The sequence below is a fragment of the Pandoraea bronchicola genome, assembly GCF_902459805.1.
GTDB classification, from domain to species: Bacteria; Pseudomonadota; Gammaproteobacteria; order Burkholderiales; family Burkholderiaceae; genus Pandoraea; species Pandoraea bronchicola.
The window spans coordinates 1-43521 of sequence record NZ_CABPST010000020.1; the positions used below are offsets into that span (position 1 = coordinate 1).

The window sequence follows — 43521 nt, forward strand, 5'->3', positions numbered from 1 at the left end:
TCACCTCTTCACCTCTTCACCTCTTCACCTCTTCACCTCTTCACCTCTTCACCTCTTCACCTCTTCACCTCTTCACCTCTTCACCGCTTCAACGCCTAGACGCCTGGACGCCTCAACGCATCAGGTTCTTCCGCTCCGTGGGCGTGAGCGCCTGCAACTGCGCCTCACTCAGGTTCATCTGCCCAAGTACCTGCACGGGCGACGCCGGATCGTAGCGGAACATCTGCCCGCCGTCCGCACGCGGCTTTCCAGTCGCGTCGCCCGACGTTCCCGCATCGAGCATGCGCACCGAGAAGATCGACGGCTGGTTCTGCCGCGAAGACGCCCGATCACGAGCCACCGCATCTTGTGCTGCCGCCGCCGCCTGCGCTGCCGTGGCACTGGCATTCGTCAGCGCACCCACATTCACGGCCGCGATGGTCGGAATGCCGACGGACTTGCCCTGCACCTGAATGTTCTCGGCGTTCATCACCCTCAGTGCCGCAATGTTCACGTTGCCGGACACGCGAATCCCAGCCTCGCCTGCGTCGATTGTGCCGAGCGGCGCAATCAGATCAATGTCGCCCGGCGGAATCTCCGGAATCGGATTCAACGTGGCCAGGCCGGCACCGGTGTTCGGCGTTGTCGGCGAGAGCGCGACCAGCCCGAGGTCGTTATAGACGCGACGCTGCGGCGTGTAGACCACCGTCGACTTCGACCCGCGACCCGCGTTGATATCGCCTTGCGCCGACCACGCGAGAATATTGCCGCCGAACGTTGTGAACACACGGCTCTGACCGAGCAGGATGCTGTCACGCGAATACATATCGATGTTGCCTTGTCCCTGCGTGAGCACACCGGAGCCTTCGCCCGGCACAAAACCACCGTCCACGCCGACGAGCGTGCGTCCGCCTGGCGTCATGATGCTCACCCCGCCACCGAAGTCGGTGTGGATGCCGGCATCCTGCACTTCATAGTGAGGAACAAAGTACTGAGGGCTGCCCCGCGCGATCCACTGCGCTTGCGTCAGATACTGCACGCCGGGCACCGGACGCGTGGTCCACTGGCGGTTAAGGTTTTCCAGGTAGTAGAGCGCGCTGCTGTACATCGTGAGACTGCCGTCGTATTGGCGCGACGCACCACGCTCATCCTGCAACGGGAAGAGCGTAGCGATGGCCTCTCGCCCCCGCAGATAGCTACCCGCGCGCGGACCGCCAGCATCGTTGTACTCGCGCCCCGATGCGCGCAGCTCCGCGAAGTACACATCGCGCAGATACGCGCGCTGCTGCTCCGGCGGCAAGGCGTCGAAGAACTGACGCGCATCCATTGACGTCGCGTCGAAATGCAGCCCCAGTCCGTTGCGGCCACCGAAGCGTGTCGCGAGCCAATTCACCAGATAAAGTTGGCTCTGCTGCGCGAATTCATTGCGCAGATCCCGTTTGGCGACGCCGCCTGCGCTGCCGGTAGCCTTACTCGCCGCGTCGAGCTCCGCCTGCTTGGTGACGAGGAACGCATCGGCGCCTGCCGCATTACCGCTATAACCGAACTCCCGACTCAACCATCCGGAAAGCGTGAGTTCTCCGCCGTACACAACGACCGCCTTGCCCGGCTGATCGGCGAACGGCCGTCCACCGTCAGCCAGATTCGCTGCATCGAGATACCGGGCGGCGAATGCCTTGAAGTCAATGCCGTCAAGCCCTCTCGGCCCGACGCCCGCCGCCACCGCAATCCCGGCACCATTGCTGCGGTCGCCCGGCTTGACGTTGGCAAGCGCGCCAAGACTGCGCAACTCGGCCTTGTCGCCCATGAAGACATTGCGCCCCGCCGTGACTTCCAGCAAGCCCGGACCTGCCACGTAGAACGTGCTGTACAGAATGTCCCGCCCGGCAGACACCACGGAGACATCGTCCGCCGAGTTCTGCACGATCAGGTTGCCGCGCATCGTCGTCGACGCAACCGCCATCGGGCGTCCCGGATTGTTGACCGGATCGTTGAAGTCAGGCGTGGTGGTCCAACCGGCGAAGTTAGCTTTGGTGCTCAGATATGTGCCAAGCGGGGTTCCCGAGTTAACAATGTCTCGCCCGGCCCGAATCGCTACGGCGCCGTTGCCCTCGTACCAGGTCGGCTGCGTGCCGGCGGCGGGCAGTATGCTGCCGCGATAGTCAATGCCGCCCGTTTGCAGACCGACGATATCTCCCGTGAGCGCATAGAAACGCGCCGGAGCGATACCGGTGAAGTCGTAGCCGGACACGGTCGCCGGGGTCAGACTGAACATCGGGAACCGTGTCGCGGAATCCACGCTGTAATAGAACAGGAGCGACGGTGCGATGGCGTCTTGCCGCACGTTCGTGAGATAAGCGCGACCGAACCATGCGTTGCGCGTGCCCCCCATGAAGGCGGGGTTTTGCGGCGTGGGTAGCGCCGTGGGATCGGCAGCGGAACGGCTGATCGGGAATCCGGATCCGAACAGGGATTGGCCGGCAATCATCTCGAGCGCGCCACCGTCGGGAGCCGCCTTGAACAACGAACTGACGGGCTCCGGTGCCAGCAACGCCGGCGTGTCGCCGATCGTCTGCTTCGACTCCGCGTCGAGCAGTCGTGTTGCGGAAAAGCCGTTGTAAATGTTGCCGCTCGCAGCGACCGCGCGCAGTGTGGCCGGCAGTACGAAACGGCCATCGGTCGACGCGTAGTTCGCGCCGTCTCGCGGGTCGGCCATCGCGCTCAGCGGTGCGAGATTTCCGCCGGCACTGAACAGATCGATGGCGGTCGAGGGCGTCCACAGTGTGAACCAACTAAATCCTTCGCCGCTATAGTTGACGCCCGCCACCGTGAACGGCGTGCCGTTGGTCCGTTGTTGGGCGCGCGTTGCATCGCCATAACCGCCAATCACCAGATCGCCACGGGTGTCGATGCGGACCGTCGAGTCGCCAAGCACCAGCGTGGGCCCCCCGGTCGCCATGCCGACCTGGGGCGTGAAGACATCGCGTGCCCGGGTCTCGCGCAAGTCCGGCGTGCCGAACAGCTCGTCGACGCCGCCCAGCGCTCCCGCTTCGATACGTGTAGCACCGCGCAGGTTCGTGAACGTGCCGTTCAGCCCAAGATTGCCGTTGCGCCATTCCGCCGAGTCTTTGATCGCGCCACCGGGCTGCGTGATCGCCCGAACTTCTCGCACCGGATTCAGACCACCGCCGATTCGCACGTCGAGATCGCCACCGCCCGTCAATTGAATCTGCGAGCCGTCGGCCGACACCCGGCCGGTGCTACCCACCGTAACATTCAGGCCCTCGCTGCGAGCAAGCGCGCTCGGGCCGAAGGTATTGCCCGCCCCCATGCGAGACTCCAGCATGCCCGCGTTCGCGCCGGCTTCGAGTACCACATTGCCGCCGCCAAGCGTGCCCAGTCCGGTAAAGCCCACCAGGAACGGCGTCATCTCGTATGCTGCGTAACCGCTTTCCTTTCCGGTCACATACGTCCCGAAGTTGACCCACCAGGCGCTCGGCACACCACCCTGCGCAATCGCGGAGCCCGATCCCTGCCGCCACAGCCAATTGCCCACATTGCCGGCATCCGGAACGGCTCGCGGCACACCGAAGCTTGTCGGACGTTGATACCCGTCGCGCGTACCGACGGTGTCGCCACGAATATCACCCTGAGCGCGCACGAACAGATTGCCGCCATGCTCCGGATACCACGCGCTGTAAAGGCTCTGCGTACCGCTGACGTATTGCTCGAAAGCCGCCCCTTGCGTCCCCAGCACGGAGGTGTTCTTGAGCGTGGCCCGTGCGAGGTTATAGGCGCTCGTCACGTCACGCGCCTGCGTCCCCGCCGTGTAGACGCCAAACGGCGAACTCATCGTGAAGTTGCCCGCCGCGAGCATGTCGAGATCGCCCGTGCCGGTGCGCACCACGCTGAAGACCGGTTCGCGAGCGGCCTGCGTCTTCATGTCGTACTCGGCGGGGATGCCGGGCGTCACGAGTCGGAACGCATCGTAGTACCCGTTCCACATATCGATGTCCGCGGTCGTAGAGATGCCCCAGCTAATCAGCTCCTCCGGGGTCACGATCTCCCCCTCGACGGCGCCCAGCTCAGCCGCATCCGGGCCCCAGCGATACACGCCGAGCGTGCCGGTCCCCGGCTTGAGCACACTGCTTATGCCCATGCCGTAATGGGTGTCGGCGAGCACCAGATGACCATCGGCCCCCAACGGCTGGAGCGCACGCGGATCGGCGGCCGACGTGTCGGCGCCGGCGACAAGCCGCAGCGACCACGATGCCGAGCCCGCCTGAAGCATCGGTGCAATCGCATGAAGCTGCCCCTGATTGCCGTCGGCATCGGCCGGGCGCACGTTGACTGACAGAACGCCTCCGGGCAGCTTGACGTCGGTCTCGGCCGGAATGATCGCGCCCTTGCGCAACAACACATCGACGGCGAGCTTGAGGTTCCCCGGCATCACGGCGCCGGCGGGCCACCGCATGGCGGCCACAGACGTGTCCGTAGGCAACAACATGCCCGCATCGATCTGCATGCCGGAGCCCAAGGTCAGCGCCGAGGTCAGCGCCGTACCCGCCGGGTACACCACGTTGCCTGCCGCATCGCGCACGGCAGCCCCGAGAACCGTGCCGGCAGGCAGCGTCAGATCGGCACTAAGCGTGGCGCGCGCGGGCAGACGCGTGCCGGCAGGCAACTTCGTCGCTGCCACCTGAACGTCGTAGTTGAGCTTGCGACCGGCCGGGAACTCCGTGCCAGCCGCGAGCGTCACCAACCCGCCCACCGGCACCACGGCATCGCCGCCCCACCCTGCGGTTCCGCTAGTGAGCACCCATCCCTTATTGTCTGCGCCGGGCGTGAGCTTGCTGGTATCGAACCCGTCGGTCAGACTGCCGAAGACGTTCAGATTGCCCCCGGCGCGAATCGTCAGCGCCCCCGCTTCGCCGCTGCCCCAAACACCGGTCTTCTGCGTGTTCGGATTCAGGCTGGCGTAGCGATAGCGCGACATGTCGATGTCGCCGTCCAGGTGAATATCGCCGTTGGGCGTCGCGCTGACGATCTCGACGCCGGGGCGCAAGTGGAAGGCATCGGTGTAGCGGCGAAGTCCGGCCAGGCGCGCCAGCAGCGCGCTGTTGGCCAGCGCGTTCGTCATGAACGTCTCGTTCTGCCCGTGGAGCGTATCGAGGTACCCCTCATTGATGATCTGATACGGACGGCCGTCGACGCTCGCGTCCGTGCCCGCCGGTGCCTGCGTGTCGCGGTACATCCCGTTGACGGTGATCGAGCGCGCACCGTCGATCACCACATTGCCGCCCGCGTCGATGGCGATGTCGTTGCCCACCGCTTCGTTCGCACCGCCCAGACGTTTGGCACTGATCTCGACCGTGCCCACCGAGAGCGGCGCGCCCTTCGTGTCATTCGTCCCGGCGCGCACATCGAGCCGAGCACCGTCGGCCAGCACCACTCGCCCCTGATTGCCGTTAATCTCGATGACCGCACGGTTGGAAGCTTCGATGGGCTGTCCGTAACTGTCCAGACGCAGCGTCGTGCTGTGCGCGTCGAGCACCGCGTTGCCGCCGACCATCACCCCATCGCGTGCCGACAGACGAATCGTGCCGGCTTGTGCGCCGCTCGCGTCGACACGACCGAGCACATCGAGACGCCCGCCGTCGATCGACAGCGTGATCTCGCGCGCCTTGAGTTCGTCGCCAACGACGAGATTGCCCTGCTTGATCTGAAAGCTGCGGCTGCCGAACACGCCGCCCTCGGTCAGACGCGCATTGAGCGCGCCGAAATCCTCGATGCGCTGGGCTCGGATATCGACGCCTCCCGCCGCGAACGGCACAAACGTGCCGCCCGCATCGTAGCGGCCGCTGGCACTGCCAAGCACCTTGCCCACCAGCGACACGACGCCACTCGTCGGTGACAGCGCCGCAATCGTGAGCTTGCCGGCCCGGTTTTCCAGCGCCGACAGATCGACGCGCGACCCGGCGGTCTGGCGCACATTGCCGTTGGCGCTGGACACGACCACATCGCCGCCCCAGCTGTATTTGCTGGCATCGAAGAAATCGAGCTTGCGTCCGGCCAGATCGAGTTGCGCACCGTCACCCAGCGTCACATCTCCCTGAGCGGCAACGGTCAAACGGCCACTCGGCAGCACGACATTCGTGTCGATGCTGGCCGCCCCGCCCGCGCTGAGCGCGACCTCGGCACCCAACGCGGCCACGAGCTTGCCGTTGTCGATCAAGGGCTTCGCGCGAGCACTCGCGTTCGTCACCGACACATTGCCGCCCGCGACGAAACGGTTCACCGACCCCGCGGCACCGGTAAGCAGTGGCGTATCGATAACGATGTCACCGCCGCTGTAATCGAAATCCTGCTTCTGATCGTTCCACCCGTTCTGTGAACGATAAACGGACAGACCGCCCTTCTGGTTGGCGGTGACGCGTTCGCCGGCATTGAGTTCCACCGTCGAAAAGCCGACGGTCACGCGGTTCATATCGTGATTCACGTCGCGCTGCGTGGCCGGGCCGAAGCCGAATTCGATCTCCCGCGCGTCGATGGACAAGCGTCCGCTGCCAGTGCCCGCCCCGCCCGCGACGATAGCGCCCGCAGGCGACTTCGAGCCGGTCCACACGAGCCGGTCGGTGCGAATACGCGCGAGCGCATCGCTCGCGCCGTATCCGAAGATTGCCGGCGTGCCCAGCACGAGTACGTCGATGGTCGATTTACCAGTCGCCGCGTCGATGGTGGAAAGCTCGACGGAATCATAGAAGTTGATCGAGTCGCGTGCGATGAGCGACAGGCTTTCCAGCGCAGGCGTGCCATAGACCTTGTCGCCACGCATCAGTCGCGACAGCACCGTTTGATTGAGCGTGAGCCCTTCTGCCAGACGTCCGGATGCGGCGAGCGTATCGAGCGACGCCTGCTCGCCGACATTGACCCGGCCGACAGAGAGCGATAGCTGGCGCGTGCCGTAGCGCACCGCATCGGTAATCGTGAACCGCTTGTCGGTCGCCACCGCAATCGAGCCTTCGGAAAGCAACAGCGTTTCTCCTGCGCATGTCACGCCCGCCGCGCAAACGCCCAGGTCGATGTAGCCAGCGCCGAACGAATCCTGTGCGCCGGTCGGCGTCGGCGACAGCATCGAGAGCCGGCCATTCGACACCGCCAGCACCCCCGCCCCCCCAGGCGCGTAGGTGTAACCCAGCGTGGAATCCCACATCGGCATGCCATAGCCGAGTGTATTGATGCCACTGCCCTGCTCGATGGTGATGCCCCGGGTTGTCGAGGTCGTCACGATGAACACTTCGCTCGCGCGCAGCGTCGCGCCACCGCGCAGCACAACGTTGTACGCGTTGCCTATGAACCCGGCCGTCGTCGCGCTGAGAATCGACCCGGTGAAATCCGCAGAGACCACGGGCAGCCCGCCAATCCCGATGCGCGCGGCGCCGATCGCGTTCAGATCGTCCGCCCTGAGCGAAACAAGCGACCGGTCGCCTTGCCGGGGCGCCGCGCCCGCACCGAGAATCTCAAAGTTGCCGCTGAACGGCGACGTTACCAGCAGGCTTGCGCCATAGCCCCCCTTGGCCGGCGCAACGTTCGCCGTGCCCTGAAAGCGCAACGCTGGCGCATCGCCGACTTTGCCCCGGTAGGTATCCGGCAGGAAATAGAGATCGAGACGCTTGGCGTCCGCCTCGATCAGCGCACGCGGTGTGCCGACGCGCTCACTCGTGGCGCGAGCGAAATCCGCGTAGCTCATCTCGTTGTACTGCGAGTAGGTGCGCAGCACATCTGCTGACGTAAGAACGGCCTGCGTTGGCGTGGCATTGCGAATGCCGGTGTTGCTCACGCTCAATTGTGCCGGGAGCGTGAGCGACCCATTGCGCATCGCGACCGGTGCGAGGCCTGCCTGGGCGACGGACTGCGTCTGCAACTCCACGCGATACGCGCCGGGCAGCAATGCGAACGTCGACGGCAGCAGCGTGTAAGTGCCTGCCGGCAATCCCGGCACCCCGGCGCCGATGGTGATCTGCTGCCCAATGAGGGGCGCGCCCGCGCCGTTCTCGGTCACCACCGGGGCGTAGGCCGGCTGCGCACCCGGCACGATGGCGTACACCGGATTGGATGAGAGAGACGGCAGACGGAAACTTCCCTTTGTGCCGGTCTGCACCACCTGCATGAGCGGCGCAAGACGCGCATCGGTGGACCCCCCACGCCCGGTGAGGAACGCCGCACCGCGAATATCGCCACCGCCCGACAGGTCGATGACGGCGCCTGGGTCCACGCCCAGCGCATGGCTGTATACGACGACCGACGGTCCACCGCCGGCAAGCGAGTATGGCGCGTCGGCGGCGGCATTGAGATAACTCAGTCCGTCGAGCGACCCGCCATAAGGCATCACGAGTCCGTTCGCACTCACCGATGTCACGCTACCCGGCAACAAGTGAAGCACTCCGTTGGCTTCCGTATCCATCACGGACCCGAACGTGATGCTCCCCATCGGGGCGCGCAACACGCCACCCTGACGGATCTGGCCGGCATTGAGCGTGAGACTGCCGAACAGTGAGTATGGCTGCATCGCCAAGGTGTCGCCGACACGCTCGATGGTCAGTACGCGCTCGGGATCGATCATGGTCTGGCGCACACAGCAGTCACTCGGATAGCTGCGCTGCCCCACGATAATCTTCGCGATCGCGTTCTGTGCGGGATAGATCTGCACCGCGGCCAACGTCATGTCGCCAGGCGAATAGACCTCGGTCTTGTCGAGCAAACGAAGGTCGCCGGTACTGCGCAACGCGACGTTGCCGAAAGCATTACGCAAGACGCTGACCGGAGTTCCTGCGTTGGTTTCGATAGTCCCCGCCGTGCCGAACTGCATCCGGCCCGACACGTCAATGAGCGCGCCGTCGATCTCGAACTTCGCCTGGTCGGCAAGCAGCGGCACCCCGAGCATCCCTGCGCCCTGTCCGCCGTTCTTCGAACCACTCACCGCGTTGGGCATCAGGAAGTTATCGGTTTGCTGGCGCGTCGGGCCGGCAAGCCGCACGTAGGGCGCCGCAAGCCTGACCTGTGCGCCCGGTGCCGCGTTCGCCGCCAAGCCAAATGAACTCGCGGCGAGGCGCAGGCTCTGGCCGAGCGACAGATTGACGTTTCCGTCGAAATCCATCATCCCGTTAGCGAGTAGCGAGAGATTATCGAAACCGCCGGCCGTCACGCGATCCACACCGACGCGTGCGCTGCCCAGCGTCAGTCCGCCACCGAGCGAACCGGGACGCAGCGTATCCGCGAGGGTGCTACCGCCCTGCGTCTGCGCGACGACCATCTCGTGCGCGACACGCACTGAGTCATCCACACTATTGCCGCGCAGCGTAGTGCGATCGACCAGACCGTACGCGAGCGTCTCCAGGACCACGTTCAGCGTGCCGCCTGCGGCGCCTGCGCCACCGGACGCCGCCTTCATGTCGCCGTCGAGATAGAGGCCGCGTGCCGACGCCAGCGAGATGACCCCGCCGGCGCTGGCCACGTGCGTGCGTCCCTGCCCCGGCACATCGATGTCAGCAGCCGTGCCCGACGCATCGAGCCGTGCGCCGGGGCGCACGATCACGAACGCGTCGGCCGCTTCGACTTGCGTCGCCCCGGCCACATACTTCGCGCCGATCTGGATAGTGCCGCCAGCGGCGACCTTGCCGGAAATGGCGCCCGAGGCGTCCGTTGCCACGACCGGGCGCGCCGCAACGTCGATCACCGAGTTTCCGCCCAACCAAATGGATGTCGGCGTGAAGGTGCCCTCGGGTCTGCCCAGCGCATCGCCTACGCCAAACGCGCCGGGCAACAGACTCACGGTACCGGATGGCGCGCGTAACGTGCCGAGCAAGGTCAATTGCTCATTGCCCGTGAGCGTGATGCTGCGTCCGGGGTCGACTTCAATCTGTGCCGCCTCGCCCACAAGCAATTGCGCGCGCTTTACCGGCGAACCAGCGGACAGCGCAAGATCGGCCCCGCCGCGCTGCGTGATCGTGCCCTTGGCCGCGTCGCTTTGCCAGACCGGCGGCAGAAGCTTGGACAGTACGCGGGACGGGTCGCCGCCGCTCGCGGTGTCGAGCGCGGCTTGCCTGTCGACGTTCAGCACCGGCATGGTGACGCCGAGGCGGGCGTTATCCGCTACCGCCACGCCAAGCTGGCCCGTCACATCGTAGCGAGCGAAGCCGGTCGAGAAAAGCGACGTGCCGAGCGATGTCGGCGACGCAATTCGCACCGGCTCGGCGACCACCGTGCCGGCCGGAAGGATCGAGCCTTTCGTCAACGTCACATCTGACGCTTGCGGCGTATTCGCCTTGATGGTGTAGTCCTGCATCAGCATCACGCCGAACGGCATCGACTCGCCAGCGCGGAGCCAGCCTTCCCTGGCGAGGGCCGGTGCGCCAATCACGACACCGTTGCCGGTGTCGAGCTTCAGCGTCCCGCCACCGCTCACACCGTAACCGCGAAGTTCACCGTCGATATGCAGTTCGCCCGCGCGTTTGCCGTTCGTATCGTATTGGCTGGCCAGCAAGGAGACATTACCGCCCTTACCGCCGCGCACCGTCCCGCCCGAGAGCAGCACAGCGCCGGACGAGACGTCGATGGCGCTCCCCGGCTGCAACCGCACGTCCCCGGTCGTCGACAGCACCACGTTACCGCCGTTGAGGTAGGGCATGCCGTGGATCCCGGCTTCACCGTCGTCTGCCCGGCTCCATACGCCGCGCGCGTCGAGCGTCACACCGTTCGCCACCGAGACATGCTGGCCGCCCGCCACGAGCGCCGGGTCGATCAAAGGCACGTCGAGCCATGTGCCGCTGGTCGTCGCGTCGAGCACACGCTGCAAGACGTTACCTGCCGTAATCGAACCGCCGCGAGCCGTGACGTTCGCGTCGATGTTCACTCGCGTCGCATGCAGCCCGACGTCGCCACCGTCCGCCACACGAATGTCGCGCGAGACCGTTACCTCGTCGGTCGCCAGCAGCTTCACGCCGCCGAACTGCTGACGGTTGAGCCAGTCAGCGTCGAGCGAGATCTTCCCGGCCCGCTGCGGGTCGAGGGGCGTTCCCTGCGCAATGGCCGCTGCCAGTGCCTGAACGTCACCGACATCGATGGTACGTGCGATGGCCGAAGGGCTGTCGCGCAGCGAGAGCGTGGTGTCGTCGTAGTACGGGGTGAGCCTGCCGACGATCAACTGGCCGGCGCGAGGGGCAGCGAGCTGCGATTGCAGATATCCGTCGTAAAGCGTGCGATCAGCGGCCTGCGTCTGGCGCGGGCCCTGATAGACGGACGTATCGACGTCGCCTTCGAGCACCGCCGACAGACTCGATACGACCAGACGCCCGGCATCGCGCCCGACCGTGTAACCGTTCTCCAGCCGCTGGCCCGGTGCGATGAACGGCGTGGCATATGTCTCGGTGGTGGTCTTCCCCCAGCGGGCGTGTTCGGCTTCGAACCCGCGATACACGCCAAGGTACCGCACGTCGCCCGGCGCGTTGTCGACCCGGTACAACTGACCGTCCGCACCCCGCAGCCAGCTCTGCCGGATCATGCCGGTCTGCACATCGAGCGTGCCGCCTGCCAGATTGATAAGCGAGCCAGGGCGCGTGACCACTTCCGCACCGCCCAGTTGCACCGTCCCGCCTTGCGCCGCCCATTCGCCAATACCGTGCGACGCCGTATTCAGATACCCGCTCACTTCCAGCAGACCGCCTTGCGTGTACCAGCGATCGGTGGTGTAACCCTGCGTGCCCGCCGGTACGCGCACCAAATAACGCCGGTCGATGTAGACGGTCAGATTATTGAGCAAGTGCGTGTCGCGATTGCCCGGGGCGTCGCGCTGCTCATTACCCTGCACGCTGACTTCGAGATTGTTTGCCGACATCGCCACCTGCACGCCCACTGCGCCGGAGACGTCGAGCTTCGCGCGCTCCATCGCCATCGCGCGACGCGTGGCCAGCACATTGATCTGCCCGCCCGTGGCAAGCGTGAGGGAGTCGCTGTCGAACAGCACGTCGCCAGAAGACGCGATCTGGACGAGCGACTGATCCCGCCGGTTGTACAACCCGGATTCCGCCGCTTTGGCCGCATCGGCCAACAGCGTCGTGCGTTGCGCATCGAGCGCGGTATCACCCGATGTATCGAGCACGATGGCATTGAGCGCGCCGGGGGCAATGCGTACCAGGGCGTTCGTATCGCCGCTGGCGGTCACGTGGATCGTGCCGCGCGTGTTGACCGACGTGCTGGAGACAAGCACGCCGCTTTGCTCGATCTGACGTGCGGCGAGCGTGATGTCACCAAGCTCCGCCTGAATCAGACCGCTGTTACTCACACGCCCCGCGCTCGACCCGGGCAGCAGCTTAGGTTCGACTTCGTTGCCACGCGTACTCGAATTCAGATTGCCGTCGGTACCGACACCGCGTCGAATCACGAACGCATCGCCCCCCGCGATGACGGTCTGCCCCGAAGGCGTGACGATAGTGCCGCGATTGTGCGCTTCGCGCCCGAGCAGCAACACGTAGCCACCGCCCTCGGTCACCGACTGCGGACGTCGCGTGTTGATGCGTGCGCCCGCATCCACGCTCACATCGGCCGTCGCCCCGGTGTGTGAGATGCTCGATCCGTTGACCTGAAGATCGTTGGCGAACGTTGGCACGGTAGCGCCGGAAACGGCGGCGCCGTAGATGCCGCGATTGAACTGATCGTTCGTCATGCCAACGGCTGCCGCCACGAGGTTACGCGTGTCGACCTGCGCTGTCCCCGAGAACTGGATGCCGTTGCGGTTGACGATCATCACCGTGCCGTCGGCCTTGATCTGCCCCTGAATCTGACTCGGGCGCGCCTGCGGGTCGTTCACACGGTTGAGCACGGCCCAGCCCGGCTGCTGCACGAACTCGACTGTCGTGCGGCGGCCGACGTTGAACGTCTCCCAGTTCAGAATCGCCTTCTCGCCCGTTTGCTCGATGGACACCTTGGTGTTGCCCGCAGCGTCGCGATCCTGAGCGATCTTCTTGTTCGCATTGATCCAGCCGGCAGTGAGGCTATGGGTATCGACCTTCAGCCCCCCTTCTGCCAGACCATCCGGAATCGTCTCGGGTGCCGCCGCTGCCATCTGACGTGCGGCATTCTGCGCAGCCTGCATCGCCGCGATGCCCTGCGCAGCGGTGGCCAGATTGGCGATCGAATTCTGTACCGCCTGCGCGGCGCGCTGCTGCTGTTCGCCCGGATTCTGCAACGACGACACCGGCATGCCGTTCGGCAGGCGGCCCGTCTGCGTGGCGGTGGATTGCGCCGCACCGCGTGCAGCAAACCACGCGTTGCTGAAGGCCTGCTGCGCATGCGCTGCGCCGATCATGGCGCTGCTGGCAGCGAATACGGCCACGGCCTGCGCTAGCGGCCGGATGCGCGGCAGGCGCGCGCTGGCACGCGTGTGAGTGGTTACGGAAGCTACGCGCTTGTGCATGGTCATCTCAATCCCGTCTGGCGTCTCGTGCGGCCGTGGGACGTTGTCTCGCGACAACGCCAGCGACGGCCATGGCAGGTTTTCGTTCAAGCGATGCGAACGCTTGACGCTCTCGGGACTAAGACCGTTCGGCGCGGGCCAATCGGCAAGGATTTATTTGAATCTTTCGTGACACGGTCCAGCCGTCACGAAGTACAACGCACGCGCTCATCCGAGCAAGACGATGCCGCCCGGCAATGTGTGTGCGGAAAGTTGCAGTGAGTGCTCGATCTGGCCGAGCGCCACGTCGAGCGAGCGAATCGCGAAGCGTCCCGTGACCGGACGCGCCGCAAGCCCGTCGTTCATCAACACCACTTTGCCGGGGCGATAGCGGTTGATTTCGTCGATCACATCGCCGAGCGGGACTTCGGCAAAACGCAGATAGCCGTCGCGCCATGCCGGCATCTCGCCGTCGCCAACGTTCACGAGCGATTGCAAGGCGCGCTCGTCGTAGACCAGTTGCTGACGCGCGTGCAATTGCACGCGCCCTGCCGTATGTACGACGTCGGCGACCCCATCGATACAGGTCACGCATACTTTCTGCGCGACGTTGCGCACTTCCACACGAGCGCGGTGCGCAATCGTGCGGCCCGCCCCGGCGACGATTTCGAAGGGTGTCGCCGCTCGCGTCGTGTCGACTGCCGCTTCGCCGTCAAGCAAATCGATGCCCGGTGCGCGGCCCGTTTGCAACGACAGACTCGTGCGCGTATTCATTTCGACGGACACGTTGCCGGCCATGGCCACCGTGCGCTGCTCCCCGGTGCCGGTGCGGTAATCCGCGCGCAACGCGGCGGCGCCCGGAAGCAGACCAAGCGGCGCACCGATCACCGCGACGCCTGCTGCCGTTGCGAATGCCCCGGCGGTGCCCGCCAGCCACCAGCGACGACGCGGATCGAAACCGCGTTCGGCCCTTCGCTCAGGTGCAGGCCGCCTTGCCGGGGCCGGGCATGCCGCGCTCGCGGCTGCGCTCTGATGGGCGGCTTGCGTCAATTGCTGCCACTGACGTCGCGCGTTCGCCAATGCCTGCGCATGGCTCGGGTCGCGCCGCGCCCACTCGCGCAGCGCGTCGCCATCGGCATGTGTCATCTCGCCGGACGCCATGCGCCGCACCCATGTCATGGCCTGACGCTCAAGGGCGTCGAGACGCCGCTTCGGCGGCAACGTGGCATCGGGTCGCGAACTCATGGCGTCACCTCTCGCATGAGACGGAAGGTCTCACTCCATGAGACGGTTTTCCCGCACGCCATCGGCAATCCTTCACTCATTCGGACCTCGGCATATGCGCCGCGCAATACTCGTGAGCGCGCTTGAGTTCGAGGCCGACCAGACGGGGCGACACGCCGAAGCGGCGCGCCACGTCCTCATTGGACATCTCATGCACCCGCACGGCGATGAAAATCGCGCGGCGACGCGGCGGCATCGTGGCGAGCAGGCGCTCGAGCAGCGCAATCTCATCGCGCGCTTCAACCGTCTGCGCGGGGCCGGGCGCCGGGTCCACGAATTCCGTCATGAGCGCATCGATCTCGTCGTCGCTCATGTACCGGCGTTCGCGCTGCACGCGATCGAACGCCATATTCATGGCGATGCGCATCAGATACGCCCCCGGACTCTTCACGTCGCTCTGGCGATCGGCCCGGTCATCGAGATGCACCCATGTGTCGTGTAACGCATCGCTTGCGAGCTCGGCCGACCCAAGACGCCAGGTCAGCTTGCGTTTGAGATCCTCATAGCGCTGCGTCAACAAGTCTCGCAGGAAGGCGCGGGGCGTATCGACCATCTATCGCTCCCTTGCCGCCTGACACGGCGAGCGTTCGCACTCGGGCTGAATCGCGCGGCACTCGGCGGGCACCAGTAACAGCACGAACGGACGCGACACGTCGATGGGCGCGCTGCCAACGTCGAGCCCCTGCAATCGACGCGCGATGGCCGCGTCGCGGCGGCTGTCTCCCGTCGAATCGAGCAGCCGGACCTGCGCCACCCGTGCGTTCGCCCCCACTTGCACCGTCATCGCCAATCGATACTCCCCCGGCGAGAGCGACGGCGCCGCGCACAGCGCCTGTAACACCTTGCCCTGCAGACGCGCGTGGTAATCGCTGGCTGCCCGCGCCATGCTGCGCGCCGCGTCACTTTGTGTCTGAGCAACGCCCAACGGCGCGAGAACGAACGCGTTCTGCGCTGTGGCCTCAGCCATCACGCCCGTACCTTCGAGAAGTTCGTCAAGGGCTTCGCGCGGCGAGTACATTCCGCTGACGGCACGCGAGCGACGCCCCTCTACCAGCGACGAGGGGTAGAAAACGGACATATGCGTGAGCGCATCGAAGCGGGCGAGCGCGTCCTTCAAAGGCATCTCCGGGAGATCAAACGTCAGCGCCCGTGGCGCAGCCGCGAATGCGCTTTCGACCGTCACGCTCGGCATGCAGCACAGCAACCAGCCCGCCAGAACGCTCGCAGCCGCGAAGCGCAAACGTGGAGAGCAGGCAATAGCGATCATGTCGGGCAGTTGGCCTTTGCATGGCAGACGGTCGGAGATGTCGGAAGTGCCGGGACCTCTGCGGCAGGCAAAGCCCACGGCAACACGTCATGACGTGAGCCGTTTCCCCGCGTATCGACAAATAATTTGTAAGAATTCCTGAGAATTCTGGTGATCGATTGTGACGATACTTTGACAGTGCCGCTTATCGTCTCACGATGTGGTTCGGACGCCTGCGTACTTGCACTGAGTGGACAGATGACGAAAAACGCCCGTAACACGCCCACGGGGTGCAGGCGGGTTACGGGCCAACCAGTCGTCTACCTGGACGTGCTACAGCCGCGCGCGGGAGGTTCCCGAGGCTCAGGCGAGAAATGCGCAAAGATGCGCCGCGCGGCGACGCTTTAGTTAAGCGTCATCGGTGCCTGCTCATCGCTGCTCGCGAGCGTGTCGCCCGGTGCGGCAGCGATGTCTTCGCTCGACGCCTCGGCGCCGGCGGCCTGACCGGTCGCCTGCTGCGTGAAGTTGCGAAGATGCAGGAAGAACTGTCCCATCATCTCGACCCAGAGACGCATCGAGAAATTCAGGAATTCCGGGGAGACGCCACCCGCCACGATGACGTCCATCTCCAACACGAGGAACTCGCCGTGCGCCGCCACGCGGGCGAAGCGACGCGAACGGTGCCACTCGTTGATGAGACCTTCGGGCAGATCGCCGCCCTGCACGCGAAGCGGGCAGCTCAGCGTGAAATCGAGATACTGGTCGGCACCGGCCTGATTTCCCCAGTGCACCTGATAACCGATGCCATGACTCGCGCTGTGCAGACGTGTGACCAGATCGTCCTGCTGCACCGACACCGCGCAACCAGCGGCACGAATGGCGTCGGCCACCTGCGCGGCCGAGACAAACGTGATGATGTTTGCGGGCGACGAGGCGCTCGGAGACGTCGGCGCACCGGCTCGCTCGGCGTCGTGATTGTCGTGTTGCATCGTGTGCTTTTCGTTCATGCCAGTGATCCTCGAACTATCGTTGTGCGAATTCAGGACGAGGTGCGCCATCGAAGCACCTCGTCACGTGCGGTGTTACTGCGACGCTGCCGGTGCCGCTGCCGGTGCCGACGCCGCTGCTGCTGCCGTTTCGGCAGGCTTTGCGGCGATGGCGGCGGCGGCCTGCTGCTCATCGAACTTGCCCTCGTAGAGCTTGTCGCCGTACTGCTGCGCGATTTGTTCGTACTTCACGCGAGCCTGAGTGGCGAACGGCTGACGCGCCGCGACTACGGTCGCCACATCCATCGTCTCGTAGGCCGTGAGAATCTCCTGTCCGACGGCGTACAGACGGTCGTTCTTCTCCTTGCACATCGTGAGCGCGACACGCTGTGCAGCCGTCTCGTCGGCCAGATGCTTGCGCTGCGCATCGGCCTGACGGGCGAGCTTGAGCAACTCGTCATAGGCATTTCGGTACTGCGCAATCTGTGCGTTGGCCTTGTCGGCCACCGACTTCACTTCCGATTGCGAGGCCCGTGCATCCTGCGAGAGACGCTCGCGCGCCTGACGCTCCGCGGCCAGTTGCTGCTGCGCTTCGTCGAGCGCCTTCTTCAGCGCTTCGGGCGAATCCTTGCCGGGTGCGCCGGCCGTCGCGCCACCGGCCTTGAGCGCGGCGAGTTCGTTCTTCGCCTGCTGGAGCTGCTCCGTCGTGCTGCGCAGTTGCGTGCGCAGACGCTCTTCCATGCTCGGCGCGCCCTGCGGCGCCTGTGCCCAGACGGCCGGGCCCACGGCAAGCAGCACCGCAGCGGCCACACCCGAGGCCAGACGCGACATCGCGCGCGGGGGCTGTTGACTCATGACCACCTCCTTAGAATCGCGCGTTGACTTCGATTTGCAGCGTGTCGATCGACAACGGCGCGCCATAGACTTCCTTCGTCGACAGCCAGCGGCCCGAGAGCCACGCATTCTTGTCGAAGGCATACGAAGCGCCGATGTAGTAGCCCTTCGCGTTCGTGCCGCCGCCGTGGAACGTCGAGTCGTTGTAGGCATCGGGCACGGCATCCGGCTCGATACGCTTGTAACCGAACAGCACGTTCCAGTCGCCACGCGAGGCCATGACCGGCTTGCCGAAGGTGGCCTGGAACATGTATGCGTTCGGGCCGCTCTTGAAGTTGGCACGCGTCGCATCGCCCGCGCCGAAGTTGCTCACGATGCCGCCGTTCGCGCGCGCCCACATTTCGCTTTCGTTGTAGGCAAGGTTGCGGATGTAGTTCACATCGAAGCGCAGCGGGTAACGGCCGGCCAGCATGGTGTCCCAACGCGCCGACAGGTCGAGCAACTGGAACTTGGAGGCATAGCCGACATACTGCGGCTGTGCCGTGTTGGCCGGATCGAGCGGGTTGAGGGCGATGTTACGCAGCAGCATGAGCGTATTGCCCTTCTGCATAAAGGCCGGACGCGACCAGTCCGAATCGCAGCTCGTCTGGCCCGCGTAAAGCGCGCAAGGCGACGACAGTTGACCCGTGATGTTGCGGAAATCGAAATAGCCGACCGTACCGCGGAAGCTGTTCTTCGAGTCGAGCTTCCAGTTCGCGCCGAACTGCGTGCCGAGCATCCACTTGGTCTGGCTCGACATCTTGCTCTGGCTGTTCGACGGCGAGTTGTCGCCCGAGTACTCGAGCGGGATGAAACCGAGCGAGCCGAACAGTTCGACGTTCGGGTTCTGCGGCAGCACCTTGTTGAACTGAGCGGCAATGCCGTCGATGTTCAGGTCGCTCGAGAACAGCATGTCGCTGGTGACATATGGCGGCGCAAAGCGGCCGCCGGTGACCTTCATCCAGGTGAACGGTTGGTACGACATCCACATCTGGTCGAGCCACACGCTCTTCTTGTTCAAGCCGCCACCGAGCGTGGAATTGGTCGAGACCGGGCTGTCGTCGTTGCTGCTGGCCAGGCGCACCCCCGCTTTCACCTGCTCCGATACGTCGGCGAAGATGCCGAAGCGGGCACGAGCGCGGAACTGATTGGTGCGGTTCTGCGTGGTGTTGAGCAGCGGCGGGAGCGTCAGGTTGGTATTCGAGTTGACATCGAAACCATTGCCCTTGTTGATCTGCGCCCAATCGATCTGCGTGTTCGTGTTGCTGCTCGAGTAGAAGCGTGACTCGTTGCGCAGGCGGAAGTCGCCTTCGACATGAATACGCTTGGTCCACTCCGGTGTTTCGTTCGGCGCGGCCCAGCCTTCCGTCTTGGCCTGCGCCATCACTTCGTTCTTCACCTCGTCGCGAATCTGATCGCGCGTGGTCTGCGAGATGTACGGAATGCGCACGTCGCCCGGCTCGGCACCGGGCACGGCGGCGGCGGCCACCGCAGGTGCAGCCGCCGCCTTTTGCGCCGCTGCCGACGCCGCGTAAGCTTCCGTCTCTGCCTGGGCAAGCAAGGCTTCGCCGGTGGTCTTGTCGATCGCGCCGCTCTTGATGAGGCCGCGGATCAGCTTGACCATGGCGGTCTCTTTCGGGGCAGGCTGCGCCTGCGCGTGAGCCAGACCCGTGGTCCCCATCAGCGCTAGCGCCAGCGCCACGGCGCCTGCGGTACCCGCTGCGCGTGGCGCGCGTCGGTGTGCGAGCGCGCCGGTCATACGTTCCAGTGCTTTCATTTTGTGTGTGACTTTTGCGTAAAAAGGAAGTCCTGCTTCAGCCGCTTGCGGCGTGACGAGCGTCGAGTTGCGCTTCATGGCCGGCGCCCCCGGATGCTCATCGACAGCGGATAGCGCAACGACGCCGGCGGCTTCTCTTCTGCACGGAAGTCGCGCAGCATGGCGAGCACCGCGTCGTCGATGGCCGCGTTACCCGTGCCCCGTACCATCTGGGCGCGCGTGGCGCGTCCGTCGGCGTCGAGCCAGAGATCGATGCGCACGTCGTCGAATGCCAGCGTGCGAGTCCGCTGATCGCGCCCGAACGCCTGTTGCAGCGAACTAGCCAGCCATGCGCTGTAGGAACGGCTGCCCAGCCCGCCGCCACCGCCAGTCATGCCGCCGCCGCGGCCTGCGCCGATGCCGAACGCATCGGTACCTGCCTGGGCGTCGCCATTGATCGTCACGGCGTCGCCGAGATCCTTGGTCGGGCTTGGCGGCGTGTCGTCCTTCGGCGGCTCCACGGGGTCGGCCGGCTTCGGCTCGACGACTTCGGGCTTGATCTTCTCCGGCTGCGGCTCAGGCGGCTTCTCCTGTGGCGGCGGCGGAGGCGGCGGTGGCGGCAGCATGAGCATCGGCGGGGTGTTGACCTCGCGGCGCATGCTGGCCTTGTCCGTTAGCAAGTGCCAGAAAAGGGCGATCAGACCGAGCACGACAAGGCCGCCGACGATCAGTCCGCCACGCCGGCGCAGCAGCGCGAGCGCCGGACTGGGCGGCTTGGCGGCGGGCCGCACGGGGCGAGACGCGAAATCGCGAGGTTTCACGCTGCGCTCCTTACTGCGGCTTGCCGGTCACGAGGCCGACCTGATTGAGATCGATCCGGCGCAGCAGGTCGAGCACTTCGACGACCTTCGCGTACTGCACCTGCGCGTCGCCGCGCACGATCACCGGGAAGTCGGGCGTGACCGCCTTTTCCGTGCGCAAGCGATCCTCAAGCTCGGTGAGCGTCACCGGATAGGCATCGAGAAACACCTGACCGGCGTTGTCGACCGTGATCGCCTTGGTCTTCGGTTTCTCGAGCGCCACCGATGAGCTAGCCTTCGGAAGATCGACCTTGATGCCGGGAATGCTGGCGTTACTCGTGAGAATGAAGATCACCAGCACCACCAGCAACACGTCGACGAACGGCGTGATGTTGATGCCACCCGCGCGCTTCTTCGCAGCGAATCGCGTTGCGTTTGCCATGATTCGTCCTCGTCAGGCGCGTTGCAGCACGGGCTGACGGCGGCCTTCACCCTGCTCTTCGGCGAGGCGGGTCGTGAACTCGTCGACGAACACGGCCATGTCGGCGGAGAGCGCATCCGAGCGCGACACCAGCCAGTTGTAACCGAACAGTGCGGGAATCGCCACGCCGAGACCGGCGGCCGTACACAGCAGCGCAGCGGCCATGCCCGGCGCCACCGAGTTGATGTCCACCGCGCCCGCCATGGCGGCCACGACGAACACCAGCATGATCCCGATCACCGTGCCGAACAGACCGACATACGGCGCCCCTTCGATGGACGTCGAGAGCCAGTTCATGCGTTTGCTCATGTCTTCGACTTCGCGCACCATCGCACCGTCCATCGACGCGCGAATGGCGCTGATGGTCGCGTCGGAGACGGCGTTCGTGTCGTAGCCGAGTTCGTGACGGCGATGCAGTTCGCCAAGCGCGACCTCATACAGACGCCACAGCGGCGATTGGTCGCGCACGTCGTCCGGCACGCGATTCGTACGCGCGATCTGGTCGAGCGGTGCGCCCGAGGCTTCACGAAATTGCGTCATGAAAGCGCTGTTGGCACGGGCCTTTGCGGCGTAGCTACGGCCCTTCGTGACCATGATGATCCACGACACCAGCGCCATCAGACCGAGTACACAGACCACGACCCAGGCGTCGACCGGCATGGCCGCGAGGATGAAGGCGAAGTGGCTCTTGCCGGCTTGTTGCTCATCCGGACCAAAGGCAATCAGCCGCGACTCGGCGCCCTGCGAGACGGCATCCGTCTGGAGCAGTGCAGCGCTGCGGGCGACCTTCGACAAACGCACTTCGTCCACCGCCCCCGAGAAGCGAGCGAGGCCGCCGGTGGCGCCCTCGACATCACCGCCGATGACCGTCGGCGAATTCAGTGCAGGCAGTGCGACTGCGAGCGTGGTGGCCGCGTGACCGCCCACGTAGAGCGTGACCGACTTACCGTCGGCCGTGACCGCCAGATGCGACCATTGGCCCGCCTGAATCGGTTGCCCCGGCTGGCTGCGCTGGGCGCCCACTTGCACGAACGGCACACCTTGATCGACACCGATCACGAGATCGCTGCCACCATCGCGGCGCACATAGATCGCCTCGTTCGCGCCCAGCTTCTCCGGACGCACCCATGCCGAGAACGTGAACGGGCTGCCGGCAGCCAGCGCGAGCGACGGCGAGGCGGGCAGCACGACGGGCGAAGCGCCAGCCTGAATGCCCTTGCCGATGATCGCGCCGTCGAGCGTGACGACCGGATTCTGGCTGTTGTTGCCGTAGGCGGTCGTGTCACGCGCGGGCACGTTCGATTCGCCGAAGTGGTACACGGCCGTGTAGTCCGGATCGAACACTCGCTGACCGTTGCCGGCTGCGGGCGCCTTGCGATTGCCGTAGTACATCCAGACCTGTTGCTTGGTGCCTGCGCTGACAGCGGGCACGTCGACCCACACGAGCGCAATGCCCAGCACCGGATCGAACTGTTCAATCTGGTGATTGAGGACGGTCTTGTCGTCGGCGGCCACGAAGCGCAGGTCGGCCCCCGTCTCATTCACGCCTTCGAAACTGAAGTTGCCCGTATGCAGGCGCAGCAGCATCGGCACCCGGCCGGCGTCGCCCGTGATGTTGCCGCCTTGCGGGCCGGCATCGATGGTAATCGGCTTGCGGTACGCCCAATCCGGTTGCCACCAGGCGTGCGCGAGCACCGGCATCAGCGTGCCGATCAGCGCAAGCAGGAATGGAAGAATGCGTCGCATGGCTGTATTTCTCCGTTTATGCCGCCCGGCGCGTGGAATGGGCGCATCGGGCATCAGGTCGTGAATGTTGTGTCGTGAAATTCGGATGTGTCGTTTCCGGGCCGTCGGCAGGTCGCCTTATTCGCTCAATAGGTCGCCGTGACGCTGAAGTTCAGTCGCGGCTTGTAGCGCTCCGTGCGCGGTCCGTTGGTCAGCGGATAAGCGGCATCGACGCGCCCCGTCACGTGTGACGTCAGACGCAGCGACGTGCCCAGGCCGACCGACGCCAGCGAGTAACGCGACGTCTGTTCGGGCAAGGCGTCGCGCAATCCCAGACGCGCCCCGTCGAAGAACGCGTAAGCGCGCCAGTTCGAGACGACCGGGCCGAGCAGCGGAATCGGCGGCGTGCGCCATTCGACGGAGCCGACCACGCCGTAGTCGCCGGTCGCTTCGGCCGAGAGATAGCCGCGCACCGAGTTCATGCCGCCGCCGGCGAGTTGTTCATTCGAGATGAGCGGCGAATCGGTCATCTGCGTGGCAACGCGCGCCGCGAGCTGCCAGCCGCCGCCAAACGTGTAAGTCCCGTTGGCATCGGCACGCAGCACCATGAAGCTCGGCGACGCCTTGTAGCGTTTCGCATCGAACTGGGCAGGACTGCTGCCGTAGCCGAGGAAACTCGACATCCCCGAGACGATCGACGTGTTCAGACCGGCGCTCAGGTCTTCGTCCTGATAGAAACCGCTGTAGCCCAGCGTGATCGGCGCGTACTTGAGCGGCACCACATCGCCGGAAGTGCCGAAGCGCGTGGTTTCCGTGTTGTCCTTGAAGTCCACGCCCAGACTGAAGGCGTGATACCACGCGCCGGTGTCCGGCACGGTGTAAGTGGTCTTGACGCCGATCGCGTGCCCCTTGCCGAGCACCGTGGTGCCGCCTGTGGTGGCGACATTGCTGTCCGACTGATAGCCGTTGAGTTCGAGCGTCCACGGCGAGGCGCCCAGCGGCGCCACGTACGACCCCGACCAGACCTTGCTCTGGCTGAAGTCCTGCGGCGCGCCGAAGAAGCTCATCGACACGCGATGGCCGAGTTGCCACAAGTTGTCGTAGCCCACCGAAGCGAGCATGCGCAGCGGCTTCGTGTCGGCGCTGCGGTCGTTGTTCAGGCTGAGGCTCGCGCGCCACGGGTTGGTGTCCTCGACCTTGAGGTCGACGTCCATCGTGCCCGGCACGGCCCCCTGCTTGACGAGCGGCACCACCTGTTGCTCGCCGGTGCGGTTCAAGGCCGTAAGCTCCGCCTGTGCGGCATTGAAGTCCGGCACCTTGCCCTCGGCCAACGACGGGACGCGATCACGCACCTCGCGCGGCGAGTGATATTCCGAACCGACCACCCGCAGACGTCCCAGTTTGGTCTCGCTCACCTTCAGATACACGACACCGCCGGAGACCTGCTGCTCAGGCAAATCGACGTACACCGACTGATAGCCCTTGGCCTGATAGGCGGCAAGCAAGGCGTCGCGTGCGGCTTCGATATCGGCAAGCGTGCGGTTCGGCCCGAGAAAGGGCGTCACCGCCTTTTCGATCGTGCGGACATCGAGCACGGTATTTCCGCGCACGACGTATTCATTGATATTGACTGGCTTCTGTGCTTCGGCAGACCGTTCCTTCTCCTGCACCGATCCTGTCGCGCCTGCCTGAGGATTTACCGCAGGCGGATTGCCGGGCTGATCTGCTTTGGTTTCCTGAGCAATCGCAACGCCATGAACGGTTCCTCCGAACGTGACAGCCCACACCGCCGCCAAGCGCAACCACGGCCGGTTCGTTTTCATCAAACGCATATAGAAGACTCTGCTTTGTTAGGTCGACGCGGCTCTGCCCGATGCAGTGCCCCCGGTGGCCTGGCGCTTTCCAGCGATTTCCCGCGCTGACTTCTGCATCGCTGGTTTCGCCCGGCCGCACCCAATCCGTGTCGACATTCCTCACGAATACGGATACCTAGACGTTCGGGAGCGCAGCCGGCTAACGTTTGTCACGAGAAATTCATCTTTCTCGAAAAGCGCGTGGACTGACGTATGCTTGTTTTGGTCGGAGTCCTGATGGACCACCTAACACTTTTCACAGGGGACATGCCATGAAGGCGGACAGCACTCGGGGGCGTTACGGGCACTTACTGGTGTGGGGAGCGACCGGCGCAAGCATCGTCGTGTTGGCGCTCGGCATGGCCGGACACGCGAGCGCCGCCGGCGATGCGCCGCGCCCGGGCGGCACCCCGGCGGCGCAGCCACGCGCCGGTTGTGTCGACGTGGAGGTGAACGGACAGCGCTCGCCGTCCTATGACTGTCTGACCAACCAGTTGCAACCGGCCTCGAGTCCGCTCGCCGGCGGCCGCGCGCCCGGACTCGAGTCGGAGGACATCGCCAACAAGCCGGGCAATCAGATCGGCGGCCAGTTCAACTGGAGCGCGACGTCTCAGCGCATGGGAAATACATTCGGAAATTCAGCGACGCCGCAGCGGCCGGATGCGCCGCCACCGGCCGCGCCCGCCGTTCGTCCTGGTCGCTAAATACGACACGGCGCACCGGGGCAAGTCCGATGGCGAAGGCCGGCACTATGTGAAGGTGCAGTGGATTAAGCGGTCTCGCGCCGATGCCGGCCAATGCCGCCGTGATAGAGCGCGGGAGACGTCATGCCGAGTTTGTGAGCCATGATGACCAGATCCGCGAAGGAGCGTGCCTCCATCTTTCGCATGGCGTTGCCGCGATGGATTTTGACGGTGACTTCACTAATGCCCAGTTCGTCTGCGATGTGTTTGTTCATGCGCCCCGCCGCCACGAGCGCCATGACCTCTCGTTCGCGCTGGGAGAGCCGCTGCGCACGTTCGGCAACGTCGGTGCTGGCCCTCTCCCGCGCCAGACGCTGACGATCTTTCGCGAGCGCGACGCCTATGGCCTCGAGCAGGACGGCGTCGGGAAATGGCCGGGTCAGGAAATCGACCGCCCCCGCCTTCATGCCGCGCACGCTCGTCGCTACGTCGGCATGATCGGCGATGAAGACCACGGGGATCGGGTCCCGCCTCGCAATCAGCGCTTCCTGCAACGCCAGACCGCCGCCTGCCATGCCAAAATTCGCCGCCAGTACCAGACAAGCCGGCCCGGCGGCACGCTCGCACGCAACGAAGGACGCCGCACATGCAAATCCGCGTGCACACAGACCACCGGCCGAGAGCAGCGTGCAAAGCGCGTCGTTGTCGGCCACGTCGTCAACGGCGACATAAACACGCGCGGTACCGCAGTCCGAAAGCCCTTTCATACCGTTAGGCCGAGTCATGATTTGATGCCGCCGAGTATATGCCAGTCGCGAGTCGCAAGGCATGTCAAAAAAGCACGAACGTGCGCGCTATTTCCAATGGCAATCAGCGAAGCGCCCGCGCCAGCCATGGCCTAGCGGATACTAATACGAAGAGACGATAGTGGGTATCGTTAGGAAGGCATAGTCTATTGCGGGGTCGCCTGCGGTGCCTTCGCGATCCCACCTCATTCCCTCCGGAGCCTTCCATGTCGAACCCCAAGCTCGAAGTCCTTACGCCGCAGAACTGCCAGCTTATTTTCATCGACCATCAGCCGCAGATGGCTTTCGGCGTTCAGTCGATGGATCGTCAGGCACTCAAGAACAACACCGTGGGCCTGGCCAAGGCCGCGCGTATTTTCAACATTCCGACGACGATCACGACGGTGGAGTCCGAATCGTTCTCGGGCTTCACTTATCCGGAACTGCTCGACGTCTTCCCGAACCAGAAGCTGCTCGAGCGCACCTCGATGAATTCGTGGGACGACCAGAAGGTGCGCGACGCACTCGCGGCCAACGGCCGCAAGAAGGTCATCGTCGCCGGTCTGTGGACGGAAGTCTGTAACACCACCTTCGCCCTGTGCGCGATGCTCGAAGGCGGCTATGAGATTTACATGGTCGGCGACGCCTCGGGCGGCACGTCGAAGGAAGCTCACGACTATGCCATGCAGCGCATGGTGCAGGCCGGGGTCGTGCCCGTGACGTGGCAACAGGTGTTGCTCGAGTGGCAGCGCGACTGGGCGCACCGCGACACGTACGACGCGGTGATGAAACTCGTCAAGGAGCATTCGGGCGCGTATGGCATGGGCGTCGACTACGCCTACACGATGGTCCACAAGGCGGCGCAACGCACCGCAACACCGCACGAAGCCATTCCGGCCGTTCCGGCGAATCGTTGATCGGAGACTCGCCATGACCGCCCCCACGCCCGATCTCATTCTGGTCAACGGCAAGTTCACCACGCTCGACCGCGCCAATCCGCAGGCGGATGCCGTCGCGCTCACCGGCGGGACGTTCACCGCCGTGGGCACGCGCGACGACGTGATGCGTCTGGCCGGCAACGGTACCCAGGTCATCGACCTGCAGGGCCGCCGTGTCATCCCGGGACTGATCGACAGTCACATGCACATCATCCGGGGTGGCCTGAACTACAACATGGAGCTGCGCTGGGACGGCGTTCGTTCGCTGGCCGACGCCATGCGCATGTTGAAGGATCAGGTCGACCGAACGCCTGCGCCGCAGTGGGTTCGCGTGGTGGGCGGCTTCACCGAACATCAGTTCGCCGAGAAGCGTCTGCCGAGCATCGACGAACTGAACGCTGTCGCTCCCGACACGCCGGTGTTCATCCTGCACCTGTATGACCGCGCGATACTCAACGGCGCGGCCTTGCGCACCGTCGGCTACACCAAAGACACGCCCAACCCGCCCGGTGGCGAGATCGTGCGCGACGCATCGGGCAATCCGACCGGACTGCTGCTCGCCAAGCCGAACGCGACCATTCTCTACGCTACGCTCGCCAAAGGCCCGAAGCTGCCGCCGGAGTATCAGAAAAACTCGACGCGCCACTTCATGCGCGAGGTAAACCGTCTCGGCGTGACCGGTGTGATCGACGCGGGCGGCGGCTTCCAGAATTACCCCGAGGACTACAGCATCATCGAGGAACTGCACCGAGAAGGGCAGCTTACGGTGCGCCTCGCCTACAACCTGTTCACGCAAAAGCCCAAGGCCGAACTTGCGGATTTCAGCCAGTGGGTCAAGCAAGTGAGCCCCGGCCAGGGCGACGACGTCTATCGTCACAACGGTGCGGGCGAAATGCTCGTGTACACGGCCGCCGACTTCGAGGACTTCCGCGTCGAGCGCCCCGAGATGCCGCCGTCCATGGAAACCGATCTCGAGCCGGTCGTGCGGCTGCTGGCGGAGAACCGCTGGCCGTGGCGTCTGCATGCCACCTACGACGAGACCATCTCCCGTGCACTCGATGTCTATGAAAAGGTCGCCAAGGACGTGCCGTTCGACGGCCTGCACTGGTTCTTCGATCATGCCGAGACGATCAGCGATCGCAACATCGACCGTATCGCCGCACTCGGGGGCGGGATCGCCGTGCAGCATCGGATGGCATATCAGGGCGAGTACTTCGTGGAGCGCTACGGGGCGCGCGCTGCGGAAGCCACGCCACCCATCCGCCGCATGCTGGAACGCGGGGTAAAGGTCGGTGCAGGCACAGACGCGACGCGCGTCGCATCCTACAATCCGTGGGTCTCGCTTTACTGGCTCGTGACGGGCAAGACCGTGGGCGGGCTGCGCATGTCCGCACCGGGCAATCTGCTCGATCGCAACGACGCCCTGCGTCTGTGGACGGAGGCCAATACGTGGTTCTCGTCGGAAGTCGGCAAGAAGGGCCAGATCAAAGTCGGGCAACTGGCCGATCTTGCGGTGCTCTCTGCGGACTATTTCGGCGTGCCGGAAGACGAGATTCAGGACATCACGTCGGTGCTCACGCTGCTGGGAGGCAAGGTCGTCTATGGCGACGGCGACTTCGGCCGCTATGCGCCCGATATCCCCCCCGCCATGCCCGACTGGTCGCCCGCCCGTCATGGCGTGGGCTACAAATCGCGTCAGCCGCAAGTCCTGAACGTGAGTGCGAGTTGCGCGTGTGCCACGTCGTGCGGCGTGCACGGCCATGTGCACACGAAGGCGTGGATGTCCGGCGCTCCGGCGTCTGACGAAAGCGGATTCTGGGGTGCGCTCGGCTGTTCGTGCTGGGCGTTCTGATTACGGTCGCACCAGTCGAGGTGTGTCATGGCCACTGTCTTGCCGTCCTCCGATCCCTCGCCGCCCATCGGGCGTGAGGGAATTTCACTGCCGGGCTGGGCCTATTGGCTCGCTCTGCTGCTGTTGTGTAGTGCCTACTTGCAGGGCGGCATCGACAAGGCGCTGGATTTTCCCGCCGCGATCGCCGAGATGAATCACTTCGGACTGGCCCCTGCCGGACCCTTTGCGGCAGCGGTCATCGCGCTTGAGATCGGCGCGTCCATGCTCATCCTCACCGGACGGTGGCGATGGCTCGGTGCATTGGCGCTGGCGGCCTTCACCCTGGCGGCGTCGTTCATGGCCAACCGCTTCTGGGCCGCGCCGCCGGGCGAGCGCGTCATGCTGGCCAACGCCTTTTTCGAGCATCTCGGGCTGGTGGGCGGCTTTATCGCGGTGGCTTGGTACGACCTGAGATCGCGCGCTTCGCGGAGAACGTCATGAAGCTATATCTTGTCTCGCTTGGTGTCGGCGTGCTCGTCGGCATCCTCTATGGCGGTCTCGGTGTGCGCTCACCCGCGCCGCCTGCGGTCGCGCTCCTCGGGCTGCTCGGCATGCTGATCGGCGAGCAGGTCGTACCCCCGGTCAAGCGTCTGTTGGCAGGCGAGCCGGTCAATCTCGTCTGGTTCCATCGAGAGTGCGTGCCGAAGATCACCGGTCTTCCCGGGCCGGTGGCACAAACGACCAAGGAGGAAGGCGAGGCGGAGTCGCCCAAAGTCTGAGCGTCCGGCCAGGGGTGTCCCTCCGATCAGGCGACGGGACACGCCCAGCCGGGCGCAGCAAACCGCTTCGAATCGTTACGCGCCGATGCCATATTGGCGGATCAGACCCCGCACCCGATCCTTGTCCGCCTCGGGAATCCGGTCCAGTCCGATGTATTCCCAGAACTCCTCGGCGGCCGCCATTCCCTCTTCACCATCGGCGAGCAAGCATGCCAGCGCGTCCGCCCGGTAGCTCGCGGGTAGCACATCGATAGACAGGATCAACGCGTCCATCACACGCTGCCGCCGGCTGCCTTTGAAGAAGTGTTCCGTGATGTCGCTGACAAACCGGGACCATGCTTCGGATTGACTGCCGGCCCTGGCGGCAGCGGCCCATCTGCCGAGCAGGGCCATGTTCTGCTTCAATGGCTCACGGAAAAACGCAAAGTCTGCCGCCGGCCCGGGCTCAGAGCAAGCGTCCAGGTTCTTAACAGACACCAACGGAAGATGACCTGGCACGCCGCCATGTCGAATTCTCACCGCGTCGGCCGCAAATGGCGAGCGGAGCATGCCCGCCGCCCTGAGTTCGACCGTCTGAATGTCGGCGTTGAAACATGCATGCGGATCGCGTGCATGCTGATGCGCGACAGCATTGACCATCGGTGAAGTGTGAATCGTTGCGATGCCTGCGGGATTCATCGTCGACCTCCTTTGGTAGGGGAGATGGCATCCTGCCAGCGTGTTGACGCAGCGTTTTGCGATACCGGCAGCGGGCTTGCACTTTCGACGAATCCCCGGCTCGCGCCCGGTGTCATTTGGATGTTGCGAATCAAATGAAGGCCGAGTTACCTCCCGCCAGTAGTCCTCACATGGCACCGGCTCGATCGAGTCGGTCGAAATGCGGATGTCCGTGTGTGCCGGAGTGACGCCCTCTTCTTTCGCCCCCGAAATCACTTGGCAGTTCAACGCGAACCCGATCTCACTTGCGCTGATTCAGACACCGCTTTTTTGTCGTTCAGTTGCCTGAAAATAGGCGGCGCTGTTGACCGGGCCGGACTCGCCGAACATTCGACGCCTTTATGAAGGGAAGTCTTTCTCACTCACAAACAAAAGCACCAAATTACCGAATTCTTTGCTACGCTTTCGGCACTCGTGGCGGGATCGGCCATCGGCGCTGATTGGGTAAATGGGTCAACCCCAATAGCAACAACACAGCCCATACTGCGGAGCAACCGCAGATGTATAACAATAAGGAGAAAAAAAATGAGTCCAAAAAACAAAAAACTCATTCTCCTAGTGGCAAGAATCGCATTAAGAGTGTTCATCGCGCTCTTAATTTGTGCTCTTCTTACTAGTGATACCCCACTAGTCTAATTGGCCACTTAAAAAGCCACCCTTCACCGGGTGGCTTTTTTTACCCCCCCTTACCCCCCAAGGGGTTGTTACCGCACCAGGAACCCTGCGCCCACCGGATCCTTGCGATCGATGATCCAGCGTGCGGTGCCCAGAACGCTGGCCGTGCCCTTGACCGTCGGTCGCACCGCCCGCGTGCCGTTCAGATCCACTTCGCCAAGCAGACACCCTTCGAACGTTCCGCTGCCGAGCAAGCCTTCCGTCAGGATCGGCTGGTTCATCTTCAGTTGGCCGCGCGCTTCGAACATCGCCATCATCGCGCTGGTGCCCGTGCCGCCCGGCGAACGATCGAGCTGCCCGGCGCTGAACACGTGAACGTTCTTGTAGAACGCGCCTTCAATCGTCGGCGAATGCCAGAACGTCACGTAGTTCAGGTTGTTCACATGGGCTTGCGTCGGATGCTGGATGCGCATCTTCGCGTTGATCTGATCGCGCACCAGCAAGCCCAGACGCGACAGTTCGCTGCCATTCTCCGGCGAGATGCGCAGGTTGCAACTGCTGAGGTCGACGATACCGAAGTAGTTGCCGCCCCAGACGATATCCGCCTTGAGATCGCCATAGCCCGGCAGATGCACCGGAACGTCCTGCGCGGCGACGTAGGCGGGCACGTTCTCGAAGCGCGTCCATAGCACCTCGTCGCCTTCGGCGGCCACTTCCGCGACCACCAGACCTGCCGTCGTTTCGAAGCGAATGCGCGTGATGCCGTTCGGGCCGCGCGGTACGAAGCCGTGCGCAACCATCGCCATGGCCACTGCGATCGTACCGTGACCGCACATATGCGAGTACTCGGTACCGTCGATGTAGATCAGCCCCGCATCGAACTCCTTGCTCGACGGCGGCGTGAGGAACACGCCGAACATGTCGCGGTGGCCGCGCGGCTCACGCATGAGGGCCATGCGCAACCAGTCGTAGTTGGCTTCGAGGAAGGCACGCTTTTCCAGAATGGTGGACCCTGCCGGATACGGAATGCCGCTATGGATGATGCAAAGCGGCTCACCTTCGGTGTGGGTGTAGATAACGTCGAATGCGTCTTGCTTGCGCATAACAATGGCTCCAGGAGAGTCAGGTGAGGATTAGCTGCGGTCGGACAACATGTCGAGACCGATGGTGAGATCCAGGATCACGATCGCCACGACGGCTACCAGAATCGTCGCGCCGGACACCGCGGCGATTGTCGGGTCGATCGTGTACTGCACGTAGTTGAACAACTTGACCGGAATGGTGTTGAGATCAGCCGTCGTATTGAAGATCGAAAGCTCGACGTTGATCCATGACGAGATGAACGCGAAGATCGATCCGGTCACAATGCCCGGCCGAATACGCGGCAGGATGACGAGAAAGAACGTCGTCCAGGGGTTCGCGCCCAGATCGCTCGAGGCCTCCTCCAGCGCACGCTGCTCCGGGGTCATCATCGAGAGCACCGAGCGCAGCACGAACGGCGCGACGATGATGGTGTGACCGATCAGCAGCGACAGGAAGCTGCGCGTCAGACCGAAATACCCGCCAAACTGCAGCAGCGCGGCGCCGAGCACAATGTGCGGCAGTGTCAGCGGCGCCATCAAAATCGCCGTCAGCGTGCCCTTTCCGCGGAACTCGTATCGCGCCAGCACCAGCGATGCGGGCACCGTCAGCAAGAGCGACAACACCGTGGCGGTGAACGCCAGTGTCGTGCTCGTCGTAAAGGCGGACAGATAGCTCTGGTCGTGCAGCATCTGCCGGTACCAGCGCAACGTGATGCCCTGCGGCGGAAACGCCAGGAATTCAGTGCGGGTCAGCGAACTGCCGAGAATCACCACGAGCGGCAACATCAGGTAAGCGAGGACAGCCCATGCCACGAGGCGAACGGAAAAACGCGCAATCATCGGACACCTCCACGCACCACGCCGATGCGCCCGGCCAACGCGACCATCGCCAGCGTGAACACCAGCAACACGATGCTGAGCGCCCCCCCGTAATGGATGTCGAACGTCGAGCTGTATTGCTGGAAGATCAGCATCGACAGCACCGTCACACGTCCTCCCGAGAGCAGCGCCGGCGTGACGTAAGCGGAGACCGCCAGCGTGAAGACCATGATCGCGCCCGCGACGATGCCCGGCATCGTCAATGGCAACGTCACGTGAAAGAACGTCTCGTACGGTTTTGCGCCAAGATCGGCAGATGCCTGTTCGAGCGAGGTGTCCACGCGTGCCAGCGAATTGCCTGCCGCCAGCACGACAAACGGCAGCAGTACGTACACCATGCCGATAAGAATGCCGGTCTCCGTGCCGAGGAAGCGGATCGGGCGCTCGATCTGCCCGCTCGCCAACAGCGCCTCATTGATCAACCCGTTGCGCCCCAGCAGCACCATCCAGCCGAACGAGCGCACGATATTGCTCGTGAGCATGGGCACCACGAGCAGGATCACGCATGCCCGGCGCCACGCCTGCCAGCGCACGATGCGCACGAGATACCACGCGAGCGGATATCCGAGCAGCACGCAGAACACCGTGGTGAGGCACGCGATGCGAAAGGTGACGAGCGTGACGTCCCAGTGATAGTGATCGGCGAGCACTCGCGCGTAGTTGGCGAACGTCAGCGCCGACAACCCGATACCGTTTGCGGAGGTAAGGCTCGCCACCAGCACAACGGCCAGCGGCGCAAGGAAGAACGCGGCGAAGAACAGCAAAGGCACGCCTATCATCCAGACCGGCGCCAGTCGCAGCCGGTGCGTCCCCTCACCGTGTGCGGGAAGCGACAAGGTCGGGTTCATGCCGCGTCCCCGATCAGATGCACGTTCGCCGGATCGAAGCCCAGATGCACATCGGCACCGGTGCGCAGCGTCGCCGCAATACCACTCGTCGTGCGCGCAACGATACGGTGCGCGCCCACGTCGGCGTAGAGAAGGGCATGACTCCCGATGTCGACGATATCGGCGAGCACGCCTCGCATGCGGCATGCCAACGCCTCGGACGAGGTGTTGGCGGCATCTGCGACCACATGCAACTGTTCCGGACGTAGCACGGCAACACCGCGCGCCGGGGTATTCGACCGCACCTGCCATTGTGCTGGCGTTGCCATGTCGAGATGCAGCACCCCCTCGCGCACGTCGAACGCGATCATGTTGGCGTCGCCGATGAACTCGGTGACGAAGCGCGTTGCCGGACGGCGATAGATGTCGATACCCGTGCCCACTTGTTCGATACGGCCAGCATTCATGACGACAATGCGGTCCGCCATCGTCATCGCCTCCTCTTGGTCGTGAGTCACGAATACGAAGGCGATGCCGAGCCGCTCCTGCAAGTGCTTGAGTTCGAGTTGCATGCGCTTGCGCAACTTCATGTCGAGCGCAGAGAGCGGCTCGTCGAGCAGCAACAGCTTGGGACGATTGACAATGGCGCGCGCCAGTGCAACACGTTGCTGCTGTCCGCCCGAAAGTTCACGCGGATAACGCTCGCCGAAGCTCTCGAGCCCGACCATCGCCAGCGCTTCTCGCGAGCGCTTGAGCGCTTCGTCACGCGCTACGCCCTGACGGCGAGGTCCGTAGGCGACGTTCTCGAGCACACGCATGTGAGGGAACAACGCGTACTGCTGGAAGACAGTGTTGAGCGGACGGCGATACGGCGGCAGTTGTGTGACGTCGTCACCTTCGATCGCGATGCGGCCACTGTCGGGCACCTGGAAACCGGCGATGGCGCGCAGCAGGGTTGTCTTGCCGCAACCGCTCGGGCCGAGCAGGGCGATGAACTCGCCCTGCCGCACGTCGAGACTGATACGGTCGAGCGCCTGATAACTGCCAAAGCGCTTGGATACCGCGTCGAGAGATAGCAATGCTGTCATGGCACGACCTTCCTTACTTCTTCGCGGACACCTGACGGTTCCAGGCCGACGTGATCTCCGCGCGACGCGCGTTGATCATGCTCCAGTCGAACAGCTTCAGACTGTCTACCGATCCATTGACGCCCCAGGGCAACTTGCGAGCGACGTCGGGCGGCACCTTCACGCCGGCAACGGCCGGGCCGAGATACAGCTTCGATGCCAGGCATGACGCCGCCTCGGGGGTGAGCGCCGTGTTGATGAACTTCTCTGCCGCTGCCTTGTTGCGTGAGCCCTTGACCAGATGCAGGCGCGCATCTGTGGCCCACACACCCTCCTTCGGCACCACGAATCCGATCGGCACGCCCTTGTCGATCAGGTCCCATGCGCCGACATTGAAGTGCGCACCGATGATCGCTTCGCCGCTCTGGAAGGCGTTTGTCGCGGCACCCGAGCTGTCGTAGAAGAGAGACGCGTCGAGCGAGGCCAGCTTGCTGTACACCGGGCCGAGGTTGGACGGGTCGATACCCCACACATGGGCGAGAAACACCACGAACGGAACGCCTGCGGAGTTCGACGGCGACGGCACTGTCACGGCGCCCGCGTACTCGGGATTCCAGAGGTCTTTCCAGCTTGTGGGCGGCGTCTTGACCGACTTCGTGTTGTAGGTCAGACCCAGCGAGTAGTAGCCGGAACTCACCGCATAGGTGGTGTTGCCATTGCGATAGACGCCCTTCGCATTGACATTCTTCAGATTCGGAATGCCCGCGGCATCGAGGTTGTCGAGCACGCCAGCATCAAACGCCATTTCGCTGATACCGCCGTCGAGCCAGGCAACGTCGATCGTCGGCGAATTTTTTTGCTGTTGCAGCTTCGCGAGCGTTGTGGTCGAAGTGCCGATTTCGGGCGTGACGGCGATGCCGGTCGCCTTCGTGAAAGGCTCGGCGACGCACGCCTTGAAGGCGTCGCCCCAGTTACCGCCATACATGGCGACTGTAATGCGCGAAGACTGCGCAGCCGCCTGAAAAGCAGACATTGACGCGGTTGTCGCAATCGCCATGGCGATTACCGACTTCCGTAAGGTGTTGCGGCTGCAGAAGTTCATGTCATCCCCCGAAGGAAGGTGTGGCCAGTCATTCCGAGTCTTGCACGCATTACGAGCATCTTGTGCGGTCCGTGCGAATGCCATGCTCACGTAGATGTAGCGCGCCACACATCGGATACCGCTGAGTTGCATCGTAGCGAGCAAGGGTTGTCGCCAGCTTGCAAGCATCGGTCAAAAACTTGTATAACCGCGACATGCAAAGCCGTCATATCTACGGCAAGACGACTGAACAGGAAACGTCGAAAAAAATGAAGCGAGCGTCGGCAGCACCCAACTTGCTGGCGCCGGATGTCTCGCCGATCAGCGACGATGCCGGCGACGCGGCACATGAGAGCGCCGGACCTCTCGCAAAGGCCAAGCTCTCGATCGGTCTCGTCTTGCTTCATCAGTTCACACTGGCCGCGTTCGCGGGCCTGGTCGATGTTCTGCGTCTGGCCGCCGATCACGGGGGACGCAGCCGCCAGATCGACGTTCACTGGCGCGTGATGAGCATGGACGGGCTGCCGCGTGAGTCGAGTGCCGGTGTTGCCGTGAATGTCGACGGGGCGTTGCCTGACGATCCGTCGGGCTTTGACTACATCGCCATGTGTGGCGGCAACGACTACCCGAACACGCACCTGCCGCCGCAATTACGCGATTGGCTTCAGCTTGCCAGTGCGCGACATGTGCGCATGCTTGGCATCTGTACGGGCACGTTCACGCTTGCTCAAGCCGGGCTCGCAGGCTCACGCACTGTGTGCGTGCATTGGAATGTGCTGGATGCCTTCCGCGCTCGCTTTGCGCAGACGAAGGCGGTCGTCGATCATCTTTTCGTCGATGAGGGGGATCTGATTACGTGTGCCGGATCGACGGCAGCGATTGATCTCGGGCTTTACCTTGTAACGCGCCACTGTGGTCAGGCCAAGGCGCAACAGGTGGTGCGCCATATGATGCTGCAGGGCATCCGTCCCGCGAAGCTGCCGCAGGCGCACTTTTATGCGGACCTCTCGCATATTTCGGATATTCGGGTGCGACAGGCCGCGCACTTTATTGAGCAACGCATTGACAATCCGCCGACGCTGGACGCCATCGCCCGTTATGTGAATGTTGGACGGCGGCAACTGGAAAGAGCCTTCCACGAGGCGCTCGGTGTTTCACCGATGTCGTTTCTGCGCAGCATGCGGCTGGATTACGGGCGGTGGCAGTTGCGCCACGATACGAGGAGCATTACCGATATTGCTCTCGAGTGCGGGTTTTCCGACGGTGCGCATTTCTCCCGTGATTTTCGTGCGCGGTATGGCGTTTCGCCGCGAGAGTTCCGCCGGCAGATCGGGGCAGAGGGTGCGCGGGTGGACGCGGATGCCGACCGACGAGTGCGCAGAACGGATCGTGCGCGGCGGCGAGCGATGGCCCGTCATTGAGTGGAGGTGCCGGATTGGCGCGCGAGGTGTATCGCGATGCGCTCAGGTTGCCGTGACCGGCGCCTCTACGGCGAGCTCTTATATCATGCAGGACGCGTCGTGACGGCAGCCAGAGCGCCGACGAACCTGTCCAACTCCGCTTCTAGCATGTAGATATGCGGGGACACGCGCAGTCCTTCAATGTGCGCGATTCGTCTGTACTTGACGTGAATCTGGTATTCACTTCGAAGTCTGGCTTCGATGCCCTTTGCATCATGGTTAGCAATGGAGAATAGGCTAACACCGCTTAGCTCAGGCGCATCGATCGGCGTATGCAATCTGAACCCTTTGATGCTGGCGGCTGCTGAAATCCAATATTTCGTGAGCGTTTGCAACCTCGCCTGAATCCTCGCCGTGCCGATACTCTGGTGAAACCGTAGCGCAGGCAAAATTCCCGCTTGTATAGCGCAGTTGTAGGTGCCGAGATTCCATTGGTCGAACTTGGCAATGCCCTCTGGCTTGTCATCGAAAGGCGCCAGCAGTGGCCACGTTTCGTCGATACGCTCCTGTTTCACGATAAGCATGCCGTTTCCCACTGGCGCACCCAGCCATTTGTGAAGGCTAGTCGCGAAGAAGTCGCATCCGATTTCCCGGAAGCTGACTGGCATCTGAGCAAAACTCTGAGCCCCATCCACGATGGTGATGATGCCAGCGGACGCCGCAATGGCGCATAGGCGTTGGACCGGCAACACTCGTCCTGTCCAATGGATCATATGAGTGAGTTGTATCGCGCGTGTCTTCGGTGATATCGCCTGCCGATAAGCCGCGATGATCTCCTCGTCATCGTCCATCAGATCAAATTTGACGGTGGTGACCTCAATCCCTTCTCTAGCTTTGCGCTGCGCCCATGCGGCTCGCACGCTCGGGTAGTCCCAGTCTGCAATCAGCACTTCGTCATTTCGCTTTAACGCAATGCCGAAGATCGCGTTGGCCAGCCCCTCGGATGCATTTCGGTTAAGTGCGATTTCCTCGGGGGCGCAGTCGATGAGCGATGCAAGCTGGCGCTTCACGTCCGGAAGGTTTGCATCAAGCTGCTCCCACATGTTGACATCCGGAAGACTCCCGACAAAGCGAAACGCCCTGACGACGGCATCTTCGACCGGGAGAGGCGTCGGACTGACAGCGGCATTATTCAGGTTGAGCAGCGGCCGTTGCTCCGGATATTGGCGTCTGACGTTTTGCCAGAACACCTCCGACTCCGCTGACGGATTTGCCTCCTGTTCTTGCTTCATACGACATCCTCTTGTCTTGAATTTCACAAACGCCTTGGAGACCGGACGCCTTGATTTCACTTCTTCCTAGCGTACGAGATCACAATGAATCTGCAAGCTCTCCGTCTCATTATCGTGAATCCGAAAGCCGTTCTTTGTTAGCGAAGACTGAATGACGCTCAGGGACGACAAGTATCTTTGCACACGTCGCTGCTGCCAGCTTGGCGGAGTGAAGACGCCCAGTGGAAGCATACGGATACGACGCCCCTTCAGGCGGAACGAAACGTCGATGTGCGTGCCATCCACATCATGGCCGTTGCTTCCGAAGATATCGGCGATCTCACGTTGTCTGTCGGGATAGAGCCGGCGAAACACACCAATGCCTAATGCACGAAATTTCGTCCTTGCGAAGCCAAGATGGGACGCCCTGCGTTCGTAGCCACGCGTCAGTATCAACGCAAGTTCTGATGGCAGTTGCGTCTGGATATATTGCAATTGACTCAGAGCGACGGCGTCCACGCGCACTTGCCGTGCGGGCCATCGGGGACGAACCTGTATGCCATCATGGGTACCGCGTCTCAAGGTCACTAGCTTTGCCATGGATACTCCAACTGGAGTGCGACGAGATCGGCCGTTTCAGGCCCATAGCGTTGCGAGATTGCCGTTAGCGCAGCGTCCAGGCGCTTAACCGGCGGTGTTCCAGTATCAATTTGAATCAGAAAATCTGAATGTCGCGCGTCTTCGGGTGCAACCGTGCGCAGCACCAGCCCGTGAGACGTCGTAACCGAGGTGCGTTGTGCGAGCGCAATTACGCTTGAGCGGAAGGTCCGCCCCCAGGGATCGGCCGTCAGGGCGAGCGCCAAACTGCTCACCCCGTCGTCTACCTGAATGCCGATTGTCTCGTGACGCCATAATGCCAACGTGTTCTTAGCCACGCGCCACAAACGCGCGGCGTTCAAATGATACTTCCCGCTGTCATGCGATGGGCTGTAGTCAGAAACACCGAGCTGGTTCGCTAACGCCTGAGCGGATTGGCGACCGCCTATGGCCTCTACCAACAGCAAAGACACCGGAATAGACGCGGTTACCCCCGTCGTTGTCACAACGCTGCCATCGACGACATAGCGACGATTTGGAATCCATTGCATTGCGGGATATGTCTTTCGCAAATCATCGATGGCGTACCAATGCGTTGTCGCATTTTTGCCATTGAGCAGCCCAGCTCGCCCGAGTACCTTTGCGCCCTCGCAGATGCCGGCAACGATGGCGCGCGAGGCCGCCTGTCGCACAATCCATTCGATAATCGGGCCACCGCGCTCGTCGTGATGCATTGCGGGCACAATGACATAATCGGCACCGCCCGGATACCTGCGGTCAAACTCGCTCAGGGTCATTTGCGATGCAATCGTCAGCGCCGGCATCAGGACGATATCGGCGTCTTGCGGCGCAACGACGACGACGTCGACTACGCCGGACTGAACCAGAATGGCGTGCGGAATCAACAGATCGGTTGTCTCCGTGCCCCGGTTGTCGGCCACAATCGCCACTAACGGACGGCTTCGCTTCGGCGGGCGCAGTGCTTGCGCCAAAGGGTCGCAGCCGTCGATCGGTTGTCGAGGCCTTGCGTTAACCGAGGGAAGTGCGAATGCTGCCATAGTTACGCCTGTGCACGCCAGTTCGTGCAAGAATTGCCGTCGTTTCACGTCGCCGATCCCATTTCGCCTTTGAATGCGTCGAGCGTAAGCCAACGGCACATGACTGACTATGACAGAGAGTTCGGATTTCCTGCCAACCGGAAGACAAAAGCGACTGCCACGACAACTCGTTCTGGTGGTGTTCGATGGGACGGACCCACTGGATCTGATCGGGCCGATCAGCGTTTTCTCACGGGCAGAGGCTCGTCGTCCCGGCAGTTACACGATTCGCGTCGGGTCGGTGGAAAAGGTCACACTAGGCACGCCATCCCCATTGACCATTGGCGGCATTGAGCCCTTGTCCGATATCGCGGGGGCCATCGACACCATACTCGTGACAGGCGGAACCGAGCCGGCCATTCGCCGGGCGGCAACGGATGATCGACTGATCAAGTGGCTTGTCGAGAAAGCCGGCACGGCCCGGCGGGTGGGCAGTATTTGTACCGGAGCGTTTGTGCTGGGCGCGGCTGGCTTGATCGACGGTCGCAAGGTGACGACCCACTGGGCAGCGGTGGATATTCTCAAGGCGCACTTTCCACGCGCCGATGTCGATGCCGACGCGATTTATCGGGTGGACGGGCAGCTGTGCACGTCGGCGGGCGTGAGTGCCGGCATTGATCTGGCGCTGGCGTTGGTGGCGGCGGATATCGGCCACAGCGTTGCGGTGGAAATCGCGCGGGAGCTCGTGCTGTTTCTGCATCGTCCCGGCGGGCAGCGGCAGTTCAGCGCGACGTTGGCTGCTCAAACCACCGCTGGGGAGCAATTCAGCGAGTTGCTGGCCTGGATTCTGGATAATCCTTGCGCGGATTTGCGCGTTCCTGCCCTTGCCGAAAGAGTTGCGATGAGCCCGCGAAATTTCGCCCGGCGGTTCTTGCAGACAGTCGGCGTGACACCTGCACGATACGTGTTGCAAACACGTCTTGATCAGGCCTGCCACTACCTGGAAACGACGGAATGGACAGTCGCACGTGTGGCTGACCGAAGTGGTTTGCAAACGGCCGACATGCTGCATCGCGTCTTTCGCCAGTCTCTCGGGGTCACCCCGCTGGAATATCGGGACAGATTTTCCTCCCGTGGCATCGAGGAACAGCGATCTTCTTAGCTCCCCTGCCGCCACGGAGGTCAATGCGCTGTCGAGACGCTATGCGTTGGCAGCGCCAGTGTGACGGCGGCCCGGTGTCAACCGCAAGGCGCGGAACAGGCCGTGCGTATCAATCCACTGCGCATACGCAACGTACTCGGGATCGCTTGACAGATGACGCTCCTCCGTCCGCGCGCGCATGGCGTACACGGCATTGACGCCAAGCAGGAGCAAGCAGTGACGCAGAATCTCACCGGCGGGCGCATTTGCGACGAAAGGCACTGAAATCAGCCACCACGACAGATTCTTGGCTATGTAGGCGGGGTGCTTCGTCCAGCGGTAGGGGCCGTTGGTAATGATGCCGCGATGGGTGAGGTTCGAGAAGCGCGCGCCGAAGCTGACGGTCGCCCAGACGTAAATGCCGGTGAGCAGCAGGATGGCGCAGCCCCAGATTCCGTAGAGCAACGGCTTGTCCCACAACCAGGCGCCCCACGGGAAGCCCGTGCTGTAGGCGAGATACTGGCGACCGAACAAGGACCAGAATGGTTCGTAGCAGACCAGCGCCACAGCCCACCCCAGCATCGTCGGCTCCGCCGAGCGCAAATGGGTGTCCGCAATGCGCAACGCCAGAAGGTAGCCCATTACCACCAGACCCACATCGATGAAATAGCATAAGGCGTACAGCAGATCGAACCATGCCTTGAAACCGCTGAGCTTGGTGACGTCGGTGCTCAGGAAGTGGTGAAGGTCGTTGCACATGTAGGTGAACATCAGGGGCAGGAAAAACCCCTTCACCAGCCAGCCGAGCAGATGCTGGCCGACAATGCGCCAGTTGACCTGCCCCCACTGCATCGTGACCACTCGACCAAGATGCCAATAGCCGTCAAGCGGTCGGGCCATCTTGCGATCAACGAAATAGATATACGGCAGTGCGATCACCAACCACGGTGGCACGACCAGCGACAGCATCCTGTAGTAGTTGTCGTAGAAGTCGCCGTGGTACTCAGGGAATAACCAGTACAACAGCGCAACGAAACCCAGGCTTCCCAACAAGCCGGCGAACTTGAACAGGCTGCGCGACCACGACGGGCTATTCCGGCTCAAAGTCATCCCGGTCGATGCACGCCGATGGACCTTCTGCCAAAGAAGGTCCGTCAGCAGCACGGCCGCTGACGTCATGCCGATCATGAACAATGCGGACGTCACCACATCGTCCCCGAAGGGACGGTCGACGCGCAGAATCGTCAGGGAAAGCAGAAACGCCACCAGGCCTGCGAAGCCGACAGCGCCGTGCGTTGCCGAGCGAGGGCGCGTCACTTCCGGCGCGTGCTTTCCTGTTGCCGTGGTGTCGGCCTGGCGCCCTTGCTGCACTGCTTCGTTTTCCATTACGTCCCTTCTCGCTTACTGATTTCGCTCAACGATCACGAGCGGCACGCGAACACCGCCCGACGTCATCATCGCCTGCAACGGCAGGGCTCCCGCAGGAACCGATGTCGCCGTAAATGCTCGCGATTGCGGCTCGAACTTCAACCACGATGGCAAGGGTTGGCCGTTTGCCAGCGTCACGGTTGTCGTAGCGTCCGTGGCGCCAGGAACCGCCTTTTCGGGCAACGCGAAACGGAAATGGCTGCCCGGCCGCGCCATTGCCTTTGGCACCGACACCGCGATGAGATCGGACGGGCTACCGGACGCCTTCAGGCTCACTGTCACCGTGATGCCGTTAGGGTCGTCGACCGCACCGCTCGACGAACCGCCGTTGCCAGAGGACGAACCGCCGCTCGATGAAGAGCCCGACTCGTTATCCTTGCCGCCACTCGAACCGCTGCTCGACGATCCGCCGTTGCTTGAGGACGAACCACTGCCCGATGACGAGCCCGAGTCGGAATCCTTGCCGCCGCTCGAACCACTGCCCGACGAGGAGCCCGAGTCGGAATCCTTGCCACCGCTCGAACCGCTGCTCGACGAACCGCCGTTGCTCGAGGACGAGCCACTGCCCGATGACGATCCCGAATCGGAATCCTTGCCGCCACTCGAACCGCTGCTCGACGATCCGCCGTTGCTCGAGGACGAACCACTGCTCGATGAGGAGCCCGAGTCGGGATCCTTCCCGCCGCTCGAACCGCTGCTCGACGATCCACCGTTGCCGGAGGATGAGCCACTGCCCGATGACGAGCCCGAGTCGGAGTCCTTGCCACCGCTCGAACCACTGCTCGACGATCCGCCATTACTCGAGGACGAGCCACTGCCCGATGAAGAGCCCGACTCGTTATCCTTGCCGCCGCTCGAACCGCTGCTCGACGAACCACCGTTGCCGGAGGATGAGCCACTGCCCGACGACGAGCCCGAGTCGGAATCCTT

General features: G+C 63.5%; 31 protein-coding genes. 8 read left to right on the forward strand and 23 right to left on the reverse strand.

Annotated features, from left to right (window positions below; genetic code table 11):
* Positions 1-112: 112 nt before the first annotated feature.
* From PBR20603_RS23375 to PBR20603_RS23425, 11 genes are all read right to left on the reverse strand, one after another.
* Positions 113-13450: a filamentous haemagglutinin family protein gene (locus PBR20603_RS23375; RefSeq protein ID WP_174978042.1), complete on the reverse strand. Its 13338-nt coding sequence runs from the start codon at positions 13448-13450 to the stop codon at positions 113-115.
* Between the two features lie 207 nt (positions 13451-13657).
* Entirely contained in the window at positions 13658-14674 is a 1017-nt protein-coding gene (locus PBR20603_RS23380; RefSeq protein WP_150561849.1) for a FecR family protein, read from the reverse strand.
* A 76-nt stretch (positions 14675-14750) separates the two neighbouring features.
* Complete coding sequence (locus tag PBR20603_RS23385; protein ID WP_150561850.1) at positions 14751-15266, reverse strand: RNA polymerase sigma factor; 516 nt, start codon at positions 15264-15266, stop codon at positions 14751-14753.
* Positions 15267-15980, reverse strand: coding sequence for an STN domain-containing protein (locus tag PBR20603_RS23390; protein ID WP_150561851.1), 714 nt, complete (start codon positions 15978-15980; stop codon positions 15267-15269).
* Positions 15981-16363: 383 nt separating this feature from the next.
* The gene (locus PBR20603_RS23395) at positions 16364-16966 is read right to left on the reverse strand and encodes a YbjN domain-containing protein (protein WP_246174956.1); all 603 of its coding nucleotides are present in this window, start codon (positions 16964-16966) and stop codon (positions 16364-16366) included.
* A 75-nt stretch (positions 16967-17041) separates the two neighbouring features.
* The gene (locus tag PBR20603_RS23400; protein WP_174978043.1) at positions 17042-17800 is read right to left on the reverse strand and encodes a hypothetical protein; all 759 of its coding nucleotides are present in this window, start codon (positions 17798-17800) and stop codon (positions 17042-17044) included.
* Between the two features lie 10 nt (positions 17801-17810).
* The gene (locus tag PBR20603_RS23405; protein ID WP_246174957.1) at positions 17811-19595 is read right to left on the reverse strand and encodes a putative porin; all 1785 of its coding nucleotides are present in this window, start codon (positions 19593-19595) and stop codon (positions 17811-17813) included.
* Between the two features lie 74 nt (positions 19596-19669).
* A complete protein-coding gene (locus PBR20603_RS23410; protein WP_246174958.1) occupies positions 19670-20395 on the reverse strand; it encodes an energy transducer TonB family protein in 726 nt (241 codons plus the stop codon).
* Positions 20396-20405: 10 nt separating this feature from the next.
* Positions 20406-20816 carry an ExbD/TolR family protein gene (locus tag PBR20603_RS23415; RefSeq protein WP_150561852.1) on the reverse strand — a complete coding sequence of 137 codons (411 nt, stop codon included), beginning with the start codon at positions 20814-20816 and terminating at the stop codon, positions 20406-20408.
* A gap of 12 nt (positions 20817-20828) precedes the next feature.
* Positions 20829-22601, reverse strand: coding sequence for a DUF2341 domain-containing protein (locus PBR20603_RS23420; RefSeq protein WP_150561853.1), 1773 nt, complete (start codon positions 22599-22601; stop codon positions 20829-20831).
* Positions 22602-22726: 125 nt separating this feature from the next.
* Positions 22727-24412, reverse strand: coding sequence for a ShlB/FhaC/HecB family hemolysin secretion/activation protein (locus tag PBR20603_RS23425; RefSeq protein ID WP_246174959.1), 1686 nt, complete (start codon positions 24410-24412; stop codon positions 22727-22729).
* Between the two features lie 293 nt (positions 24413-24705).
* Here PBR20603_RS23425 and PBR20603_RS23430 point away from each other — a divergent pair, with 293 nt between their 5' ends.
* Positions 24706-25137, forward strand: a complete 432-nt coding sequence (locus tag PBR20603_RS23430; RefSeq protein WP_246174960.1) for a hypothetical protein — start codon at positions 24706-24708, stop codon at positions 25135-25137.
* Positions 25138-25202: 65 nt separating this feature from the next.
* On the opposite strand, the gene PBR20603_RS23435 is transcribed toward PBR20603_RS23430, so the two are convergent.
* Positions 25203-25901: a response regulator transcription factor gene (locus PBR20603_RS23435; protein ID WP_217425999.1), complete on the reverse strand. Its 699-nt coding sequence runs from the start codon at positions 25899-25901 to the stop codon at positions 25203-25205.
* A 227-nt stretch (positions 25902-26128) separates the two neighbouring features.
* Here PBR20603_RS23435 and PBR20603_RS23440 point away from each other — a divergent pair, with 227 nt between their 5' ends.
* The 4 genes from PBR20603_RS23440 to PBR20603_RS23455 are packed head-to-tail and all read left to right on the forward strand — an operon-like array spanning position 26129 to position 29449.
* The gene (locus tag PBR20603_RS23440; RefSeq protein ID WP_150561855.1) at positions 26129-26818 is read left to right on the forward strand and encodes a hydrolase; all 690 of its coding nucleotides are present in this window, start codon (positions 26129-26131) and stop codon (positions 26816-26818) included.
* A gap of 13 nt (positions 26819-26831) precedes the next feature.
* A complete protein-coding gene (locus PBR20603_RS23445; protein ID WP_150561856.1) occupies positions 26832-28691 on the forward strand; it encodes an amidohydrolase in 1860 nt (619 codons plus the stop codon).
* Between the two features lie 27 nt (positions 28692-28718).
* The gene (locus tag PBR20603_RS23450) at positions 28719-29171 is read left to right on the forward strand and encodes a DoxX family protein (RefSeq protein ID WP_150561857.1); all 453 of its coding nucleotides are present in this window, start codon (positions 28719-28721) and stop codon (positions 29169-29171) included.
* Positions 29168-29449, forward strand: a complete 282-nt coding sequence (locus tag PBR20603_RS23455; protein ID WP_150561858.1) for a DUF1427 family protein — start codon at positions 29168-29170, stop codon at positions 29447-29449. The genes PBR20603_RS23450 and PBR20603_RS23455 overlap by 4 nt, the downstream gene beginning before the upstream one ends.
* A gap of 75 nt (positions 29450-29524) precedes the next feature.
* Here the strand turns inward: PBR20603_RS23455 and PBR20603_RS23460 are convergent, their stop codons facing one another.
* From PBR20603_RS23460 to PBR20603_RS23485, 6 genes are all read right to left on the reverse strand, one after another.
* Positions 29525-30127 (reverse strand): hypothetical protein, encoded by a 603-nt coding sequence (locus tag PBR20603_RS23460; protein WP_150561859.1) that lies wholly within the window; start codon positions 30125-30127, stop codon positions 29525-29527.
* A 743-nt stretch (positions 30128-30870) separates the two neighbouring features.
* Complete coding sequence (locus PBR20603_RS23465; RefSeq protein ID WP_150561860.1) at positions 30871-31884, reverse strand: proline racemase family protein; 1014 nt, start codon at positions 31882-31884, stop codon at positions 30871-30873.
* 30 nt (positions 31885-31914) lie between these two features.
* A complete protein-coding gene (locus tag PBR20603_RS23470) occupies positions 31915-32703 on the reverse strand; it encodes an ABC transporter permease (protein ID WP_150561861.1) in 789 nt (262 codons plus the stop codon).
* On the reverse strand, positions 32700-33590 hold the full coding sequence (locus tag PBR20603_RS23475) for an ABC transporter permease (RefSeq protein WP_150561862.1): 891 nt from the start codon (positions 33588-33590) through the stop codon (positions 32700-32702). The genes PBR20603_RS23470 and PBR20603_RS23475 overlap by 4 nt, the downstream gene beginning before the upstream one ends.
* On the reverse strand, positions 33587-34657 hold the full coding sequence (locus PBR20603_RS23480; RefSeq protein ID WP_150561863.1) for an ABC transporter ATP-binding protein: 1071 nt from the start codon (positions 34655-34657) through the stop codon (positions 33587-33589). The genes PBR20603_RS23475 and PBR20603_RS23480 overlap by 4 nt, the downstream gene beginning before the upstream one ends.
* A 13-nt stretch (positions 34658-34670) precedes the next feature.
* Entirely contained in the window at positions 34671-35669 is a 999-nt protein-coding gene (locus PBR20603_RS23485) for an ABC transporter substrate-binding protein (protein WP_246174962.1), read from the reverse strand.
* Between the two features lie 317 nt (positions 35670-35986).
* Between PBR20603_RS23485 and PBR20603_RS23490 the strand changes: the two genes are divergently transcribed.
* The gene (locus PBR20603_RS23490; protein ID WP_150561865.1) at positions 35987-37138 is read left to right on the forward strand and encodes a GlxA family transcriptional regulator; all 1152 of its coding nucleotides are present in this window, start codon (positions 35987-35989) and stop codon (positions 37136-37138) included.
* Positions 37139-37221: 83 nt separating this feature from the next.
* Here PBR20603_RS23490 and PBR20603_RS23495 read toward each other — a convergent pair whose 3' ends face one another.
* From PBR20603_RS23495 to PBR20603_RS23505, 3 genes are all read right to left on the reverse strand, one after another.
* A complete protein-coding gene (locus PBR20603_RS23495; protein ID WP_150561866.1) occupies positions 37222-38409 on the reverse strand; it encodes an aminotransferase class V-fold PLP-dependent enzyme in 1188 nt (395 codons plus the stop codon).
* A gap of 66 nt (positions 38410-38475) precedes the next feature.
* Complete coding sequence (locus tag PBR20603_RS23500) at positions 38476-38988, reverse strand: hypothetical protein (RefSeq protein WP_150561867.1); 513 nt, start codon at positions 38986-38988, stop codon at positions 38476-38478.
* Positions 38976-40043, reverse strand: a complete 1068-nt coding sequence (locus PBR20603_RS23505) for a DJ-1/PfpI family protein (protein ID WP_150561868.1) — start codon at positions 40041-40043, stop codon at positions 38976-38978. Before PBR20603_RS23505 ends, PBR20603_RS23500 begins: the two co-directional genes overlap by 13 nt.
* Before the next feature lie 109 nt (positions 40044-40152).
* On the opposite strand from PBR20603_RS23505, the gene PBR20603_RS23510 reads away from it, so the two are divergent.
* A complete protein-coding gene (locus PBR20603_RS23510; RefSeq protein WP_150561869.1) occupies positions 40153-41184 on the forward strand; it encodes a GlxA family transcriptional regulator in 1032 nt (343 codons plus the stop codon).
* A gap of 39 nt (positions 41185-41223) precedes the next feature.
* Here PBR20603_RS23510 and PBR20603_RS23515 read toward each other — a convergent pair whose 3' ends face one another.
* The gene (locus PBR20603_RS23515) at positions 41224-42549 is read right to left on the reverse strand and encodes a methyltransferase family protein (RefSeq protein ID WP_150561870.1); all 1326 of its coding nucleotides are present in this window, start codon (positions 42547-42549) and stop codon (positions 41224-41226) included.
* A gap of 15 nt (positions 42550-42564) precedes the next feature.
* Entirely contained in the window at positions 42565-42873 is a 309-nt protein-coding gene (locus PBR20603_RS23520; protein ID WP_150561871.1) for a hypothetical protein, read from the reverse strand.
* A 1-nt stretch (position 42874) separates the two neighbouring features.
* On the opposite strand from PBR20603_RS23520, the gene PBR20603_RS23525 reads away from it, so the two are divergent.
* Positions 42875-43521, forward strand: a 647-nt coding sequence (locus tag PBR20603_RS23525; protein WP_217426001.1) for a hypothetical protein, incomplete at its 3' end; no start/stop codon positions are given.

Bases quoted from the DNA above. Each gene is read 5' to 3' on its own strand.
- PBR20603_RS23375 (WP_174978042.1), bottom strand. From the start codon at position 13,450: ATGCACAAGCGCGTAGCTTCCGTAACCACTCACACGCGTGCCAGCGCG.
- PBR20603_RS23380 (WP_150561849.1), bottom strand. From the start codon at position 14,674: ATGAGTTCGCGACCCGATGCCACGTTGCCGCCGAAGCGGCGTCTCGAC.
- PBR20603_RS23385 (WP_150561850.1), bottom strand. From the start codon at position 15,266: ATGGTCGATACGCCCCGCGCCTTCCTGCGAGACTTGTTGACGCAGCGC.
- PBR20603_RS23390 (WP_150561851.1), bottom strand. From the start codon at position 15,980: ATGATCGCTATTGCCTGCTCTCCACGTTTGCGCTTCGCGGCTGCGAGC.
- PBR20603_RS23395 (WP_246174956.1), bottom strand. From the start codon at position 16,966: ATGAACGAAAAGCACACGATGCAACACGACAATCACGACGCCGAGCGA.
- PBR20603_RS23400 (WP_174978043.1), bottom strand. From the start codon at position 17,800: ATGAGTCAACAGCCCCCGCGCGCGATGTCGCGTCTGGCCTCGGGTGTG.
- PBR20603_RS23405 (WP_246174957.1), bottom strand. From the start codon at position 19,595: ATGAAAGCACTGGAACGTATGACCGGCGCGCTCGCACACCGACGCGCG.
- PBR20603_RS23415 (WP_150561852.1), bottom strand. From the start codon at position 20,816: ATGGCAAACGCAACGCGATTCGCTGCGAAGAAGCGCGCGGGTGGCATC.
- PBR20603_RS23420 (WP_150561853.1), bottom strand. From the start codon at position 22,601: ATGCGACGCATTCTTCCATTCCTGCTTGCGCTGATCGGCACGCTGATG.
- PBR20603_RS23425 (WP_246174959.1), bottom strand. From the start codon at position 24,412: ATGCGTTTGATGAAAACGAACCGGCCGTGGTTGCGCTTGGCGGCGGTG.
- PBR20603_RS23430 (WP_246174960.1), top strand. From the start codon at position 24,706: ATGAAGGCGGACAGCACTCGGGGGCGTTACGGGCACTTACTGGTGTGG.
- PBR20603_RS23435 (WP_217425999.1), bottom strand. From the start codon at position 25,901: ATGACTCGGCCTAACGGTATGAAAGGGCTTTCGGACTGCGGTACCGCG.
- PBR20603_RS23440 (WP_150561855.1), top strand. From the start codon at position 26,129: ATGTCGAACCCCAAGCTCGAAGTCCTTACGCCGCAGAACTGCCAGCTT.
- PBR20603_RS23445 (WP_150561856.1), top strand. From the start codon at position 26,832: ATGACCGCCCCCACGCCCGATCTCATTCTGGTCAACGGCAAGTTCACC.
- PBR20603_RS23450 (WP_150561857.1), top strand. From the start codon at position 28,719: ATGGCCACTGTCTTGCCGTCCTCCGATCCCTCGCCGCCCATCGGGCGT.
- PBR20603_RS23455 (WP_150561858.1), top strand. From the start codon at position 29,168: ATGAAGCTATATCTTGTCTCGCTTGGTGTCGGCGTGCTCGTCGGCATC.
- PBR20603_RS23460 (WP_150561859.1), bottom strand. From the start codon at position 30,127: ATGAATCCCGCAGGCATCGCAACGATTCACACTTCACCGATGGTCAAT.
- PBR20603_RS23465 (WP_150561860.1), bottom strand. From the start codon at position 31,884: ATGCGCAAGCAAGACGCATTCGACGTTATCTACACCCACACCGAAGGT.
- PBR20603_RS23470 (WP_150561861.1), bottom strand. From the start codon at position 32,703: ATGATTGCGCGTTTTTCCGTTCGCCTCGTGGCATGGGCTGTCCTCGCT.
- PBR20603_RS23475 (WP_150561862.1), bottom strand. From the start codon at position 33,590: ATGAACCCGACCTTGTCGCTTCCCGCACACGGTGAGGGGACGCACCGG.
- PBR20603_RS23480 (WP_150561863.1), bottom strand. From the start codon at position 34,657: ATGACAGCATTGCTATCTCTCGACGCGGTATCCAAGCGCTTTGGCAGT.
- PBR20603_RS23485 (WP_246174962.1), bottom strand. From the start codon at position 35,669: ATGTCTGCTTTTCAGGCGGCTGCGCAGTCTTCGCGCATTACAGTCGCC.
- PBR20603_RS23490 (WP_150561865.1), top strand. From the start codon at position 35,987: ATGAAGCGAGCGTCGGCAGCACCCAACTTGCTGGCGCCGGATGTCTCG.
- PBR20603_RS23495 (WP_150561866.1), bottom strand. From the start codon at position 38,409: ATGAAGCAAGAACAGGAGGCAAATCCGTCAGCGGAGTCGGAGGTGTTC.
- PBR20603_RS23500 (WP_150561867.1), bottom strand. From the start codon at position 38,988: ATGGCAAAGCTAGTGACCTTGAGACGCGGTACCCATGATGGCATACAG.
- PBR20603_RS23505 (WP_150561868.1), bottom strand. From the start codon at position 40,043: ATGGCAGCATTCGCACTTCCCTCGGTTAACGCAAGGCCTCGACAACCG.
- PBR20603_RS23510 (WP_150561869.1), top strand. From the start codon at position 40,153: ATGACAGAGAGTTCGGATTTCCTGCCAACCGGAAGACAAAAGCGACTG.
- PBR20603_RS23515 (WP_150561870.1), bottom strand. From the start codon at position 42,549: ATGGAAAACGAAGCAGTGCAGCAAGGGCGCCAGGCCGACACCACGGCA.